Annotated in this window: 46 protein-coding genes and 2 pseudogenes (2 of these 48 only partly in view); 25 read left to right on the top strand and 23 right to left on the bottom strand. The window is 74.9% G+C overall.

Annotated features, from left to right (window positions below):
• Positions 1–734, bottom strand: the 5' portion of a protein-coding gene (locus tag QK442_RS12165) for a LuxR family transcriptional regulator (protein WP_282693910.1). The gene continues 40 nt to the left of window position 1, outside the view; only the first 734 of its 774 coding nucleotides appear in the window; the start codon lies at positions 732–734; the stop codon falls past the left edge of the window.
• 73 nt (positions 735–807) lie between these two features.
• A complete protein-coding gene (locus QK442_RS12160; protein WP_282693909.1) occupies positions 808–2,514 on the bottom strand; it encodes an amidohydrolase in 1,707 nt (568 codons plus the stop codon).
• 427 nt (positions 2,515–2,941) lie between these two features.
• Here QK442_RS12160 and QK442_RS12155 point away from each other — a divergent pair, with 427 nt between their 5' ends.
• The 3 genes from QK442_RS12155 (at position 2,942) to QK442_RS12145 (ending at position 5,594) form a co-directional block, all read left to right on the top strand.
• Positions 2,942–3,580 carry a hypothetical protein gene (locus QK442_RS12155; protein WP_282693908.1) on the top strand — a complete coding sequence of 213 codons (639 nt, stop codon included), beginning with the start codon at positions 2,942–2,944 and terminating at the stop codon, positions 3,578–3,580.
• A gap of 126 nt (positions 3,581–3,706) precedes the next feature.
• A complete protein-coding gene (locus tag QK442_RS12150) occupies positions 3,707–4,351 on the top strand; it encodes a DUF5819 family protein (protein ID WP_282693907.1) in 645 nt (214 codons plus the stop codon).
• A gap of 1 nt (position 4,352) precedes the next feature.
• Complete coding sequence (locus QK442_RS12145; protein ID WP_282693906.1) at positions 4,353–5,594, top strand: HTTM domain-containing protein; 1,242 nt, start codon at positions 4,353–4,355, stop codon at positions 5,592–5,594.
• A gap of 5 nt (positions 5,595–5,599) precedes the next feature.
• Here QK442_RS12145 and QK442_RS12140 read toward each other — a convergent pair whose 3' ends face one another.
• Positions 5,600–6,493 carry an SDR family oxidoreductase gene (locus tag QK442_RS12140; protein ID WP_282693905.1) on the bottom strand — a complete coding sequence of 298 codons (894 nt, stop codon included), beginning with the start codon at positions 6,491–6,493 and terminating at the stop codon, positions 5,600–5,602.
• A 332-nt stretch (positions 6,494–6,825) separates the two neighbouring features.
• Between QK442_RS12140 and QK442_RS12135 the strand changes: the two are divergent.
• Together QK442_RS12135 and QK442_RS12130 are read left to right on the top strand one after the other, a co-directional pair.
• Positions 6,826–7,845, top strand: a pseudogene (locus tag QK442_RS12135) (glutathione S-transferase C-terminal domain-containing protein).
• 382 nt (positions 7,846–8,227) lie between these two features.
• Positions 8,228–9,018: pseudogene (locus tag QK442_RS12130) on the top strand (uracil-DNA glycosylase).
• A gap of 82 nt (positions 9,019–9,100) precedes the next feature.
• On the opposite strand, the gene QK442_RS12125 reads toward QK442_RS12130, so the two are convergent.
• Entirely contained in the window at positions 9,101–10,012 is a 912-nt protein-coding gene (locus tag QK442_RS12125; RefSeq protein ID WP_282693904.1) for a S1 family peptidase, read from the bottom strand.
• 673 nt (positions 10,013–10,685) lie between these two features.
• Between QK442_RS12125 and QK442_RS12120 the strand changes: the two genes are divergently transcribed.
• The gene (locus QK442_RS12120; protein ID WP_282693903.1) at positions 10,686–11,195 is read left to right on the top strand and encodes a hypothetical protein; all 510 of its coding nucleotides are present in this window, start codon (positions 10,686–10,688) and stop codon (positions 11,193–11,195) included.
• Positions 11,196–11,247: 52 nt separating this feature from the next.
• Here QK442_RS12120 and QK442_RS12115 read toward each other — a convergent pair whose 3' ends face one another.
• From QK442_RS12115 to QK442_RS12095, 5 genes are all read right to left on the bottom strand, one after another.
• Positions 11,248–11,586: an amphi-Trp domain-containing protein gene (locus QK442_RS12115; protein ID WP_282693902.1), complete on the bottom strand. Its 339-nt coding sequence runs from the start codon at positions 11,584–11,586 to the stop codon at positions 11,248–11,250.
• A gap of 62 nt (positions 11,587–11,648) precedes the next feature.
• Positions 11,649–12,617: an ADP-ribosylglycohydrolase family protein gene (locus QK442_RS12110; RefSeq protein ID WP_282693901.1), complete on the bottom strand. Its 969-nt coding sequence runs from the start codon at positions 12,615–12,617 to the stop codon at positions 11,649–11,651.
• Between the two features lie 67 nt (positions 12,618–12,684).
• Positions 12,685–15,090, bottom strand: a complete 2,406-nt coding sequence (locus QK442_RS12105; RefSeq protein ID WP_282693900.1) for an FtsX-like permease family protein — start codon at positions 15,088–15,090, stop codon at positions 12,685–12,687.
• 38 nt (positions 15,091–15,128) lie between these two features.
• Entirely contained in the window at positions 15,129–15,893 is a 765-nt protein-coding gene (locus tag QK442_RS12100) for an ABC transporter ATP-binding protein (RefSeq protein ID WP_282693899.1), read from the bottom strand.
• Positions 15,890–16,396 carry a PadR family transcriptional regulator gene (locus QK442_RS12095; RefSeq protein WP_282693898.1) on the bottom strand — a complete coding sequence of 169 codons (507 nt, stop codon included), beginning with the start codon at positions 16,394–16,396 and terminating at the stop codon, positions 15,890–15,892. Before QK442_RS12095 ends, QK442_RS12100 begins: the two co-directional genes overlap by 4 nt.
• 176 nt (positions 16,397–16,572) lie before the next feature.
• Here QK442_RS12095 and QK442_RS12090 point away from each other — a divergent pair, with 176 nt between their 5' ends.
• The 5 genes from QK442_RS12090 to QK442_RS12070 all read left to right on the top strand — a co-directional run bounded on the left by QK442_RS12090 (position 16,573) and on the right by QK442_RS12070 (position 22,221).
• The gene (locus QK442_RS12090; RefSeq protein WP_282693897.1) at positions 16,573–17,874 is read left to right on the top strand and encodes an ABC transporter substrate-binding protein; all 1,302 of its coding nucleotides are present in this window, start codon (positions 16,573–16,575) and stop codon (positions 17,872–17,874) included.
• Positions 17,875–18,055: 181 nt separating this feature from the next.
• A complete protein-coding gene (locus tag QK442_RS12085; RefSeq protein ID WP_282693896.1) occupies positions 18,056–19,387 on the top strand; it encodes an ABC transporter substrate-binding protein in 1,332 nt (443 codons plus the stop codon).
• An 11-nt stretch (positions 19,388–19,398) separates the two neighbouring features.
• Positions 19,399–20,730, top strand: coding sequence for an ABC transporter permease subunit (locus QK442_RS12080; RefSeq protein ID WP_282693895.1), 1,332 nt, complete (start codon positions 19,399–19,401; stop codon positions 20,728–20,730).
• Complete coding sequence (locus tag QK442_RS12075; protein WP_282693894.1) at positions 20,727–21,575, top strand: carbohydrate ABC transporter permease; 849 nt, start codon at positions 20,727–20,729, stop codon at positions 21,573–21,575. Before QK442_RS12080 ends, QK442_RS12075 begins: the two co-directional genes overlap by 4 nt.
• 118 nt (positions 21,576–21,693) lie before the next feature.
• Positions 21,694–22,221 (top strand): NUDIX hydrolase family protein, encoded by a 528-nt coding sequence (locus tag QK442_RS12070; RefSeq protein WP_282693954.1) that lies wholly within the window; start codon positions 21,694–21,696, stop codon positions 22,219–22,221.
• A gap of 73 nt (positions 22,222–22,294) precedes the next feature.
• Here QK442_RS12070 and QK442_RS12065 read toward each other — a convergent pair whose 3' ends face one another.
• Positions 22,295–23,050: a D-Ala-D-Ala carboxypeptidase family metallohydrolase gene (locus QK442_RS12065; RefSeq protein WP_282693893.1), complete on the bottom strand. Its 756-nt coding sequence runs from the start codon at positions 23,048–23,050 to the stop codon at positions 22,295–22,297.
• A gap of 444 nt (positions 23,051–23,494) precedes the next feature.
• Between QK442_RS12065 and QK442_RS12060 the strand changes: the two genes are divergently transcribed.
• The gene (locus tag QK442_RS12060) at positions 23,495–25,444 is read left to right on the top strand and encodes a SpoIIE family protein phosphatase (protein WP_282693892.1); all 1,950 of its coding nucleotides are present in this window, start codon (positions 23,495–23,497) and stop codon (positions 25,442–25,444) included.
• Positions 25,445–25,468: 24 nt separating this feature from the next.
• On the opposite strand, the gene QK442_RS12055 is transcribed toward QK442_RS12060, so the two are convergent.
• A complete protein-coding gene (locus tag QK442_RS12055) occupies positions 25,469–25,993 on the bottom strand; it encodes a MarR family winged helix-turn-helix transcriptional regulator (protein ID WP_282693891.1) in 525 nt (174 codons plus the stop codon).
• 97 nt (positions 25,994–26,090) lie between these two features.
• Positions 26,091–26,753: an alpha/beta hydrolase gene (locus tag QK442_RS12050; protein ID WP_282693890.1), complete on the bottom strand. Its 663-nt coding sequence runs from the start codon at positions 26,751–26,753 to the stop codon at positions 26,091–26,093.
• Between the two features lie 243 nt (positions 26,754–26,996).
• Between QK442_RS12050 and QK442_RS12045 the strand changes: the two genes are divergently transcribed.
• Both QK442_RS12045 and QK442_RS12040 read left to right on the top strand, forming a co-directional pair.
• Positions 26,997–27,863: a dienelactone hydrolase family protein gene (locus QK442_RS12045; protein ID WP_282693889.1), complete on the top strand. Its 867-nt coding sequence runs from the start codon at positions 26,997–26,999 to the stop codon at positions 27,861–27,863.
• Positions 27,864–27,968: 105 nt separating this feature from the next.
• A complete protein-coding gene (locus tag QK442_RS12040) occupies positions 27,969–30,527 on the top strand; it encodes a helix-turn-helix transcriptional regulator (RefSeq protein WP_282693888.1) in 2,559 nt (852 codons plus the stop codon).
• A 21-nt stretch (positions 30,528–30,548) separates the two neighbouring features.
• On the opposite strand, the gene QK442_RS12035 is transcribed toward QK442_RS12040, so the two are convergent.
• From QK442_RS12035 to QK442_RS12025, 3 genes are all read right to left on the bottom strand, one after another.
• Positions 30,549–32,144: a CAP domain-containing protein gene (locus QK442_RS12035; RefSeq protein ID WP_349239647.1), complete on the bottom strand. Its 1,596-nt coding sequence runs from the start codon at positions 32,142–32,144 to the stop codon at positions 30,549–30,551.
• A 142-nt stretch (positions 32,145–32,286) separates the two neighbouring features.
• The gene (locus tag QK442_RS12030; protein WP_282693887.1) at positions 32,287–33,546 is read right to left on the bottom strand and encodes an MFS transporter; all 1,260 of its coding nucleotides are present in this window, start codon (positions 33,544–33,546) and stop codon (positions 32,287–32,289) included.
• A gap of 79 nt (positions 33,547–33,625) precedes the next feature.
• Entirely contained in the window at positions 33,626–34,207 is a 582-nt protein-coding gene (locus tag QK442_RS12025) for a hypothetical protein (protein WP_282693886.1), read from the bottom strand.
• 213 nt (positions 34,208–34,420) lie between these two features.
• Between QK442_RS12025 and QK442_RS12020 the strand changes: the two genes are divergently transcribed.
• The gene (locus tag QK442_RS12020) at positions 34,421–35,452 is read left to right on the top strand and encodes a LacI family DNA-binding transcriptional regulator (RefSeq protein WP_282693885.1); all 1,032 of its coding nucleotides are present in this window, start codon (positions 34,421–34,423) and stop codon (positions 35,450–35,452) included.
• A gap of 8 nt (positions 35,453–35,460) precedes the next feature.
• Here QK442_RS12020 and QK442_RS12015 read toward each other — a convergent pair whose 3' ends face one another.
• Positions 35,461–38,259, bottom strand: coding sequence for a glycosyl hydrolase (locus QK442_RS12015; protein ID WP_282693884.1), 2,799 nt, complete (start codon positions 38,257–38,259; stop codon positions 35,461–35,463).
• Between the two features lie 346 nt (positions 38,260–38,605).
• Here QK442_RS12015 and QK442_RS12010 point away from each other — a divergent pair, with 346 nt between their 5' ends.
• The 4 genes from QK442_RS12010 to QK442_RS11995 all read left to right on the top strand — a co-directional run bounded on the left by QK442_RS12010 (position 38,606) and on the right by QK442_RS11995 (position 43,861).
• Positions 38,606–39,910, top strand: a complete 1,305-nt coding sequence (locus QK442_RS12010) for an extracellular solute-binding protein (RefSeq protein ID WP_282693883.1) — start codon at positions 38,606–38,608, stop codon at positions 39,908–39,910.
• Positions 39,911–40,547: 637 nt separating this feature from the next.
• Positions 40,548–41,495 (top strand): sugar ABC transporter permease, encoded by a 948-nt coding sequence (locus QK442_RS12005; RefSeq protein WP_282693882.1) that lies wholly within the window; start codon positions 40,548–40,550, stop codon positions 41,493–41,495.
• On the top strand, positions 41,492–42,406 hold the full coding sequence (locus tag QK442_RS12000) for a carbohydrate ABC transporter permease (RefSeq protein ID WP_282693881.1): 915 nt from the start codon (positions 41,492–41,494) through the stop codon (positions 42,404–42,406). The genes QK442_RS12005 and QK442_RS12000 overlap by 4 nt, the downstream gene beginning before the upstream one ends.
• 54 nt (positions 42,407–42,460) lie before the next feature.
• Positions 42,461–43,861, top strand: coding sequence for a GH1 family beta-glucosidase (locus tag QK442_RS11995; protein WP_282693880.1), 1,401 nt, complete (start codon positions 42,461–42,463; stop codon positions 43,859–43,861).
• A gap of 16 nt (positions 43,862–43,877) precedes the next feature.
• Here QK442_RS11995 and helR read toward each other — a convergent pair whose 3' ends face one another.
• Together helR and QK442_RS11985 are read right to left on the bottom strand one after the other, a co-directional pair.
• Positions 43,878–46,046: an RNA polymerase recycling motor ATPase HelR gene (gene helR, locus QK442_RS11990; protein ID WP_282693879.1), complete on the bottom strand. Its 2,169-nt coding sequence runs from the start codon at positions 46,044–46,046 to the stop codon at positions 43,878–43,880.
• Between the two features lie 170 nt (positions 46,047–46,216).
• Positions 46,217–46,498, bottom strand: coding sequence for a hypothetical protein (locus QK442_RS11985; protein WP_282693952.1), 282 nt, complete (start codon positions 46,496–46,498; stop codon positions 46,217–46,219).
• A gap of 231 nt (positions 46,499–46,729) precedes the next feature.
• Here QK442_RS11985 and QK442_RS11980 point away from each other — a divergent pair, with 231 nt between their 5' ends.
• Positions 46,730–47,395 (top strand): GPP34 family phosphoprotein, encoded by a 666-nt coding sequence (locus QK442_RS11980; protein WP_282693878.1) that lies wholly within the window; start codon positions 46,730–46,732, stop codon positions 47,393–47,395.
• A 61-nt stretch (positions 47,396–47,456) separates the two neighbouring features.
• Here QK442_RS11980 and QK442_RS11975 read toward each other — a convergent pair whose 3' ends face one another.
• Entirely contained in the window at positions 47,457–48,053 is a 597-nt protein-coding gene (locus QK442_RS11975; protein ID WP_282693877.1) for an HD domain-containing protein, read from the bottom strand.
• Positions 48,054–48,271: 218 nt separating this feature from the next.
• On the opposite strand from QK442_RS11975, the gene QK442_RS11970 reads away from it, so the two are divergent.
• The 3 genes from QK442_RS11970 to QK442_RS11960 all read left to right on the top strand — a co-directional run bounded on the left by QK442_RS11970 (position 48,272) and on the right by QK442_RS11960 (position 51,913).
• Positions 48,272–49,852, top strand: coding sequence for a phosphodiester glycosidase family protein (locus QK442_RS11970; protein WP_282693876.1), 1,581 nt, complete (start codon positions 48,272–48,274; stop codon positions 49,850–49,852).
• A gap of 109 nt (positions 49,853–49,961) precedes the next feature.
• Positions 49,962–50,960 carry a PAS domain-containing protein gene (locus tag QK442_RS11965; RefSeq protein WP_282693875.1) on the top strand — a complete coding sequence of 333 codons (999 nt, stop codon included), beginning with the start codon at positions 49,962–49,964 and terminating at the stop codon, positions 50,958–50,960.
• Entirely contained in the window at positions 50,891–51,913 is a 1,023-nt protein-coding gene (locus tag QK442_RS11960; RefSeq protein ID WP_349239649.1) for an ATP-binding protein, read from the top strand. Before QK442_RS11965 ends, QK442_RS11960 begins: the two co-directional genes overlap by 70 nt.
• Before the next feature lie 23 nt (positions 51,914–51,936).
• On the opposite strand, the gene QK442_RS11955 is transcribed toward QK442_RS11960, so the two are convergent.
• Positions 51,937–52,767, bottom strand: a complete 831-nt coding sequence (locus QK442_RS11955; RefSeq protein ID WP_282693874.1) for a hypothetical protein — start codon at positions 52,765–52,767, stop codon at positions 51,937–51,939.
• Between the two features lie 230 nt (positions 52,768–52,997).
• On the opposite strand from QK442_RS11955, the gene QK442_RS11950 reads away from it, so the two are divergent.
• A complete protein-coding gene (locus QK442_RS11950) occupies positions 52,998–53,705 on the top strand; it encodes a lysophospholipid acyltransferase family protein (RefSeq protein ID WP_282693873.1) in 708 nt (235 codons plus the stop codon).
• Here the strand turns inward: QK442_RS11950 and QK442_RS11945 are convergent.
• The 3 genes from QK442_RS11945 to QK442_RS11935 all read right to left on the bottom strand — a co-directional run bounded on the left by QK442_RS11945 (position 53,665) and on the right by QK442_RS11935 (position 56,693).
• The gene (locus tag QK442_RS11945; RefSeq protein WP_282693872.1) at positions 53,665–54,747 is read right to left on the bottom strand and encodes an enoyl-CoA hydratase/isomerase family protein; all 1,083 of its coding nucleotides are present in this window, start codon (positions 54,745–54,747) and stop codon (positions 53,665–53,667) included. The two genes, QK442_RS11950 and QK442_RS11945, sit on opposite strands and share 41 nt — an antisense overlap.
• Before the next feature lie 274 nt (positions 54,748–55,021).
• On the bottom strand, positions 55,022–55,705 hold the full coding sequence (locus QK442_RS11940) for a GNAT family protein (RefSeq protein ID WP_282693871.1): 684 nt from the start codon (positions 55,703–55,705) through the stop codon (positions 55,022–55,024).
• Positions 55,706–55,991: 286 nt separating this feature from the next.
• The gene (locus QK442_RS11935) at positions 55,992–56,693 is read right to left on the bottom strand and encodes a ribonuclease H (protein ID WP_282693870.1); all 702 of its coding nucleotides are present in this window, start codon (positions 56,691–56,693) and stop codon (positions 55,992–55,994) included.
• Between the two features lie 178 nt (positions 56,694–56,871).
• Between QK442_RS11935 and QK442_RS11930 the strand changes: the two genes are divergently transcribed.
• Positions 56,872–57,031: the beginning of a hypothetical protein gene (locus tag QK442_RS11930; protein ID WP_282693869.1), read on the top strand. It continues 269 nt past the right edge of the window; only the first 160 of its 429 coding nucleotides appear in the window; the start codon lies at positions 56,872–56,874; its stop codon lies beyond the right edge, outside the window.

The raw sequence follows: 57,031 nt of genomic DNA, 5'->3' as shown, positions 1-57,031 counted from the left end.
GCGGCCGCCGCCCGGTTGGGGAGGTCGAGCTTGGCGAGGATGTGCTCGACATGGGTCCCCACCGTGCGCGGGGTGATGTACAGCAGCTCGGCGATCTGCCGGTTGGTGCGCCCGGCCGTCAGCTCGGCCAGCACCTCCAGTTCGCGCGGCGACAGCCCGCCGGGCCGGTGCACCGCCGCGGTGCCCTCGGGCTCCTCCGCCGCTTCGGGCGACGGAGCCGGGCAGGAGGCCACCGTCGCGGTGAGGGCTTCGGTGAGCAGGGTGACCACCGCGCGCGCCGGGTCGGGGGTGCGGCGGGGGCGGCGGAGGCTGATGTTGAGCATGCCGACGTACCGGCCGTCGGCGGTGAAGAGGCACTGGGCGACGCCGTCCTCGATGCCGAGGGGCGACAGCACGTCCTGGAACCCCGGCGAGGCGGCCAGGAGCTCCCCGGGGACGTCGCCGAGCCAGAGGCCGCCCCGGTCCGGGCTGCGCAGTACGCGGAAGACCGGATCGCGGTGGAGGCGGGTCTCGATGTAGGCCGTGGCGTCCTCGGGGTAGCTCCCGGCGAGGGTGGTGTGGCGCCGCCGCCGCGGGTCCCACCGGGACAGGGAGGCGTGGTCGTGCTCCAGCACCTCCGACAGCGCCGCCAGGACCGTGTCGACGCCGGTCGCGCCGGTCGTGGCGCTCCTGGCGGCTTCTCGGACGTGGAGGGCCGCGTCCAGGATGTCCGCAGTGCCGTGCCGTGCTGCCATCCCCCCAGGATGATCATCTGTCTGGAATACGTCAATCGCGCAGGAGATCACGGAGGAGTCGGGCGCTCGGAAGTCAGTCGCCCAGGGTGTCGTGGACGACGCGGCCGTCCACGACGGTGAGGACGACGGGCATCTCCGGGATGGTGCGGGGGTCGGCGCCGAGCAGGTCGCCGTCGACCACGCACAGGTCGGCGGCCTTGCCCGGTTCCAGGGAGCCCTTCCAGCCGTCGGCGAAGTCCTGCCAGGCCGCGTCGATCGTGTACGTGCGGATCGCCTCGGCCAGGGCGATGCGCTGCTCCGGGCCGCTGACCCGGCCGGCGGCCTTCGACTCGCGCAGGACCATGGTGGCGACGCCCTGGCGCCAGTCGGGGTGGGTGACGGGGGCGTCGGAACCGCTCGCGACCCGCACGCCGGCGTCGAGGGCGTCACGGTACGGCCATGCGTACGCGGCCCGGCCGGCGCCGACGAACTCCTCCTCCATGTCGGCGACGGTCCATTTGATGGTGGGGTTCATGTTGACGCCGAAGCCGTGCGCGGCCAGCACCTTCATGCTGTGCGGGGTGAGGAAGTCGCCGTGGATGACGTAGTGGCGGGCGTCGGTCCTCGGGTGTGCGGCCGCGGCGGCGGCGAAGGCGTCCGTGACGGTGTCGATGGCCCGGTCCCCGGTGGCGTGGACGCCCAGCTGGTGCCCGGCGGCGTGGGCGTGCCGGATCATGGCGCCGATCTCGGCGACCCGCTCGTCGTCGATGTCGCCGCCGACGCACAGGGAGCCGCAGCCGCCGCCGACGTACGGCTCGTGCATCCAGGCCGTCTTGTTGGGGACGATGCCGTCGGCGAAGATCTTCACGCCGTGGATCGCGAGGCGGCGCGGGTCGTCGCCGACGGTGACGCCGGCTAGGCCGTCGAGGTTCCGCGCGAACTCCTCAGCGGTGCTCGCCATGCCGGTCGGCAGGATCAACACCCCTACTCTGGCGGTGAGTTCACCGTCGACGAGCAGCTCACGGTAGACGTCGAGGGTCTCGGTGCCGAGCGCGCCGCGCATGATGCCGTCGCCGCCGGGGCCGAGGCCGGGCTCGGTGTAGCTGGTGACGCCGAGGGCGGCGAGCGTGGCGAGGGTGGACCGGATCGCGTCGATGCGCTCCTGCCGGCTGAGCGGTGGCAGCGCGTTCTGGACGAGGGCCTGCGCGCCCTCGTGGAGGAGCCCGGTCGGCTCGCCGGTGGCGTCCATGACGATGGCCCCGCCGGGCGGCGCCACGGTGTCACGGTCGATCCCGATGAGTTCAAGCGCCTTGGAGTTGGCCCAGGTGGCGTGGCCGGAGAAGGAGTACAGGACGACGGGGTGGTCGGGGCTGACGGCGTCGATGTCGTGCCGCGAGGGGTGCCGCGCCGGGTCGGCGGCGCACTCGGCGAGGTAGCCGGTGTCCCAGCCGTGCCCGGTGATCCACTGCCCGGCCGGGGCCCGGTCCACGGCCTCCCGTACCGCCTCGGCCACGTCGGCGAGGGAGGAGACCACGGGGTGGCCGAGGTCGAGCGAGAGCGGCGGCGTCGCCGTGCCGAAGGCGCATCCGTGCAGGTGGGAGTCGTTGATCCCGGGAAGCAGTGTCGCCCCCTTCAGGTCGACGACGCGGGTGGCGGGTCCGACGAGGGGGGCCACGTCCTCCCGGCCGCCCACGGCGCTGATGACCGGGCCGGTCACCGCCAGGGCCTCGGCGACGGAGAACTCCGCGTCGACCGTGACCACCCGGCCACCGACGAACACCAGATCCGCATACGTGTCCACAGAGGGTCCTTCCGAGATTCGGGATGCGGAAGGCGGGCGCCCCACGGCCGCCCGCGAACGATCTCCATGGACTATGGCCTCGCCCGCCTCCGTGGCACATCGGTCATCCCACCGATACGGCGGGTGGGCCGAACGGGGTCTCTTTCCGGAGGGAGGCGCGCGTTCCTCCGGCGCTCCGCCGTCCGGGAGGACCGCGCAGGTCCGCGCGCGATGTCGGCTGATCGGCTTGGCATCCGAATCACCGGAATCCCCCGCCCTCCTACTCCCGATGGCGCAGCCCTCCGCTCATGGCAAATCCCGCTCGGTACAGGTCGGTTGATGTTCCATGTCGTCACCTGCGGTCGCCCTCGCCGGTCGAGTGCGACCCGGGCGGGAGCTCCTTCCCGCCGGACGAAAGGACAGACACTTCACGCGATATCTCCGCGGCTTGCTCATCGCCTTCTCGGTGGGCGCCCTGTCGCTGGGCACCGTGACCGCCTCCCAGGCACTCGGCGGCGCCGTCGACCCGGCCGCACACGTCCGCCACGGCGCCGAGGGCGAGGGGCGTGACAAGGGCGGCGACCACGTCGTCATCGACAAGTCGAAGCACAACCTGAACCACAGCTGCAAGGGCACGTTCGGGTACTGCACCCAGAACGCCGTCTTCGCTCCGAAGCTCATCGGTGACGTGGGCCTCATCGGCACGAACGGCCTGATCGGCCTCGTCGGCACGAACGGTACCGACGGCACGAACGGAACCAACGGCACCAACGGAACTGACGGCACCAACGGCACGAGCACCCCGCCCGAGGACGCCGAGTGGTGCTCGCCCGGCTTCTGGAGGAACCACCCGGAGGAGTGGCCGGTCCCGACCACCACGCCGTACAGCTCCGTCTTCGGCGCCCCGCCGCCGCGGTCGAACAACGGCATCATGAACAACGCGCCGACGGACCCGACCCTCTTCGAGGTCGTCGACAACCCGCAGTGGTACGGCGGTGGGGCGGCCAACCGCGTAGCCGACTACCTGAGCGACCAGGACCCGCGCATCAACTACCAGGGTGTCCGCGTCGACAACTGCCCGCTCTGAGCACCGTCCCGGCAGCGTGACACAGCTGCCGACGCCCCCTCCTAGCAGGTGTGGCCCGTGCGCGGAACGCCGACGATCGCGCACGGGCCGTCCCTCTCAAGGAGCACGACCCGTCCAAGGAGCATAATGCGAGAACCGAGGCACCCCGCCCGGTGGTCCCCCGCGTCGGTGGTCGCGCTCGCGGTCACGGCGCTGGCGCTGAGCGGCGCCCTCCTCGTCCATCTGGTGTTCGTCTTCCTCAGCGTGGCACCGGCCAACGCCGTGAGCGTGCACCACCGCGAGGGGATCAACGCCTATGTCCAGCCGGAGTTCGGCCAGGACTGGAAGCTGTTCGCCCCGAACCCCCTCCAGCGCAACGAAGCCGTCGGCGTCCGGGTGACCACGGTCGACGCGGCCGGCCGGCCCCGGCTCTCCGACTGGATCAACCTCACGGACCGGGACATCGAGACGATCCGCGCCAACCTCGCGCCGAGCCACGTGGACCAGAACATGCTCCGCAGGGCCTGGGACTCGTACGTCGCCACCCACAGCGTCGAAGGCGACCTGCCCAAGGGCACGCGGGGGGAGCTGACCGGCACCTACCTCAAGCGCGTGGTCCTCCAGCGGTTGGGAGACACCTGGGAGGGCGGACGGATCACCTCGATGCAGGTCGCGGGCCGCTTCACCCTGATCGACCCGCCGGCCTGGAGCCGGGAGGCGCCGCCGGACACGACCGAGTACCGGCTACTCCCCTGGTGGACGGTCGCCCCGCAGGACTTCAGGAAGCTGTGACATGAACCGCTCGACCCTTCTCCCCGGCCTCGCCGGACGCCTCGCGCGGCGGCTGCCGGACCTCACGACGGTGCGGGCGCCGTACCAGGCCGCCGTCCTGCGCATCGGCCTCGCCGCCGTCTGCCTCGCCTTCCTGCTGCGCGAGTGGCCCCACCGCCATGTCCTGTACGGGAACCGCAGCCCCCTCTCGTCCGACCTGGCCCGGATCCTGGTCGAGGAGGAGCACGGCCTCAGCGTGATCCTCTGGAGCGACGGGCAGCTCTGGTTCGAGACCGTCTACACCCTGACGGTGGCCGCCGCCGTCGCCGTCCTGCTGGGCTGGCGCACCCGGACCATGTCCGTCCTCCTCATGGTCGGCCTGCTCTCGCTGGAGAACCGCAACAGCCTGGTGGGCGACGGCGGTGACAACGTCCTCCGCATCATGGTCATCTACCTGGTCCTCACCCGCTGTGCCGAAGTGTGGTCCCTCGACGCGCGCCGCGAACGCCGCCGGGCGCGGGACCTGGAACGGGACACGGACGGGAGCCAGGCCGGCACCGGGACCGCCCGTGGTTCCTGGGCGGGGTTCGACCTGCCGGGGCTCGCCCTGTGGGCGCTGGCCGTCGCACCCCTCGTCACGCTGTCCGGTCATCACTCCACTCGGGGCTGGGCCGTCGCCCTCTGGATCCTGTGGGCCGTCCACGGTGTCTGGTACCTCGCCGACCGGTGGTTCCCGCGCCACGAGGCGCGGGCCGTCCTGGACGCCGCCGCCTCGATGCTGCACAACTCCGCGATGCTCGTCATCGCCGCGCAGGTGTGCCTGATCTACGCGACCGCGGGCTGGTACAAGATCCAGGGCAGCCGCTGGCAGGAGGGCAGCGCCCTCCACTACGTCCTGCACCTGGACTACTTCGCGCCCTGGCCTGCGCTCTCCGGCTTCCTCGCCTCGCAGACCCTGCTGGTCCTGGCCCTGACCTACGGGACCGTGATCGTGCAGGTGGCGTTCCCGTTCACGCTGGCCCACCGCAAGCTGAAGAACGTCCTGCTCGCTGTGATGATCATGGAGCATCTGGGCATCGCGGTGGTTCTCGGCATCCCCTTCCTCTCGCTGTCGATGGTCGTGTGCGACGCGGTCTTCCTGCCCACCGGGCTGCTCGTGGCGCTCGGCGCGCGCTGCGCCCGGATCCCCCTGCCCGTGAGGGTGCCCGCGCCCAGGATCGCGGATCCGGCCACGGACCGGGCCCCGGCGACGACACCGAGCTGAGCCGGTCAGGGCAGGGGTGTGCCGCCCGTGGCGTTGACGATCTCTCCGGTGATGTAGCCGGCTCCCGGTGACGCCAGGAAGACGTAGGCGGGCGCCATCTCGGCCGGCTGCGCCGCCCGCCCGAGCGGTGACTGGCGCCCGAAGTCCTTGACGTCGGGCATGGTCGCCGGGATCAGCGGCGTCCACACCGGCCCCGGGGCGACGGCGTTCACGCGGATGCCCCGCTCGGCCACCATCTGGGCCAGGTTGTGGGTGAAGGAGACGATGGCCGCCTTCGTCATCGCGTAGTCAAGCAGGTGCGGGCTGGGCTGGTACGCCTGGACCGACGCCGTGTTGATGACGCAGCCGCCGCGCGGCATGTGGGCGAGCGCGGCGCGGGTGAGCCAGAACATGCCGTAGAGGTTCGTCTTCATCACCCGGTCGAACTGCTCCGTGGTGACGGCCTCGATGCCGTCCGGCTGTGCCATCTGGCACGCGGCGTTGTTCACGAGGAGGTCGACGCGGCCGAACGCGTCCACCGCCCGCTCGACCAGCACCTCGCACGCGCGCTCCTCGCGGATGTCGCACGCGACGGACACGACGGTGCGGCCCGCCTCGCGGACGAGCCGGGCGGTCTCGGCGGCGTCGTCCTCCTCCTCGGGCAGGTGGGCGAAGAGCACGTCGGCGCCCTCGCGGGCGAACGCCAGGCAGACGGCCCGGCCGATCCCCGAGTCGCCGCCGGTCACGAGCGCCGCGCGGTCCAGGAGCTGGCCGTGGCCGCGGTAGGTCTCCTCCCCGTGGTCGGGGCGGGGCTCCATGGCCTCGGTGCTGCCGGGCGGCGACTGCCGCTGCTCGGGCTGCGGGGGCCGCGGTCCCGTCGTCCGGGGGTCGGGAAGGCGGAGGTCTTCGTGCGTGGACATCCGGTGCTCCTGGTGGGTGGGGTGGATGGGGTATGCGGGTGGATACGGTCGGCGGAGCCTCGGGGCGACTACCCGGGAGCCGGGCGGACATCCGCGCTCTCACCCGTTTCGCGCGTTTCGCCCGGCGGCGGCCTCGCGCGTACGCCGGGACCTCGCCGTCTCCCGCCGCTTCGGCCGGCGGCGGGGTGCCGGGTGTACGCGGGGCCGGTGCGGGTAGCCGCCCGGGCACGGCCGGCCGGAACACCCGCGTGAGGCCGTGCGGTGGCCCGCGCGGCGGGTACCGGGCGGCCGGAGGGGCGTGTGGCGCGCGAGCGGGAAGGCGGTGCGGGGTCATGGCGGGTGACGGGGCGTACGAGCGCGACCGGAACTACCTCACCACCCGGATCACGGCCGACGGGCGGGACGGCTACCCCGTGGAGCCCGGGCGCTACCGGCTGGTCATCGCCCGCGCCTGCCCGTGGGCGAACCGGGCCGCGATCGTCCGGCGGCTGATGGGCCTGGAGGACGTGCTCTCGATGGGCGTCGCGGGGCCCGTGCACGACGAGCGCAGCTGGACGTTCCATCTGGACCCGGGCGGCCGGGACCCGGTCCTCGGCATCGAGCGGCTGCGGGAGGCGTACGAGCGGCGCGAGCCCGGCCACCCGCGCGGCATCACCGTGCCGGCGCTCGTCGACGTCCCCACCGGTGAGGTGGTGACCAACGACTTCGAGCGGATCACGCTCGACCTGGGCGGCCAGTGGCGGGCCCACCAGCGGGACGGCGCGCCGGACCTGTATCCCGAGCGGTGGCGCGACGAGATCGACGAGGTGGCCGCCGCCGTCTGACAGGACGTCGACGACGGCGTCCACCAGTGCAGTTCCGCCCGCGGCCAGCAGGCGTACGACGAGGCGTACCGGAGGCTGTGGCGGCGGCTGGACGGCCTGGAGGAGCGGCTCGGCGGCCGGCGCTGTCTGGTCGGCGACACGATCACCGAGGCCGACGTCCGCCTCTTCCCCACCCTCGTCCGCTTCGACGCCGTCTACCACGGTCACTTCACGTGCAACCGGCAGAAGCTGACCGAGCTGCCCGCCCTGCGGGGCTACGCGCGGGACCTGTTCCAGACGCCGGGCTTCGGCGACACCGTCGACTTCGCGCAGATCAAGGAGCACTACTACGTCGTCCACCACGACATCGATCCGACCGGGATCGTGCCGCGGGGTCCGGACCCGCGGGGCCGGCTCTCCCCGCACGGGCGGGAGGAGCTCGGTGGGCGGCCGTTCGGCGACGGCACGCCGCCCGGGCCGCCGCCCCCGTCCGAGCGCGTGCCTCCGCTCGTCCGGTCCGGCCGCCCCGTGCCCGGTGGTCAGGGGTGATCAGGCCGGTCGGGTCACCGGTTCCGGGCCGGGGCCCGGTGCGGGCAGCGGGCCCGGCTGGGGGAAGGGGTCGGGGGCGGGGCCCGGGGACGGCGGATCCGGTTCGGGCCGGGGCGGGGCGGGCGGTACGGGGTCCGGGCCGCCGGGCCCCGGAGCCGGTCCGGGCAGCGGGCCCGGGCCTGGTGCCGGGCCCGGTCCCGGCGGAGGCGGGGGCCCCGGGGGGACGGGGTCGTTCGGTGACGGTGTGCTCATCGTCGGTGCTCCTGATGCCTCGCCGTGACCTCACGGCCGGGTGGTCCCCCGGCCGGTCCGGCGCCTGCCCCCGCCCCGGGCGACCACTCCCCCCGCCGCCCGGACGGCCCCGCCGGGAAGGAGACCGCTCATGACCGATGCCGCTTCCTGCCCGGTACGGGCGAGTGCCGGGGCGCCGACGCTCGCCGGGCTCGACACGCGTCTGGCGGGGTGCCGGGCCTGTCCGCGTCTGGTGGCGTGGCGGGAGGAGACCGCGCTCGTGAAGCGGGCCGCGTTCCGCGAGTGGGAGTACTGGGGGCGCCCGGTGCCCGGCTTCGGGCCCTCGGACGCCGCCCTGGCGGTCGTCGGTCTCGCACCCGCCGCGCACGGCGGGAACCGCACCGGCCGGATGTTCACCGGCGACCGGGCGGGCGACCTGCTGTACGCGACGCTGTACGGGCTCGGCCTCGCCTCGCAGCCGACGGCCACGAGCCGGGACGACGGCCTGGAACGTACGGCGTGAGGGTCACGGCGCCCGTGCACTGCGCGCCGCCCGCCAACCGCCCCACCCCCGGCGAGCGGGACACGTGCCGGCCCTGGCTCGTCCGTGAGCTGGAGCTGCTCCGCCCGGCGCCGCGCTCCGTCGTCGTGCTGGGCGCCTTCGGCTGGCAGGCCGCGCTGCCGGCCCTGCGCGAGGCGGGGTGGTCCGTGCCCCGGCCCCGGCCCGCCTTCGGTCACGGCGTCAGGACCACGCTCACGCCGGCGGACGTGTCGGCGGCGGACGTGTCGGCGGCGGACGCGCCGCTGGAGGTCTTCGGCTGCTACCACGTCAGCCGGCGCAATGTGTTCACCGGCCGGCTCACGCCGCGGATGCTGTGGGAGGTCCTCGCCGAGGCGGCCCGGGCGGCCGGCCTCGACGTCACGGCCGGGGAGCCGGGGTGACCGGCCCGGAGGCGGCGGCGGAGCCCCTCGCTCGTTCCGTCCTCCCTCCGGACCGGGCCGGAGGGAGGACGGAACGGATCCGTCAGAAGACGCTGACGCCGTAGGCGTTGAGGGCTTCCGTCACGGGCTGGAAGAACGTGGTGCCGCCGGAGGAGCAGTTGCCGCTGCCGCCGGAGGTGAGGCCCAGGGCGGTGGAGCCGGAGAACATCGCGCCGCCGCTGTCGCCGGGCTCGGCGCAGACGTTGGTCTGGATCAGACCGTAGACGATGTCGCCGTTGCCGTAGTTGACGGTGGCGTTGAGGCCGGTGACGGTGCCGCTGCGCAGGCCGGTGGTGCTGCCGCTGCGCTGGACGGACTGGCCGACGTAGGCGTTGCCGGCGCCGGTGATGTCCCGGTAGCTGCCGTTGTAGAGGTAGACGCGGCCGTCGGCGGCGGAGGCGTTGGAGTGGCGGATGATGCCGTAGTCGTTGACGGGGAAGCTGGATCCGGCGCGGGTGCCCAGGAGGGTGGTGTTCGAGGAGTTGGTGTACCAGGTGCTCGCGGCGTCGGTGCAGTGACCGGCCGTCAGGGCGTAGTAGGTGCTGCCGCTGCGGACGTTGAAGCCGAGGGAGCAGCGGCCGCCGCCCGAGTAGATGGCCTGTCCTCCCGCGATGAGCTTGTTGATCTTACCGGGGGTCCGCTCGATCCTCAGTTTGCCGGCGTTCTCGCCCGCGGCCTTGCGGAGGGTCGCGATCCCGGCCTGCGAGACGGTCGAGTCGGCGGTCACGACCACCTCGCCGGTGGCCTGGTCGGTGTACCAGGCGGTGCCGGCGACATCGGCCCGGAGCACGGCCTCACTGGTGGCGGCCAGCGTGGCGGCGGTGGCGCGGGTGGCGTCGGGCTGCTGCGCCGAGGAGGTGGGGGCGGCGAGGGCGGAAGCGGCGACGAGGGCGCCGAGGACGGCGAGCACGCGGGTGCCCTTGCCGAGGCCGCCGTTGCGGGTCGAACGGTTCATTGGGTCCTCCCATGGGGGGCGGGCCGCTGGGTGGGCGGCCCGGTGGTGGAGTGCGATCGACGAGAGGTGGGGTCATGCACCTGACAATCGCTAGAGGAATCCTCGACTCCGCCCGGCGGTGCGGCAAGGCGCACTTTCGGCCGCTCTACGCGCGTCCACCCGTCACCATGACCACAGACTCCACCAAAGGTCCACACCAGTCGCGAAGTTGAAGAAGCGTCAGAAAATTACAGAGACGCCTTGCAGTTCAGAGGCCGGGACCTCACCCCCTCGACTCACACCCTCCCCGCACCGCCGCGCACCGGCCCGGGGGCGGCGGACCGGCTCCGGCACGGGCGGTACGGGGCAGTGGTCCGAATTTACGGGGCTCCGCAGGCTGGCCGGATCGCGGCCTTGCGCGGAAGGGCGTCTTCCCCCGGCCGCGGCCCGGGCCGAACGGACCGTTCCGGGCGTCTATCCGGCGGGGTACCCGCCCTGGTAGAAGAGTGACGCTCCCGTCACTCCGCACCCGGCGACGGCCGGTTCGCCCCGCGCACCGCCGGCCGCCGGAAACCCCTCGACGTCACCGCCCGGCGCCCCTCCCGGACGCCGGTCCGCGCGTGACGCGCGTAGAGAAAAGCTCCACGTCCACCCGGCCCCACCGGCCGCCCACCTCGCACAGGAGGAAACCCACGTGAAGCTCCGCTCCCTTCTCACGGCCGTGGCGCTCGTGCTCGGCGCCCTGTTCGCGCCCGGCTTCGGCGCCCTCACCACCGCCACCGACGCCCACGCCGTCACCAAGATCAGTCACTCCACGGCGACGTCCATGTTCCGCAACTCCGGCATCACCTGGTCCTCTTCCGGCAACTGCTCGGACCGCTACAACTCCACGTGCACGTCCTTCGAGCAGCTCAACCTCGCCACCGCCCAGGGCGCCCAGACCCTCAAGAGCGCCAGCGGCTGCGCCCTCAACATCACCGGCGGCACCGAGACCGGCCACGCGAGCGGCACCTACTCGCACTGGAACGGCTACAAGCTGGACTTCAGCAAGTACACCTGCGTCGGCAACTACATCAAGAACACCTTCACCTACATCGGCCTGCGCGGCGACGGCTCCCCGCAGTGGCGCTCCGGCGCCGGCAACGTCTACGCCGACGAGGGCAACCACTGGGACGTCACCTACTACAACTGCGGCGGCTGCTGACCACCCGCCGTCTTCCCCGCCCCGCCCGGAAGGGCGGGGCGGGGGCCTGTGTTCATGCCCGCTTGGCGGAGGTCTTGCGGGGCTTGGCGGCGGGCGACGCGGCCTTCCCGGCCGCCGCCCCCTTGCCCTTCGTCCCCTCGCTCTTCCCGGGGGACTTCGCGGCGCCGCCGAGGGGCCAGGTGAGCTCCACCTCCAGCTCGATCTCACCGTCCTCCACCGACAGCTCGATCTCGCCGCGGAGTTCGTCGGGGATCCGGAGGCTCAGGACGCCCCCGCCGAGTTCGAGTTCGGCCTCGCCGCCCGCCCGGAGCGCGTCGGCGAGGGCCGACAGCCGGTCGGCGGCCTCCTCACGGGAGAGCGGACGCTCCCGCTCGTAGCTCAGGTCCTTCATGGCGGCCTCCGGTCACCTCATCGCGCAATGTCATACATTGCGGACAATACTCCCGATCTTGGTCAGCCGCTGGCCGGATGAGGGCCGGGGTGAAGGCCGGACGAGCACGGCGCGGCGAGCGGCGGCAGGGGCTCGCGGGCCGCGTGCCAGGCGGCGGGGAGGGCGGTGACGCCCGTACGGGCGGCGATCACGCCGCCCGCGATGGCGCAGGTGGTGTCGATGTCACCGCGGCCCGCGACCGTGACCCACAGTCCCTCGTGCAGGTCGTCGAGGTGGCCGGCCGCGCACCACAGGGCGTAGGGGACGGTGTCGGAACCGGACATCCGGTGGCCGGAGCCCAGGACCTCGGCGGCGTGCCGGACCGAGGTGTGCGCGGGCATCCGGGCGGCGGTCCGTACCCCGGAGCGGACGTCGCTCTCCGGGAGGTGTCCGGCGACGGCCCGGAGGAAGTCCGGGCGCGCCGGGGCGGGGCCGCCCCGACTGCGGGCCGCGAGTGCGGCGGCGAGGGCGACGGCCACCGCCCCGGCGACCGCCTCCGGGTGGTGGTGCGAGACGACGGCCTGGCGGGCGGCCTGCTCCGCGGCCGCGCCGAGGTCGGCCGCGTGCCAGGCGCCGAGCGGGGCGACCCGCATGGCGGCGCCGTTGCCCCAGGAGCCCTGCCCGCCGAACTGTCCGGCGACGACCTCCCGCCAGGGCTCGCCCGCCCCGATCCGGCGCAGCACGTCGTGCATGGAGGCGCCGTAGCCGCGGTGGGTGTCGGCGGCGTAGGCGTCCGCGAGGCCCCGGGCGAGGCGCTCCTGGTCGACGGTGCCGCCGCCCTCGGCGAGTTCCCGTACGAGGACGAGCGCCTGGGCGGTGTCGTCGCTCCACCGCCAGGGCTCCTCCGTCGGCAGCGTGCGCGCCGCCAGGGGCGCGTCGCCGTCCCGGCGGAGGATGCGGAACCAGCGGTCGCCGAAGGCGTCACCGAAGGCGAGGCCGTGCAGCGAGTCCCGTACGGCGGTCGGTGTCTCGGTCGTCGTCTTCTCGGTCACCGGAGCAGTAGAACAGCCCGGGGGCCGGTCGGGCACCCCGGTTTCGGCGCCGTGCCGGACAGACGGCCTACAGCGTCTCGCCGGCCGAGTCGGCGAGGCGGCGGCGGGCCGTGCGGGCGGCCGGGGGGAGGGCCGCGAGGGCGCCGGTGGCGGTGGTGGCGAGGAGGAGGGCGGCGAGGAGCGGGGGGTCAGGGAGGCGGGCCACGCCCGCGCCGAGGCCGATGGCGGCGGCCTCGGCGTCGACGAGGCGGTGGCCGAGGGCCGCGCCCGCGGCCGTGCCCAGGGTGGCGGCGGCCAGGGTGGTGAGCGCGGCGGCGGTGACGACGACGGCGCCGATCTGGCGGGGGGTCAGGCCGATGGCCCTGAGGGCGAGCAGGTCACGGGACCGGTCGCGTACCGCCGTGCCGATCAGGGTGAGCAGTTCGACGAGGGCGATGAGGGCGAGGACCGCGACGAGGGCGGCGAGGACGCCGCGGGGGGCGTCCGGGCCGTCGGCCGGGTCGGCCGTGCCGCGGACCTCCACGCGTTGGGGCACGGCCGCGGCGACGGCGGCGGCGACCCGGCGGGGGTCGGCGCCGGGGCGCAGGACGAGGGCGTGGAAGGCGGGGCGCAGGCCGGGGGCGCCGTCGCGGAGGGTGTCGAGGGTGGTGGAGACGACCCGGCCGCCGTGGTCGGGTTCGATGCTGCGGCCGACGAGGTGGAGGATCTGCGGGCGGCCCTCGACCGTCATCCGTATCCACTCCCCCACCCGTACGCCCAGGAGGTCGAGGAGACCCTGTCCGGCGACGGCCTCGTCGGGGCCCTCGGGGGCGCGGCCCTCGACGACGGTGTGGGGGTAGGGGTCGGCGCGGGTGCCGAGGCCGCGCAGGGTGAGGGTTCCGGTCTGGCCGGGGACGAGGGCCGTGAACTCCGCGCCGGGGACGGCGTCGGCGACCCCGGGGACGGCTTCGAGGGCGGCGGTGAGGTCCGTCGCGGAGTCGGCGGCGAAGTCGGCGGTGGGCGACGGCTGTTCGGCGTGCACGGTGAAGTCGGCTGCGGACGGCGGCTGTTCGGCGCGTACGGTGAGCGCGGCGGACCGGCCCACGCGGGCGGGGTCGGTACGGAACTGGCCCAGGGTCGACCAGGCGACGAGGGCCACGGTCATCAGGGCGATCGGGAGGGCGAGCCGGGCCGTGGAGGCGAGGGCCCGGCCGCGGCCGGGTGCGGTGAAGGCGGAGCGCCAGCCGAGGACGAGGACCGGGGAGAGCCGGAGGCCGAGGGCGCGGCGGCCGAGCGCCGAGAGCGGGCGGGCGGCGGGGTGGGCGGAGCGGGCGGCGGGGACCGGGGGGACGCGCCCGGCCCGCCAGGCGGCGAGCGCGGTGGCGGCGGCGATGAGGAGGACGGCGGCGACGGGCACGCCGACGACGGCGGCCCGGTGGCCGGGCATCCGCGGCCAGAGCGCGACGGCGTCGCCGATGCGCCCGGGGATCCACCGGCCACAGGTCAGGGTGGCGGCGGTGCCGAGCAGCGCGCCGGCGACGGCGAAGCCGAGGTGCTGGAGGAGGAAGCCGCGGATCACCTGTCCGGGGGTGAAGCCGACGGCCTTGAGGACGGCGATGTCGCCCGCCTGCCCCCTGATCCGGGCCCGGACCGCGCCCGCGACGGCGACGGCCGCGGCGAGGAGGGCGGCGAGGCCGAAGGCGGCGAAGATCCGGCCGAGGAGCCGGTCGTCGCCGCCGAGGTCGGCCTTGGCCTGCTGCCACTTGGTGACCTGGTCGATGCGTTCGGCGCCGAGGAGGGTGACGGCGCGCTGGACGGTGTAGTCGGTGTCGTCCGGGTCCTTCAGGCGCAGGCCGACGCTCTGTCCGGTGGTGGCGGGGGCGAGGCGGTCCAGGGTGTCGGGCAGGATCCAGCCGACGCCGTCGCCCTGGCCCGCGCGGTAGCGGGGTTCGGCGGTCTCGGCGACGCCGGTGACGCGCAGGGCGCGGGTGGTGGGGCCGTGCCGGCCGGTCAGGGTGACGGTGACCGTCTCGCCGGGTTCGGCCCACAGGGCCCGGGCGAGGGTGCGTTCCAGCACGATCTGGTCCTGCGGGGCGCCGGGGCCGAGCCAGTCGCCTTCGGTGAGGAGGGGGCGGGCGGTGTCGGGCGGGCGGGGTCCGGTGGCGCGCAGGACGACGCCGGTGCGGGTCCCGCCGCTCTCCAGGGTGACGGCGGCCGTCCGGAAGGGTCCGGAGACCGCGGCGACCTCGTCGAGGGAGGCGAGCGGGGCGAGGTCGGCGGGGGCGGTGCCGTCCCGTCCTTCGCGGGCGTGGAGCCAGATGTGGCTGCCCCGGGACTGGTTGAAGACGCGCTGCCAGGGGCTGGCCGCGTAGCCGAGGAGGGCGGCGGAGAGCAGCAGGGAGGCGATGACGCCGGCGGTGGCGAGCACCGCGAAGAGGGCTTCGCCCCGGTGGGTGCGGAGGTCGGAGTGGACCCACCGCCAGGTCGCCCGCATGCGGCCTCCTCCTCGCTCCTTCGGCTCTCCTGCCTCGGTCAGTCCTTCAGATCGAGTACGCCGGTCACCCCCGGCCGGGCGGGTGCGGGGTCGCCGAGGGCGGCGTCGTCGGCGACGCGGCCGTCGAAGAAGCTGATGACGCGGTCGGCGGCGCTGGCCATCCGGGCGTCGTGGGTGACCATGAGGATGGTCTGGCCGCGGGCGTGGAAGCGGCTGAGGAGGCGCAGGACGTCGCGGGTGCCCTTGCTGTCGAGGCTGCCGGCGGGTTCGTCGGCGAGCAGCAGGGCGGGCTGGTTGACGAGGGCGCGGGCGAGGGCGACGCGCTGCTGCTCGCCGCCGGACAGTTCGCCGGGGAGGGCGTTCTCCCGGCCGCGCAGGCCGAGTTCGGCGAGGAGTTCGTCGCGGCTCGCCCGGGCCGCGCGGGGCGGGGTGCCGACGAGGAGGGCGGGGAGTTCGACGTTGTCGGCGACGGTGAGGTGGGAGACGAGGTTGAAGAACTGGAAGACGATGCCGACGCTGCGGCGGCGCAGCACCGCCCAGCCGGCCTCGCCGTGGCCGTCGACGCGTTCGCCGCCGATCCAGAGGCGGCCGCTGTCGGGTCGTTCCAGGCCGCCGACGAGGTGGAGGAGGGTGGACTTGCCGGCTCCTGAGGGGCCGGTGACGGCGACGAACTCGCCTTCCCCTATGGTCAGGTCGACGTCCCGGACGGCGTGGACGGGGGCACGGTCGCCGTGGTGGGTCTTGGTCAGGCCCTCGGCGTGCACGATCGCCCCCGGTGGAGGGCCGGACCCTTCCCGGCTCATTCGAGTTCCTCCTGGCAGCGTTCCAGCCAGTCGAGGTCGGCCTGGAGGTGCAGCATGGCGCCCTCGATGAGGAGTTGGGCGATCTTGTTGTCGCGGTCCTCGTTCGCGGCGAGCCGGGAGAGGCTGCGCATGGTGTTGAGGTGCTGCCGTCGCTGCCGGTTGATGAGGGCGATGGGGTCGGCGAGTCCCGAGAGGGGGGCGAGGGCGAGTTTCATGAAGAACCCGTCGCGCACCCGCGGTTCGTCGGTGGTGTCCTCGAACCACGCGGCGACGGCCTCCCGTCCGGCGTCGGTCAGGCGGTAGATCCGCTTGTTGGGGCGGCCCGTCTGTTCGACGTCCTCGCCCTCGATGAGTCCGCTCTTCTCCAGCCGGCCGAGGGTCACGTAGACCTGGCCGACGTTGGGCTGAGGGTAGGCGGAGCCGAGGAGTTGTTCAAGGCCCTGCTTGAGCTCGTAGCCGTGGGCGGGGCCCCGGGTGAGGAGTGCCAGCAGCTGCTGCCGCACGCGCTCCCCCTTCTGTGTCGTTCGCCGTTCCCGGCCCGGTGGCGGCGGGCCGGGGGCCGGTGGTCCGGCGGTCGCCGGGTCCGCCGGACCAGTATCACCGATGCGGTGCGCCGCGCGTCCGCCACGCGTCTGCCACGATGGACCGTCGCGCCGGGGACCGCGTACGGGAGGAACCTATGGGGTGGGGACGGGCCGTGCGGAGGGGTGTGCTGGTGGCGGCCGTGCTGCTGGCGGGGTGGGCCGGGGGCGGGCCGCTGCCCGGGGCGGGGCCGGACGACGGGGGGCGGGGGGCGCTGACCTTCGTGACGGCGGGGGACCTCACGGACTATCTGGCGCCGCTGGTGGAGGAGTGGAACGCGGGGCGGCCGGCGGAGCCGGTGACGCTGGTGGAGCTGCCGGACTCGGCGGACGAGACGCGGGCGCAGATGCTGAGCGAACTGCGGTCGGGCAGCCGCCGGTTCGACGTGCTGAACATCGATGTGGCGTGGACGTCGGAGTTCGCGGCGGCGGGTCTGGTCGCGCCGCTGGAGCGGGAGCGGTTCGACCTGGAGGCGTTCCTGCCGCCGGTGGTGGGGACGGCGACCTTCCGGGGGCGGCTGTACGCGGTGCCGTACGTGACCAACGCCGGGCTGCTGTACTACCGGAAGGACGTCCTGGACGCGGCGGGCGAGCGGCCGCCGCGCACCTGGGCGGAGCTGGCGCGGCTGGCCCGGACGCTGGCGCCGCGGCACGGACTCGGCGGCTACGCGGGGCAGTTCCTGCCGTACGAGGGGCTGACGGTGAACGTCACGGAGGCGATCCAGTCGGCGGGCGGGACGGTGCTGTACGAGGAGGGGGCGCGGGTCGGGGTGGACTCGGACGCGGCGCGGGCGGCGCTGTCGTTCCTGGCCGACGGGGTGCGGGAAGGGTGGATCCCGGCGGAGGCGCTCGGCTTCAAGGAGGAGGAGTCGCGGGCGGCCTTCGAGGGGGGCGGGCTGCTGTTCCTGCGGAACTGGCCGTACGTGTACGCGGACGCGGGGCGGCCCGGGTCGAAGGTGGCGGGCCGGTTCGGGGCGGTGCCGCTGCCGGGGCCGTACGGTCCGGGGACGAGCGTCCTCGGCGGTTCCAACCTGGCGGTGTCGGCCCGGTCGCGGCATCCGGCGACGGCCGCCGACTTCCTCGCGTACCTGACGAGCGAGCGGGTGCAGCGGCAGGTGCTGACCCGGGGTTCGCTGCCGCCGGTGCGGGCCTCGCTGTACACCGATCCGGAGCTGGTGGCTGCGCACCCGTATCTGCCGATCCTGCGGGAGAGCGTGCTGGCGGCGGTGCCGCGGCCGAAGAGCGCGCGGTACGACCAGGTGAGCCTGGCGGTGCAGGCGGTCGCGCAGGACGTGCTGGCGCTGCGGAGCTCGCCGGAGGAGGGCGTACGGCGGCTGACCCGGGAGCTGGCGGCGATCCCGCACGACGGGCGGGACGGGCCGGGTCCCGCCGGTTCCTGACACCTCGTCCTGCCCCCTTCACCTCTCGCCCCCTCTACTTGCCCGTTAAGTAGAGGGGTTCACTGTTCCCCCTTCCGTCTTCCCAAGTAGGCGAGTTCTCAAGCTTGTTGGGTCGTCGCCGTTGACATGCTTTCGTCATCGCTACTTAACATGAAAGCATCGATGCGAAGGAAGGACGACCATGCGACGACCCTCCCTCACGACCCTCCGCGCCACCGGTGCCCTCTCCGCGGCGCTCGCCCTCGCCCTGACCGCCACCGCCTGCGGAGGCGGCGGCGACCCGAAGTCCGGCGGCGAACTGAGCGGCACGACCGTCACGGTCGCCGGTGTGTGGACCGGCAGCGAGCAGAAGAACTTCAAGAAGGTCCTCGACGCGTTCAGCGCGAAGACCGGCGCCAAGACCGTCTTCCTCGCCTCCGGCGACAACGTCTCCACCTTCGTCGGCAGCAGGATCGAGGGCGGCAACGCCCCCGACGTGGTGCTCGTCCCGCAGGTCGGCGTCCTCCAGCAGTTCGCCGAGGCCGGCTGGCTCAAGCCGCTCTCCGAGAAGACCGCCACGACCGCCGCCGGGAACCTGGCGCCGGTCTGGAAGGAGTACGGCACGGTCGACGGCACCTACTACGGCCTGTACTTCAAGGCCGCCCACAAGTCGACCGTGTGGTACGCCCCCGACGCCCTGGAACAGGCCGGGGTGACCGAGCCGAAGAGCTGGGACGAGCTCCTCGCGGCGGGCCGGACGCTCGCCGACTCCGGCCTGCCCGCGTTCGCCGTCGCCGGCGAGGACGGCTGGACCCTCACCGACTGGTTCGAGAACGTCTACCTGTCACAGGCGGGCCCCGAGAAGTACGACCGGCTCGCCCGCCACGAGCTGAAGTGGACCGACCCCAGCGTGGTCACCGCGCTCACCACCCTCGCCAAGGTGTTCAAGGACGAACGGCTGGTGGCGGGCGGTGCCGCCGAGGCGCTGCGGACCGACTTCCCCGGCTCCGTGGAGAAGGTCTTCGGCCCCCAGCCCAAGGCCGCCCTGGTGTACGAGGGCGACTTCGTCGGCGGCGTCGCCAAGGACGAGTACGGCAGGAAGCCCGGCGAGGACGCGAAGTTCTTCCCCTTCCCCCCGGTCGGCGGCGGCAAGGCCCCGGTGGTCAGCGGCGGTGACGCCGCCGTGGTCCTCAAGGACGCGAAGAACGCGGACGCCGGGATGCGGTTCCTGGAGTTCCTCGCCACCCCGGAGGCGGCCGAGGTGTGGGCCGGGGCCGGCGGCTTCCTCTCCCCCAACAAGGACGTGAAGCCGGAGGCGTACGCGGACGACACCGCGCGCGCCACCGCCGCCTCGCTCGTCGCCGCGGGCGACTCCGTACGGTTCGACATGTCCGACCAGGCGCCCGCCGCCTTCGGCGGCACCAAGGGCGCCGGAGAGTGGAAGCTGCTCCAGGACTTCCTGCGCGACCCGTCGGCCCCGGAGCGGACCGCGGCCGCCCTGGAGGCCGCGGCGGCCAAGGCGTACGGGAACTGAGGCCGCCCGCCATGGTCCAGCGGACGAAGGCGCGCGCCGCGGCGGACCCGCGGCGGCGCGCCCTGCGCAGACGGCGGCTGCTCGGTGCCGCCTTCGCCCTGCCCGCCCTCCTGCTCCTCGGCGCGCTCGTCGCCTACCCGGTCGTCTTCTCCGTGGTCCGCAGCCTCTTCGACGCGGGCGGCGACCGGTTCGTCGGCGCGGACAACTACGTGGAGATGGTCCGGGACCCGGCCACCCTCAAGGCGCTCCGCAACAGCGCGGTCTGGGTGGTGGTCGCCCCGGTCCTGCTCACCGGGCTCGGCCTCGTCCTGGCCGTGCTCACCGAGCGGGTGCGGTGGGCGACCGCGTTCAAGCTGGTGCTGTTCCTGCCGATGGCCGTGTCGTTCCTCGCCGCGGGCATCGTCTTCCGGCTGGCGTACGAGCAGGATCCCGACCGGGGCGTCCTCAACGCGGTGGTGGTCGGCGTCCACGACGTCTTCGCCGAACCGTCGCCGTACCCGACCGCCCGCGCCCGGGAGGGCGAGGGGCTCACCGGAAGCCCGGCCGACGGGTACACGAGCGGCGAGCTGCGGCCCGGTTCCGTCGCCGTCCTGCCCTTCGTGGGCGTCGCCCCCGGGGCCGTACCGGGGCGTACGGAAGCGGCGCGGACCCCCGACGCGGCGCCGGGCGTCCTGGCCGGGACCGTGTACCTGGACTTCACGCCCGGGACGGGCGGCCGGGCGGGGGTCGTGGACGCCCGGGAGAAGGGGCTGCCGGGAATGACGGTCGAGGCGGTCCGGGACGGGAAGGCGGTGGCGTCGGCCCGCACGGCCGCCGACGGCACCTTCCGGTTCGACGGGCTCGGCGACGGGACGTACCGGCTGCGGCTGCCGGCCGCCAACTTCGCCGCCGGGTACGGCGGTGTCGACTGGCTCGGCCCGGCCCTGGTCACCCCCGCGATCATCGGCGCCTACCTGTGGGTGTGGACCGGTTTCTCCATGGTGCTGATCGGGGCGGGGCTCGCCGCCCTCCCCCGTGACGTACTGGAAGCGGCCCGGGTGGACGGCGCGAACGAGCGGCAGATCTTCCGCAGGATCACCGTGCCGCTGCTCGCGCCCGTCCTCACGGTCGTCTTCGTGACGCTGGTCATCAACGTGATGAAGGTCTTCGACCTCGTCTACGTCATCGCTCCGGGGCCGGTGCAGGAGGAGGCGAACGTGCTGGCCACCCGCATGTGGCTGGTCTCCTTCGGCGGCGGCAACGACCAGGGGCTCGGCAGCGCCCTCAGCGTGCTGCTGCTCCTGCTCGTCGTCCCGGCGATGGTCTTCAACATCCGGCGCTTCCGGAAGGGGGGCGGATCGTGAACAGGCGTGCCGGAGCGGGCCGGTGGCTGGGGAGCACGGCGGTGCAGACGCTGCTGCTCCTGGTCGCCCTCGTCTGGGTCACCCCGCTGGCCGGGCTGCTGCTCTCCTCGCTGCGCTCCGACCGGGACAACGCGGCGGACGGCTGGTGGACGGCGTTCACCGACCCGTCGCAGCTGTCCTTCGACAACTACCGGGCGCTGTTCGAGGATTCCGGGCTCGTCCAGGCGTTCTGGAACACCGTCCTGATCTCGGTGCCCACCACCGTCCTCGTCGTCGGGGTGTCGGCGCTCGCCGGATACGCCTTCGCCTGGCTGGAGTTCCCGGGCCGGGACGCGCTGTTCCTGGTGGTGGTCGGCCTGTTGGTGGTGCCGGTGCAGATCGGTCTGCTGCCGGTGGCCAAGCTCTTCGGCGCGGTGGGCCTGTTCGGGACGGTGGCCGGTGTCGTCCTCTTCCACGTGGCGTACGGACTGCCGTTCGGCGTCTTCCTGCTGCGGAACTTCTTCGCGGAGATCCCCCGGGAGATGCTGGAGGCGGCCCGGCTGGACGGCGGCGGCGAGTGGCGGATCTTCCACCGGCTGGTGCTGCCGCTGGGGCGGCCCGCGCTCGCGAGCCTGGCGATCTTCCAGTTCCTGTGGGTGTGGAACGACATGCTGGTGGCGCTGCTCTTCGCCGACGGGGAGTCGCAGCCGCTGACGGTGGCGCTGCAGTCGCAGATGCGGCAGTTCGGCAGCAACATCGGGGTGCTCGCGCCGGGGGCGTTCCTCTCCCTGGTCGTGCCGCTGGTGGTGTTCTTCGCCTTCCAGAAGCACTTCGTGCGGGGGGTGATGGCCGGTTCGGTGAAGTAAGTGAAGCAGGGGGCGGAAGCCCGCCCGCCGGGAGGGAACCCACCCGAACGGCGGATGCCGGATGCCGGAATCACAGCCGGGGAAGCCCGACGGAAAGTATGATCAGGCGATGTCTGACATGACTGAGACCACGCCCGGCTGGATGACCTCGGACGAGCTGGACACGGCCCGGGCCCGGATGCCGATCCTGTACGTCGACGCGGTTCCCGTACGGGTGGACGACAGCGGCGAAGTCACGAGCATCGGACTGCTGCTCCGCATCGGCGCCGACGGAACGATCAACCGCACCCTCGTCTCCGGGCGCGTGATGCACCACGAACGCATCCGGGACGCGCTGCTGCGGCACCTGGAGAAGGACCTCGGGCCGGTGGCGCTGCCGCGCGTGCCCGCCTCCCTCCAGCCGTTCACGGTCGCCGAGTACTTCCCGACCGCCGGCATCACCCCGTTCCACGACCCCCGCCAGCACGCGGTGTCGCTCGCCTACATCGTGCCGGTGAGCGGCGACTGCCGGCCCCGCCAGGACGCCCTCGACCTGGTCTGGTTCAGCCCCCAGGAGGCGGCCTCCCCCGCCGTCCAGAGCGAGATGCCCGGCGGCCACGGCGTCCTCCTCAAGCAGGCCCTGGCCCACGTGGGCGTCAGCTACTGACACCCACGCGGCATCCGGGCCCCGTCCACCGGTCCGGCGGACGGGGCCCGGATGCCGCGCTCAGATGCCGCGCTCAGATGCCGCAGGAGGAGGCGGACCAGTAGCGGGTGGAGCGGTGGTCCACGTGGGTGTGGTCGGAGTGGCCGGGGTAGCCGGGGCCGAGGATGCCGTTGAAGCCGTGGTAGCGGGCCTGCTGGGCCAGACGGCACAGGGAGTGCGGGCCGGAGCCCAGGTCGGCCGCGTCACCGTACAGGTGCCGGCTGGAGGAGGCGCCGCCGACCGCGTCGTTGCACGCGGTGCTGCGGAAGCCGCTGGTCACCCGGATGGACTGGTCGCCGAGGGCGTGCCGGAGGGCCTCCAGCTTCCACATGGTGCGCAGGGCGTTTGACTTGGCGGTGGCGGCGCTGACGGCCCCGCCCGACCAGGTGGTGTTGCAGTTGTTCAGCTCGGCGTACGAGAAGTGGATCGGGGTGCAGTCGTCGTCCTGGAGGGCGTAGATCTTGCTGAACGTCGCGGGTCCGGCGACCCCGTCGGCGGCGAGCCCGTAGGCGGACTGGAAGCGCTTCACGGCGGCGGCGGTGGCCGGGCCGTAGGAGCCGTCGACGGCGAGGACGGCGCCGTAGCCGGGGTAGCCGGCGACGCGGATCTGGAGCTGGGTCACGTCGGCTCCGGTCGCGCCCTGGGAGAGGGTGCGCGACCAGGTGTAGCAGCCGTCGGCGCGGGCGGGACTCGCGCCGGTCACGACTCCGGCGAGGCCGGCGACGAGCAGGACGAGGGCGAGCAGGAGTCTGGCGACGGGGGAAACGGGAGCGCGGGTGTGCAGGGGCATCGGGCGGCCTCCACCTCGGCGGGCCATGCGGAAGGGCATGGAGGGTCACGTCACGGGATGTCATGCATCCGTCAGACAGCGCCTGTCGAGGGGACAGCCTGGACCGTCGGGTCGACGCGCGTCAACCACGCCGTCGCACGGCCGTCCGGGGGCCGACGGCGGGCCGGGAGCCGCTCCCGCCACGATGATGAGAACGTGAAGGACGGCGAGACCACGGAGGGACCGGACCGGCACGCAACCGGCGCGTCGGCGGCCGGGCCGGGCGCGGGCGGGCCGGGCGCGGGCGGGCCGGGCGCGGCCGGGGCCAGGGCAGCCGCGGACGTGGCTCAGGGCGAACCGGGGGCGGACGGGGTCGGGGGTGGGCCGGGCGCAGGCGCGTCCGGAACACGGCCGAACGAGGGCGGGCCGGGCGCCGACGCGCCCGGGGTCCCCTTCGATCCGCGCGTGTTCGACCGGACCGTCGCCGCCGTCGCCGTGCTGGCGGGGCCGGAGGACCGGCTGATCTACACCAACGCGGCGTTCACCCGTCTCTTCGGCGCCCGCCGGACCGGGGTGCCGGCGCGGGTCGCCTTCCCGGACGCGGACGGTCACCGTTTCCTGGGTGTGCTCGACTCCGTACGGGGCACGGGACGGGGGCGGCAGGTCGTCGGGGAGCGGCGGACCGACCCCGGGGCCGCCGGGCAGGCCCGGCACTTCGTGTACTCGTGCAGTCCGGTCACCACCGCCGAGGGTCCCGGGATCCTCGTCCTGGCGATGGACACCACCGCCGAGGCCCGGACGCTCCAGCGGTACGAGGCGCTGGTCTCGGCGGTCTCGCACATGGTGTGGGTCAGGGGGGCCGACGGCTCCATGGAGGAGATCGTCCCCGGCTGGGAGCGGCTCACGGGGGCGCCGTGGCACCCGCGCGCGGACGAGGGCTGGTACGCGCGCATCCACCCCCGGGACCGGGAGCCGCTGCGGGAGGCGTGGCGGCGGGCCGCGGGGAGCGGCGGGGTCTTCGAGGCGGCGTTCCGGGTGCGGGCGGCGGACGGCTCGTACCGGCACCTGGCCACCCGTTCCGTGCCGGTCCTGCGGGACGGGCGCATCACCGAGTGGGTGGCGGCCACCGCCGACGTCGAGGACGCCTGGGGCACGCGGCTGCGCGAGCGGCTGCTCGCGCAGGTCGCCGCGGTGTCGGGGGCGAGCCTGCACGAGGCGTTCGCCGAGGTGGTGAAGGTGGTGGTGCCGGAGCTCACCGACGCCTGCCTGATCCTGCTGCTCTCGCACGACGAGTGGCCGCTGCCGGCACACGCCGGGGTGACGGCCCGCCGGATCGCGTCGGCGACCCGGCCCGGGCTGCCCGCCCCGCCCGCGCTGCGCGGCCAGCGGGTGGCGGTGACACCGGCCGTCCGCGAGGTGCTCGACCGGCGGACGCCGGTCACCTTCCCGCTGGAGGCGGGCGGTCCGGTGCCGCCCGGACTGATCCCGACGGTCAGCGAGCGGTGGCTGATCGCCTCGGGGGCCACCAGCCTCACCCTCATCCCGCTGATCGTCGACGACCTGGTGCTCGGGTACGCCGCCACCAGCAGCAACGGCGACACCCCGGTCCCCGGCCCGGCGGAGACCGAGCTCCTGCGGGAGGTGCTGCACCACGCCCAGCGGCCGATCCGCATGGTCCTCGACCTCCAGCGGGCACGGCGCACCGCGCTGAGCCTCCAGCGGGCGCACCTGACCGAGCCTCCGCCGGTGCGGGGCGGGGCACTGGCCGCCCGCTACCAGCCGGCCAGCCCCAGCGGGGAGATCGGCGGGGACTGGTACGACGCCTTCACGCTGCCGGACGGCACGCTCGTCCTCGACATCGGGGACGTGGCGGGGCACGACCTGACGGCGGCCACGGCGATGGGTCAGATGCGCAGCATGCTGCGGGCGCTGGCGTACGCGGGCGGCCCCGAGGCCATGCCGGACTCGGTGCTCGCCCGGCTCGACCAGGTCTCCGCGGGCCTGGACACGGCCCCGCTGGCCACCGCCCTGCTCACGGCCCTCCGCCGCCGCGCGGACGGCACGTGGCTGCTGACCTGGTCGAACGCGGGTCACCCGCCGCCCCTGGTCGTTCCGGCCCACGGCGCCGTCCGTCACCTCTTCGGCGCGGTGGACCCGCCGCTGTGCGTGGCCCCGGACCTCCCCCGTACGACCCGCGCCCACGTCCTCCGCCCCGGCGACACCCTCCTTCTGTACACCGACGGCCTGATCGAGACGCCCTCCGCCCCGATCGACGAGGGCCTGCGCCGGCTGGTCGCCGAGGCCGCCCGCTGCCGCGGTCGGCCGCTCCCCGACCTCCTGCGGGTCCTCCAGGACCTCTCGGACCACCGCGACGACACGGCGATGCTGGCCTTCCGGCTGGACGACGCCCCCTGACGCCGTCCCCGGCGTCCGCTCCGGTCAGCGCCGGGGTACGCGCAGGTCGGCCAGTTCGGCGTTGAGGACCTCCAGGAACCGCAGCACGGTGCCGAGTTCGCCCTCGTCGAAGCGGGCGCGGGCCTTCTCGGTGGCCTCGGCCAGCGGCCGGAAGTGGGCGCGGGCGACGGCCTTGGCGCCGTCGGCGTACTCGACGTGCACCACCCGCCGGTCGGCGCTCTCGCGGGTGCGCCGGATGTGCCCGGCCTTCTCCAGCCGGTCGAGGCAGGCGGTGACCGCGCCGGAGGTCAGGCCCAGGTGGTTGCGGAGCAGGCCGGGGGTGACGGGCCCTTCGTGGTCGAGGACGAACGACAGGGCCTGGACGTCCGTGGGGTGCAGCCGCTGGTCGGCGGCGAAGCCGTGGGCCACGCGGTTGACCTCGCCGAAGGTACGGCGCAGCGCGACGGCGAACCGGTGGAGCCCGACGTCTCCGGTGTCCCGTTCCCCGACGGCGTCGCCCTGGTCTTCCCGCACGTCCCGCACCTCCTGCTGCCCCTGTCCGCCGGTCATGCGGCCAGCGTATCCAGCGGTCCGGCGGACGGGGACGAGCGCGGGCCCCGGGCGGGCCGGGGTGTCCGGCGACCCTCACGCGGAGGTCTGTGGGCCGTCAGGCGGGGGGCCGTTCCAGGGTCTCCAGGGCGAGTTCGGTGGCGCGCCGGTGCCACAGGCGGGCGCCGCGCAGCATGGTGTGGCTTCCGATCGGCATGGGGATGCCGGTCGCGTCGGCGCCGGCCTCCCGGGCCCGGTGGACGAACGCCCAGGAGTCGCGTGCCGCCGTGACCCGGTCCGTCTCGTCGTGCAGCAGGTGCAGGCGGCGGCCCGCGAGGTGGGCGACCGGCTCGTCCGGCGGGCACCAGGGCGCGAGGGCCACCACGCCCCGGACGGCCGGGTCCCCCGCGACCGCGAGGGCGGCCCGCCCGCCCATGGAGTGGCCCACCAGGACGACCGGGACCGCCTCGAAGCGCGCCCGCAGTCCGGCGAGCGCGGCCTCCGCGTCCCGGGCGGCGTCGGCGCGCTCGCCGTTCCAGCCGCGGTACCGGTAGCGGGCCTCGGCGACCAGGACCGCCCGTCCGCGCGCCGCCTTCCGCACGGCCTCGGCGAAGGGCCGCATCCGCAGGGCGGGGAGGTTGAGGAGCGGCGGGGCGTCGAGGCCGTCGGCCCGCCCGCCGTGCAGCAGGAGCACCGCGCCGGCCGGCGCCTCCGTCCCGTACCGCACGAGCAGCGCCCGCGAGGGCTCCCGGAACGCGTCGGAGCGGGGGCTGACGGTCATCGGGCCTCCTGCCGGCCGGGCGGTGTCGGACTGTCGCTCACCGGGGAACGGTGAGGCCCGCAGTCTGCCACGGGGCCGGGACGCGGGCCTCGGCACCCCGGCCCGGGACCGTGCGCGCGGGGCCGGTGATTGTGCCGATGACGGCGTTCCGTGCCGCCCTCACAGTGGCGGGGCCGTCCCACGGCACCGGCCGTCCCCTTCCCTCGGGGCGGCCGCACCACGACACGAGAGGACGACTTCGTCGTGAAGCGATACCTTGCCGCGGCCTCCGCCGTCGCCGCCGGCCTCGCGCTGCTCCTCGCCCCGGGCGCGGGGGCCGCGACCGGCAATCCGTACGAGCGCGGCCCCGCACCCACCGAGTCGAGCGTGGAGGCGCTGCGCGGCCCGTACGCGGTCGCGCAGACCTCGGTCTCCTCGCTCTCCGCCGTCGGTTTCGGCGGCGGCACCATCTACTACCCGACGAGCACCGCCGACGGGACGTTCGGCGCGGTGGCGATCTCGCCCGGCTTCACCGCCACGCAGTCCTCGGTGGCCTGGCTGGGGCCGCGGCTGGCCTCGCAGGGCTTCGTCGTCTTCGTCATCGACACGCTGACCACGCTCGACCAGCCGGACAGCCGGGGCCGCCAGCTGCTCGCCGCGCTCGACCACCTCACCCGGAAGAGCCCGGTCCGGGACCGGGTGGACGCCTCCCGGCTCGGCGTGATGGGCCACTCGATGGGCGGCGGCGGCACGCTGGAGGCGGCGAAGAGCCGGCCGAGCCTGAAGGCCGCCGTGCCTCTCACCGGCTGGAACACGGACAAGACCTGGCCCGAGATCAGCACGCCGACCCTGGTCATCGGCGCGGACGGCGACACGATCGCGCCCGTCGCCACCCACTCGGAGCTCTTCTACCAGACCCTCCCCGCCACGCTCGACAAGGCGTACCTGGAGCTGAACGGCGCCACCCACTTCACGCCCAACATCTCGAACACGACGATCGCGAAGTACAGCATCGCGTGGCTGAAGCGGTTCGTCGACGACGACACCCGGTACGAGCAGTTCCTCTGCCCGCTGCCGCGACCGAGTCTGACGATCGAGGAGTACCGGGGCAGCTGCCCGCTGGGTTCCTGACGCCCTGTGCCCGGGCACAGCCGGGCGTGCGGGGGTCTGGGCGCCGGACCAGACCCCCGCACCGCTCCGTTCCGGGCCCCGGCCGGGCCCGTTAGCGTGACGGCCGTGACCGCCGACACCGGGCCGCCCGCACTGTACGGCCGGGAGGCCGAACTCACCGCCGTCTCCCGGCTGTTGTCGTCGAGCTCCGCCGGGAACGAGCGGCCGGTGCGCGTGGCCGGCGGTCCCGGCGAGGGGCGATCCCGGCTGCTGGCCCGGGCGGCCCTGGACTTCCCCGGCGAAGCGCATGTGGCCGGGGCGCCGCGCCGGCGGGTGCCGTGGAGCGGGGTGCGGGCGCTGTTCGCCGCGCTGGCCCCGTCCGGCGCGGCGGCGTGCCGGGCGGCGCGGCTCGCCCGGGAGCCGGAGGGGATCGCGACGGCGCTCGCCGCGCTGCTCCCCGGGCGGGGGCCCGTGCTGCTCTGCCTCGACGACTTCCCGCTGTGGGACGCGCACTCCCGGGCCGCGTTCTCCGCGCACTGGCGGGCGCCGGTCTTACGCGAGGCGGCCCGCTTCTGCTGGCTCGTGGCGTCCGCGCCCGGCCGTCCCCTGCCCGCTCCGGGCGCGCCGCTCGTCCGGCTGCCGCGCCTCGCCCGCGCCCCGGCCCGCGCCCTCCTGGACGACGTGGGCGGGCGGCGCCTCGGGCCCAGGGTCGCCGAACGGCTCCTCGACGAGGCGGCCGGGCACCCGGGCGTCCTGGTCGAGGCCGTCCGCCGCCTCTCCCCCGGCGTGCTCGCCGGTACGGCTCCGGCGCCGGAGCGGCTGGTCGACGACGGGGTCCTGGCGGCGGTGTACGGCGGCCTGCTCGGCGCCCTCCCGGCGGACGGCCGCAGGCTCCTCGGCGTGGCGGCCCGGGCCTGCGGCACGCCCGCCACCACGGGTTCGGCGTCCGAGGCCCTGCCGCCTGGGGGTCCGGCGTCCGGGGACCCGTACCGCACCGACACGGGCACGCTGCTGGCCCTCGCCCGGACCCTGCGGGTGCCCACGGAGGCCCTGGACGGGCTGGTGGCGGCCGGGCTGCTCCACCGCCGGGGCGACGCGCTCTCCTTCTCCGACCCGTTCCTGCTCAGGGCGGCCGGTACGAGTCGCGGCGGCCGTGCCGGTACGGGCGCCGTCCGCCGTGCCGCGCCCGTCGCTCCGCCGGACCCGCACGAGCGGCACCGGGCCGACCGGCTCGGGCCTCCGGCGGGGGTGCGGGGGCGTTCGGCGGCGGCGCGGGGGCGGGCGCTGCTGACCCGGGGGTTCGCGGCGCTCGCGGGCGGTCCCGTGATGGACGCCCACGAGGCGTTCCTCCAGGCGGCGAAGGTGCTGCGGGACGGGGAGCCGGCGGAGGCGGCGGACGCGCGGTTCCTCGCGATGGAGGCCGCGTGGTCGGCGGGGGACGTCGACGCCTGCCTCGCCGCGCTCGACCTGGCCCCGGCCGCGCGGGGCACCGAGCGGGCCTTCGCCGAGGGGCTGCGCGCGGCGCTCACGGTCCGCCCCGACCGGGCGCGCCCTCCGCTGTCGCGGGTGGTCGCGGTCGACGCGGCGGGGGACGAGCCGAGGCTGCTGCTGCGGGCGGGTTCGGCCGCGCTGGTGCTCGGGGACGTCACCGCGGCGGCCCGGCTGCACGGCCGGGCGCTGGCGCGGGCGCGGGCCGAGCAGCGGGGCTCGCTCCTCCCCCGGATCCTGGAACACCTCGCGTACGCGGAGCTGCGCGCCGGACGGTACGCCCGGGCCGGGCACGCCGCCGGGGAGGGGCTGCGGGCGGCCCGGGCCACCGGCCAGCTCAACTCGGCGGCCCACCAGCACGCGGTGCTGGCGCTCGTGGCCTCCGTGACGGGCGACGGTCCCGCCGTCGCGGAGCACGCGGCGCGGGCGCTGGCGATCGGGCGCCCGCACGGCCTCGCCCAGGCGGTGACGCTCGCCGAATGGGCGCTCGCCCGGGGCGAGTTGGGCGGCGGTCTGGCCGCCCAGGCCGCGGCGCGGCTCGCGCCGCTCGTCCGCCCGGGGCCGCACGGCGGGCACTTCGCGCTCCGCATGCCGGCCGTTCCGTGCTTCGTGGAGGCCGCGGTCGCCTCGGGGCGTACGGCGGAGGCGCGGGCGGCGACGGAGGAGTACGCGCTGTGGGCGGGCCACGGTCTCGACCGCCCGGCCCCGGCCCAACTTGCGCGCTGCCGGGCCCTGTTGGCGGCGCGCGGCGAGGAGACGAGCCGCTGGTTCGACGAGGCCCTGCGCCGCCACGAGGACGGCGGCAACGACTTCGAGCGGGCCCGCACCCTCTTCGCGTACGGTACGTGGCTGCGCCGTCGACGGCGTCCCGGCGAGGCGCGGGGCCCGCTGCGCGACGCCCTGGTCACCTTCGAGCGGGCCGCCGCGGAGGGCTGGGCCCGGCAGGCCCGCGCGGAACTCCGCGCGACGGGCGCGGCGGGCGACCGCCCGGCGGAGCCCTCCGCCCTCGCCGAACTGACCCCGCAGCAGCAGCGGATCGCCCGCCTGGTCGCGGACGGCGCCACGAACCAGGAGGTCGCCGTGCGCCTGTCGCTGAGCCCGCGGACCGTCGACCACCATCTGCGCGGGGTCTACGCCCGCCTCCAGATCCGGTCGCGGGTCGAGCTGTCCGCCCTGGTCTCGGAGGCGGGGGCCTGACCCGGTAGGCGCGGGCTCCTGTCAGCGGGCGCCGAAGACCTGGGTCCAGTAGGGGCCGCCGTCGGTGTGGATGCCGATGCCGATCTCCTTGAAGGAGCAGTTGAGGATGTTGGCGCGGTGGCCGGGGCTGTTCATCCAGGCGTCCATGACCTGTTCCGGGGTGGTCTGGCCCTTGGCGATGTTCTCCCCGTACGTGGACCAGGGGTAGCCGGCGGCGGTGATCCGGTCCCCGGGGCCGTCGCCGTCGGGGTCGGTGTGGTCGAAGAAGTCGCGGGCGGCCATGTCGTCGGAGTGGCCCTGCGCGGCGCTCGTGAGGGTGGCGTTCGCGGTGAGCGGCCCGCAACCGGCCTTGGCGCGTTCGGCGTTGACGAGTTCGATCACCTGGTCCGCCGCCGAGCCCTGGCCCGTGCCGTCGCCGGGGCCCGTGTCGGTGCCGCCCGTCGGCGCCGCGGTGGTGCGGGTGGGCCGGGGGGCCGTGGTGGGGGCGGCGGTCTCCTTCGGCGGGGTGGTGGGGCTCGCCGTGGTGCGCTGCGGGGCGGGGGGCGTCGTGGCCGGGCGGGTGGTCGCGGTCTTCCCCGCGGTGGTGGGGGGCGCGGCGGCCGTCGTCCGGGAGGGACGGGCGGGGGAGGCGGAGGCGGAGGGGGTGGAGGAGGCGGAGGGGGTCGCGCCGGTGGTGGCGGGGGTGGTGGTCAGGGAGTCCGGTTCGTGGGTGAGCGGCAGGTCGGGGCCGGGGGCGGCCGCGCGGTTCGCCCCCAGGGTCTCCTCCTTCTCCCCGCGCCCGCCGTACAGCGAGAACGCCCCGCCGGTCACCGCGACGACCGCGATCCCGGCGGCGACGGCTGTCCGCCGCCGGTTCCGCTCCTGCGTCCGGCGCCGCCGCCGCTGGTCCGCCCGCGTCCCGCGCCGTCCGCCCGGGGCGGGGGCGGGGGCCGGGGCGATGTCCCCGAGCTCGTACAGCCGGGTCGTGTCGACGGGCTCGGCCGGCGGGGCGGGGACGGCCGGCGGTGTGGGCTCGGCCGGGGCGCCGGCGCAGGCGCCGCACCGGGTGGTGTGCGCCGCCAGGTGGTCGCGCCATCCGGCGCTCGGGAGGCCGTCCCAGCCGCCGGTCAGCTCGTGCAGGGCGGGGCAACGAGGGTGCCGGGTCAGCGCGGCGTCGACGGAGCGGGCCGCTTCGAGCCGCCTGCGGGCGGTCTCCACGTGCGCCTCGGTCGCCTCCTGCGGCCACTGGAGCGCGGCGGCCGTCTCGTACCGGAGGAGCAGCCCCTCGCCCTCCAGCCGCCCGAGCGCCGCGAGGACCGCGTCCTGGACGTCCAGCCAGCCGACGGCCCCCGCGGGCCCGGCGGCGTGGCCGAGGACCGTGTCGACGGCGAGCGCGACGAGCCAGGGCCGGAAGGCCTCCGGGGACGGCAGGGTGTGGAGGGTGCCGTGGGCGCGGCGCAGGGTGTCCTGCACGACGGCGTCGACGGCGACGGCGGGACGGGCGTCGAGGGCGTGGGACACCAGGGCGTGGACGAGCGGCCGGTGGGCGCCGAGGAGCCTGTCGCACGCCCAGGGGTCCCCGTACTGCGCCGCCCGTATCCACTCCGTCGTCTCGTCCATGCCGATGGTCGTCTGCACGCCGTCCGTCCTTCTCTCGCCCGTTCTGGAGTTTCCTGCGCAGGGGAGAGCCTCGGTGGAGAGGGGTGATAACAGAAAGAGGAAAAGCGGAATCAGTGACATGAGTCACAGGCGGGGCGGCCGGGGGTGGGGCCGTCCCCGGCTAGCGGGTCCGCGCCGCCCAGCGGGCGACCGGGCCCGTGGCCGTGGCGGCCAGGACGAAGACGCCGCCCAGGACCAGCCAGCCGGCGGGGCCGGCGCCGATGAGCAGGGTCGTGACGACGAGCGGGCCGAGCGTACGGGCCACCGGGACGCCCGCCCCGTAGAAGCCCTGGTACTGGCCGATCCGGTCGGCGGGCGCGAGTCCGAGGCCCAGCTGCCAGGAACCGGCGGAGTGCCGCATCTCGGCGACGACGAGGAGCGCGGCGCCGAGGGCGAGGACCGCGACGGCCGTACCGGCACCGAGCCCCGGGAGCGCGGTCGCCGCGAAGACGGCGCAGGCGGCGAGCGCGATCGCGCCGGCGCCCCGGACCGCGCGGGCGGCCGTGTCCAGGTCGGTGACCGAGCGGGCGGCGCGGACCTGGAAGAGGGTCACGGCCACGGTGTTGAGGACGAAGAGCGCCGAGACCGTCCAGCCGGGCGCCGCCGTGCGCTGCACGATCCACAGCGGCAGGGCGAGGCTCAGGACCGGCAGCCGCAGCAGCATCAGCGCGTTGAGGAGGGCGAGGACGACATACGGGCGGTCGCGCAGCACGGCCGTCCCTGAGCCGCCTCCGGCCGCCGCGACGGCGGAGGCGGGTGCCGGGGCGGGGGCGGGGAGACGCGCGAGCAGCAGGGCGCAGAGCAGGAATCCGCCCGTGTCCAGGGCGAACACGGCGAGGTAGGCACCGCGCGTGCCGGCGTGCAGGGCGATGCCGCCGAGGGCCGCGCCGACGGCGAGGCCGCCGTTCAGGACGGCCTGGAGCCGGGCGAGGACGGCGGTGCGGTCGGCGGGGGCCACCAGTCCGGCCAGGAGGGCCTGCCGGGCGGCGGCGAGGCCGCTCTGCGCGGAGGCGTACAGGGTGGCGGCGGCGAGGAAGGCCGAAAAGGAACCGATGAGGAGGAAGGAGGCGACCGCCGCCGCCGTCACGAGCGCGAGGAGGACGGAGACGCCGCGCGGCCCCCGCCGGTCGGCGAGCGTCCCGAGCGGCACCCCGGCCGGCGAGCCCACCGCCCAGGCGACGGCGAGGCCGGCCCCGACCTGGGCGGCGGAGAGCCCGACGATGCCGGTGAAGTAGAGCGCCGAGCTCACGTAGAAGGCGCCGTCGCCGACGGCGTTGCCCGCCTGGGCGAGGAGCAGGGCGCGCGGCGCCGCCGGACGCGGGCGGCCGGTGCCGGGGGCGGCGTGCGCGCCGGGGGCGGGGGCCGTGGAGGTGTTCGCCATGGACACGACGGTACGGCGAAGTGGCCTGCGTCTCATGGTCCATTGACCCGCCGCGGGACTGGGCCACTTGGGTGTCGCGTCAGCGCCCGTACAGGCTCCGGCACAACTCCGCCGCGCCCATGGGGGCTTCGATCCGCTGCGCCTCCCGGCACAGGTCCCGCATCTCGGGGACCTCCCCGCCCGCCGGACGAGCCGCGCGGGGCGCGGCCACCCGGGGCGCGGGCACGCGCGTGGGGGCGGGGGCGGCGGTACGGGTACGGGGCGGGCTCGGCTTCTTCGCCGCGCGGGGCGCTTTCGCCCTGGGTTCCGGGAGGCGGGTGGGGGCGACCCCCGCTCCTGCGGCTCCTGTTCCGGCGGCTCCCGCTCCGGTGGCTCCCGCTCCACCGCCCTGACGTGCCCGGGGACGTACGGGAGCGGGCACGGGCGCGGACTTCGGCGCCTTCCCCTCCGTCTCCGCCAGCTCCTCCCGGGGCTCGGCCTCCACCGGCCGCTTCGACGGCTCCGGAAGAACTCGCGGAGGCCTTTGGGCGGCGGGCGCGAGCGCGGGCGGCCCGGGCTCCGGGACCGTCGGGGCGGGCGGCGCGGAGGGGTGCGGGAGGGCCACGCAGCCACTGACGAGGAAGGCGGTGAGCAGCGGAAGCGCGGTGCGGCGGAGGTTCATGGCGGCCACGCTGCCGTACGCGGGCGGGGCCGGGAGCCGGTACGGGCCGCGACCACCGCCACGGGTGAACGACAGACCGGAGGACGGGAACGATCCCTCCCAGAGAGCGCTCTCAGAACCCCCTCCCGTACGGATATCCTGGCCCCGCAACATCACGCGGTCCGTCCGGGCAGCCGCCCGCTCCCGGACCGGAGCAGATGAAGGGGGCCCGACGTGGCCGAGCAGACGACGGGGGCCCGCCCCACCCTGGAGGCCGTCGCGGCCCGTGCCGGGGTGTCGCGGGCCACGGTCTCCCGGGTCGTCAACGGCGGCGCGGGGGTGCGTCCGCCGCTGGCCGACAAGGTGCGGCGGGCGGTCGAGGAGCTCGGGTACGTGCCGAACCTCGCGGCCCGCACCCTGGTCACGCGGCGCAACGGCGCCGTGGCCGTGGTCATCGCGGAGCCGGAGTTCCGGATCTTCTCCGACCCCTTCTTCCAGGAGCAGGTCCGCGGCATCAGCCGCGAACTCACCTCCTATGACTCGCAGTTGGTGCTGCTCTGGGCGGAGGGTCCGGGTGACCACGACCGGATCGCCCGCTATCTCGCCGGCGGTCACGTCGACGGCGCCCTCGCCTTCTCCCTCCATGACGAGGACGAGCTGGCGACGGTGCTGCGCCGGGCGAAGATCCCGACGGTGCTCGGCGGGCGGCCGGCGGAAGGGATCGGCCCGGATCTGCCGTACGTGGACGCCGACAACCGCGGCGGGGCCCGTGAGGCCGTGCGGCTCCTCGTCGACCGGGGCTGCCGGACCGTCGCGCACCTCGCCGGGCCGCGCGACCAGACCTCGGCGGCGGACCGCGCCGACGGCTACCGCGACGCGCTCGGGGACCCGGATCCGGCCCTGCTGTGCCAGGGGGACTTCACGGCGGAGAGCGGCGCCCGGGCGATGGCCGAGGTCCTCGACCGGTGCCCGGGCGTGGACGGGGTGTTCGCCGCCAACGACCTGATGGCCTCGGGCGCCCTGCGGGTGCTGCGGGAGCGGGGGCTGCGGGTGCCGGAGGACGTGGCGGTGGTCGGGTTCGACGACGTGGCGTCGATCGCCGAGCGCACGGAGCCGCCGCTGACGACGGTCCGGCAGGACATCGAGGGCATGGGCCGGCTGATGGTCCGGCTGCTCATGCGTCTTCTGAGCGACCTCGGGTCCGGGGAACCGGCCCCGGACCCGCTGATCACGCCGACGACGCTGGTGCGCCGGGCCTCGGCGTAGTCGTCCGCTCAGCCGTAGGGGATGACGAGCACGGAGTCCGCCGTGCCGGTCCGGACGGTGGACGGGCCGTTGCCGATGGCGCTCCACAGCTCCAGGCGGACGGTGCCGCCGCGCAGGTCGCCGAGGGTGCCGGTGGCGGACTTCAGGCCGCGGGTCTGGTCGTAGCGCTCCCAGCCGGGCACCGGGTCGGTGGCGAAGTAGTGGTAGGTCTCGGTGCGTTCGAAGGTGCCGTCGCCGGTCAGGTCGTAGCTGATCCGGACCTGCTGGCCGAGGGCGACGTTCGTGCCCGCGTCCACCGCGAGGCGGAAGGCGGTGGCGGCGCCCGGGGTGAGGGTGCCGGTGACGTTCCGCGCCTCGTAGACGAGCGGCCGGTACGGGGTGCCGTCGTGGTTGGCGCCGTCGGCGGAGGCGATGGTGTCGCTGCCCGCGGTGGTGTCGGTGGCGGTGGTCAACTGCCCGCCGCCGAGCAGCCGGAAGGTGTCGCCGGTGCTCGGCTGGGGGCAGGCGGGTCCACCGGGCTGTCCGCAGGGGACGGTGCCGGTGCCCTTGCCGGTGGCGGTGGAACGGGCCGGTACGGAGAGGGACTTGCCGTCGGAGAAGGTGACGGTGATCGGCGTGGAGCCGTGGTTGTGGGCGGCGTAGGTGCGTTCGGTGCCCTTGAGGAAGACGGCCGAGGCCGGGATCGAGCCGGTGACGGTCGCGTCGGGGGCGCCGAGCGCGTCCAGAGTGGCCAGCCAGTGGTAGGTGTGGGCCCTGGACTCGCCGGTCTCGGGGGTGTAGTCGCCGCCGGAGGCGTCCCACCGGCCCTTGGCGCGGGCCGGGTCGGCGAGCGCCTCGAACTCCCAGAGGATGTCCCGCCATTCGACGGCCGGTCCGCCGTTCTCCCGTTCCATCTCGGCGAGGTTGCGCCGGATCGCGGGCTTGTACGCGCCCATGTGCAGCGAACCGCCGGCGGTCACCGGGAGGGTGTTGATGCCGTGGATCTCCTCCGGGTTGGCGGTCCACCAGGTGGCGTACGCGGCGCCGCTGCCCCACACCATGCCGGCGGTGTCGTGGGTGAAGGAGCCGGGGAAGACCTGCTGGTCGGCGTCGAACCAGTACTGGGCGATGGCGTCGGACTCGGTGGCCAGGAGGTAGCTGCCGAGGTCGCGCAGGCCGGTGTCGCCGGTGGCGGAGCCCCACAGGACGAGGGCGGCGCTCAGGTTGGTGGACTCGGAGGACGACTCCTGGTTGTTGCCGGCCGCGAAACCGGAGTGGCCGGAGGCCCAGCTGTGTCCCGCGTAGACGTCGAAGCCGCGCAGGAAGGGGAAGGCGGAGTCGGTGCGGCTCGGGTTGGCGACGTCCCGGACGAGGGTCCGCACCATGCCGCCCCAGGCGGAGTCGGCGGCCCATGCCTGGTCGTACTGGGCGACGATCGCGGCGGCGTACACGTAGTAGCCGTAGTGGAAGTGGTGGTCGTTGAGTTCGGTGTCGCTGCCGTAGGAGGCCGGGTAGCCGATGAGGGTCTTCCAGGTGCGGTCGTACGAGAACTCGCTCGCGCCTCCGACCGTGAACCACTCCTGGAGGCGGCCCTTGAGCAGGCCCAGGAGCCGGTCGCGCAGGGCGGTGTCGCCGAGCTGCTCGGCGAGCGGGACGAGCTGGGCGAGCCGGCCGAGGGCCTTGCCGGTCCAGTACGTGTCGGTGGCGCCGGAGAAGGGGTCGGCGGCGTTCACCACCTCGTTCAGGTAGCCGCGCAGCCGTGCCTGGTCGACGGCGCCGGTGGCGGGCAGGGCGGGCAGGACGGCGGCCTGTCCGCGGCCTGTGGTGAAGGAGCGGCCCTCGCGGACCTTCATGGTGCCGCGCGGGGAGACGTAGGTGTACGGGGTGAGGGGGTCGGCGGAGTTCAGCCACTGGTGGCGGTAGAGGGCCTGGAGGGTGCCGGTCTCGGTGCCCTCCTTCGCCTCGGTGGTGAGGGTGTACGTGGCGTTCACCCGGCCGCCGGCGGCCGACCAGGTGACGCGGGAGCCGGTGACGAAGCTGTAGGCGTAGCGCCGGTAGGTGGCGAGGGCGTCGGGGGAGGGCAGGACGGCGACGGAGAAGTAGTCCTTGCCGCCGAGGCCGGCGGTGAGGGTGGTGCCGGAGACGTTCCAGTCGGTGCCGGTGGGGGCGAAGAGGGCGTAGTGGTGGCCGGCGACGGTGATGCCGAGGACGTTGCCCTGGTCGGCGAAGACGGCGGGCGTGGAGGCGGTGGTGATCCGGGCGTCGCCGCCGGTCCCCTTGGCGTACACGAAGGGCAGGCCGTGGCCGATGGTGGTGCGCAGGGTGCGGGCGCCGTCGGACCAGAAGGGGGTGACGGTCCAGTCGGACCAGTCGTCGGCCCGGGTGTCGGGCGCGTTGAGGCCGGTGAGGCCGAGGGTGAGGTCGGCCTTGTGGGGGAACTCGTACTGGCGGCCGTCGCCGACGATCGCGGGGGTGGTGGGGTAGCCGATCTGCAGGCCGCCGGCGACGGCCTGGTAGGTGAGCGGATGCCCGTACATGGGGGTCGAGTACGGGTTGTCTCCGTAACGCTGGAAGGCGAGCGAGGACCACCAGTCGTTGGTGGGCACGGGCCGGCCCTGGGCGGCGGCGGTCACCTTGGGGGTGACCGGGGTGCCGGTGTGGGTGGTGGGTCCCGAGGTCCCGGCGGGGCGGGTGTCGGAGTAACCGCCCGCGCCCACGGGGACGGTGGCGGCGGAGGCGGGGCCGGCGGCGGCCGGGACGAGACCGGCGGCGGCCAGAGCGGCGGCGAGGACCAGCGACGCGGCCGGTCGGGAGCGGGGAGCTGACACGTACAGCACCTCGTTGGCTCGGTGGAGGGGTGTGGGGGTCGTGCACAGTGCCCTGAGAGCGCTCTCAGCAGTGCGCAACGTAAAACTCCCGAAACCTGGGCGTCAAGAGAACGGGCAGGAGTGGGAGTTGGGCCGCCGACGCCGTACACGGGCTTCGATTCCGAGCTGTTACGCCTTCGAGTCTTGACGGGGGGCGGGGAGTCGGGGCACGCTCCAGACCGTTTGTGAGAGCGCTCTCAGAACACTCTCGGGCTCCCGGGACCGCCCGGCGCCGCCCATCCCCTTCCCTTTCCACCCCTTCTCCTCCGTTCCCCTCCGACCCGCCCGACGCCAAGGGAGCCCGTCCATGCCCATCACCAGAGCCGCCACCCAGGCCGCCCTCCGCCTCGGAGCGGTCGCGCTCGTCGGTTCCCTGCTCGCCGCCTGCGGATCCGGTTCCTCCGGCACCGACTCCGGCAAGGCGGGCGGCAAGGTCACGATCACCGTCGACCTCTTCGGCTCCTTCGGCTACAAGGAAGCCGGCCTCTACGCCGAGTACGAGAAGCTCCACCCGGGCGTCACCATCAAGCAGACCGACACCGAGGACGAGGCCGACTACTGGAAGTCGCTCCAGACCCGGCTCGCCGGCGGGGGAGGCCTCGCCGACGTGCAGGGCATCGAGGTCGGCCGGATCGCCTCCGTCACCCAGCAGCAGGCCGACCGCTTCGAGGACCTGCGGAAGTACGGCGCCGAGGAGCTGAAGGCCCAGTTCGCCGACGCCAAGTGGGCCGCCGCCACCGGGAAGGGCGGCGAGGTCCTCGGCCTCGGCACCGACGTCGGCCCCGAGGCCATGTGCTACCGCACCGACCTGTTCGAGCAGGCCGGGCTCCCCACCGACCGCACCGAACTGGCCGAACGCTGGTCCACCTGGGACGGCTATCTGGAGCTCGGCAAGCAGTACAAGGCCAAGGCCCCCGGCAAGAGCGCCTGGCTGGACAGCGTCGGCAGCCTCTTCTCGATCATGATCGGGCAGGAGAAGGAGCGCTACTACGACGCCTCCGGCGCGCTGATCTGGGAGACCAACCCCGCTCTCAAGGCCGCCTGGGACGCCTCCGTCGAGGCGAGCGGGGCCGGCCTCAGCGCCAAGCTCGACCAGTGGTCCCCGCAGTGGAACCAGGCCTTCGCCGCCGGCTCCTTCGCCACCCTCCCCTGCCCCGCCTGGATGCTCGGCTACATCAAGGGCCAGGCCGGTGAGGCCGGCAAGGGCAAGTGGGACATCGCGACACTGCCCGGCGGTGCCGGCAACTGGGGCGGCTCCTACCTGGCGGTGCCGCGCGCCGCCAAGAACAAGAAGGAGGCGTACGAGCTGATCAAGTGGCTCACCGCCCCGGAGCAGCAGGCCAAGATCTTCGCCAAGCAGGGCAACTTCCCCTCCGCGACCGGCGCCATCGCCGAGGTCGCGGACACCACGGACCCCTACTTCAACGGCGCGCCCATCGGGAAGATCTTCGGCGACGCGGCCAAGGCGGCACCGGTGCAGGTCCTCGGCGTGCACGACCAGAACATCAGCCAGCAGATCACCAACGCGCTGAGCGAGGTCGAACGCAAGGGTCTCGCCCCTGAGAAGGCCTGGGAGAACGCGAGGAAGGGCGTCGCGAACACCCTCGGCTGATGCCGGGCCGCCGCCGGGGCCCAGGCCCTCGGGCCGGTCCCGACGCCCACGGACGCCGTCCGCCGCCCATCCCTCGACGGGCGCCGGGCGGGGTGTCCGGCGGACGCCCCGCCCGGCGCCCGGTATCCGCGCCAGGCCCGGCGGGCCCCCGGCCGTCGGACGGCCCGCCCAGCGGGCTGGGTACCCGGCCCTGCAGGCGCCGGATCCGAGAGGCACACCTCCCCGCCAGGGCCCCGACCCGGCGGGCACCCGGCCCGCCGGACGGGCAGCCCAGCGCCGGGCGTCGGGGCCTGGCGCCGGGTCCGGCCCGTGCCAGGACCCGGCGGCGTACACGCCCCGCCGGGGCGGACGTCCCGGGGCCGGCCGGCACTCCTCCCGACAAGTCACCAGCCCGCGACGGGCACCCGCCCGTCTGACGACCCGCCCAGCGCCCGGTCTCCGCTCCGGCGGACACCAGGCCCGAAAGGCGCCCCTCCTACCAGGGCGGGGCCCCGACAGGCACCCGCCCGCCCGCCGGACGGCCGCCCGGCGCCGGGTCCGGCCCGCGCCAGGGCTCAGGGTGCCCGCCCTACCGGGGCGGGCAGCCCGGGCCCGGCAGGGCCCCCTCTCCCGTCACCCTCTCCCGAAGGGCCGCACCGTGACCCTCGCCGCACCGGCGAAAGCCGCCTCCGCTCCGCGCCCGCCGGGTGTCCGGCGCGTGTGGAGCGTCCTCTCCCCGTACACGTACGTCGCGCCGTTCTTCTCCCTCTTCGCCGCCTTCGGTCTCTTCCCGCTCGTCTACACGGCGTACGTCTCGCTCCACCGGGTCGAGCTGCAGGACCCCGGCACCATGGAGTGGCGCGGGCTCGGCAACTACACCGCCCTCTTCGGGGACGAGTTCTTCTGGACCGCGCTGCGCAACACCTTCGCCATCGGGGTGCTGTCCACCGTGCCGCAGCTGGTGATGGCGCTCGCCCTGGCGCACCTGCTCAACCACCGGCTGCGCGGCCGGACCTTCCTGCGGACGGCGATGCTGCTGCCGTACGCCACCTCGGTCGCCGCCGCGACCCTCGTCTTCGCCCAGCTCTTCGGGCGTGACTTCGGGCTCGTCAACTACGTCCTCGGCCTCGCCGGCGTCGAGCCGGTCGACTGGCAGTCCGGGACCGTCGCCTCCCAGATCGCGGTCTCCACCATCGTGGTGTGGCGGTGGACGGGGTACAACGCGCTCATCTACCTGGCCGGCATGCAGTCCATCCCGTCCGAGCTGTACGAGGCGGCCGAGATGGACGGGGCCTCCCGGTGGCGGCAGTTCTTCCACGTGACGCTGCCGGGGCTGCGGCCCACGATCCTGTTCACGGTCGTGGTCTCCACGATCGGCGCGACCCAGCTCTTCGGCGAGCCGCTGCTCTTCGAGGGCTCCATGTCGGGCGGCATCTCGCACCAGTACCAGACCCTCGGCCTCTACATGTACGAGCAGGGCTGGGGCTTCTTCCACCTGGGCCGGGCGGCCGCGATCGCCTGGGTGATGTTCCTGCTGATCGTGGTGCTGGTCGGGGTCAACGCCCTGATCGCGCGCCGCCGTTCCCGCAAGGAGGCCGGCCGATGACCGCGCTCGCCGACCCGCCCGCCGCACCGGCCTCCCCGGCCGTCTCCCCCGCCCGGCGGGGCCCCGGCCGCCGGCGCCGCTCGGGCGCCGGACGGACGCTGAAGGCCGGCCCGCTCGCGTATGCCGTGCTGATCCTGGCGGTGCTCGTCTCGGCCTTCCCCTTCTACTGGACGATCGTCGCCGCCAGCCGCTCCAACGCCGACCTGGCCAAGGTGCCGCCGTCGCTGGTGCCCGGCCCGCACCTGATCCGGAACTTCGAGGCGGTCCTCGAAGAAGCGGACATCGGCAAGGCGCTGCTCAACTCCCTCATCGTGTCCGGGTCGATCACCGTGGGCACGGTGCTGTGCTGCACGCTCGCCGGGTTCGCCTTCGCCAAGCTCCGCTTCCGGGGCCGGGGCGCGCTGCTCGCCGTCACGGTGGGCACGATGATGATCCCGCCGCAGCTCGGTGTCATCCCGCTCTTCATGCTCATCGCCGAACTCGGCTGGGTGAACCAGCTCCAGTCGGTGATCCTGCCGGGTCTGGTCTCCGCCTTCGGGGTGTTCTTCATGCGCCAGTACCTGGTGCAGTCGCTGCCCGACGAGCTGATCGAGGCGGCCCGGGTGGACGGCGCCTCCACGGCCCGGATCTTCTGGTCGATCGTGGTGCCGATCGCCCGCCCCGGCATGGCCGTCCTCGGCCTGCTCACCTTCATGGCCGCGTGGAACGACTTCTTCTGGCCGATCGTGGCGCTCTCCTCGCAGGAGCCGACCGTCCAGGTGGCGCTCCGTCAGCTCGGCGGCGGGTACGTCCACGACCAGTCGGTGATCATGGCGGGCACCCTGCTCGGCACGCTGCCCGTGCTGCTGGTCTTCGGCCTGCTGGGCCGGCAGATCGTCGGCGGCATCATGCAGGGCGCGGTCAAGGGCTGAGCCCCGGCCCCCTCCCCGTTCTTCTTCCTCTTCTCTTCCTGGAGTCACCTCCTCATGACCGCTGTCGACGCACGCCCCGAGTCCCCCGCGACGCTCCGCTTCCCGGAGGGCTTCCGCTGGGGCACCGCCACCGCCGCCTACCAGATCGAGGGCGCGGCCACGGAGGACGGCCGGACGCCGTCCATCTGGGACACCTTCAGCCGGACTCCGGGCAAGGTCCGCAACGGCGACACCGGTGACATCGCCGCCGACCACTACCACCGGATGCGCGAGGACGTCGCCCTGATGCGGGAACTGGGGGTGACGGACTACCGGTTCTCGGTGGCGTGGCCGCGCGTCCAGCCGACCGGCCGGGGGCCCGCTCTTCAGAAGGGGCTGGACTTCTACCGGCGGCTCTGCGACGAGCTGCGGGAGGCCGGCGTCCGGCCGGTGGCGACCCTGTACCACTGGGACCTGCCGCAGGAGCTTGAGGACGCGGGCGGCTGGCCGCGCCGGGAGACCGCCGCCCGCTTCGCCGAGTACGCGGGGATCGTCGCCGGGGCGCTCGGCGACCGGGTGGCGACCTGGACGACGCTGAACGAGCCGTGGTGCTCCGCCTTCCTCGGGTACGGGAACGGGGTGCACGCCCCGGGGCGGACCGGCGACGCGGACGCGCTGCGGGCGGCGCACCACCTCAACCTGGCGCACGGCCTCGCGGTGGGGGCGCTGCGGGCGGCGCTGCCCGCCGGGTCCGAGGTGTCGCTGACGCTCAACCTGCACGTGGTGCGGGCGCTGACGGAGTCGGCGGAGGACCGGGACGCGGCGCGCCGGATCGACGCGGTCGCGAACCGGATCTTCCTGGACCCGGTCTTCCGGGGCCGGCTGCCGGAGGACCTGGTGGCGGACACCGCCGGGGTGACGGACTGGGGGTTCGTACGGGACGGGGACCTGGCGGCGGTCGCGGCGCCGATCGACTCGCTGGGCCTGAACTACTACTCCCCCACGGTGGTCGCCGCGGGCTCCTCGGAGTCGCCGTCGCCGTGGGCGGGCGCGGAGCGGCACGTGCGGTTCGAGCCGGCGCCGGGGCCCCGGACGGCGATGGACTGGCCGGTGGACGCGGACGGGCTGTACGAGCTGCTGACGCGGCTGCGCGACGAACTTCCGGGCACCCCGCTGGTGATCACCGAGAACGGGGCCGCGTACGACGACTACGCGGACCCGTCCGGGCAGGTGCACGACCCGGAGCGGGTCGCGTACCTGCACGGGCATCTGGCGGCGGTGCGCCGGGCGATCGAGGACGGCGCGGACGTGCGGGGCTACTTCCTGTGGTCGCTCCTGGACAACTTCGAGTGGGCGTTCGGGTACAGCAAGCGGTTCGGGATCGTGCACGTGGACTTCGCGAGCCAGCGCCGGACGCTCAAGGACAGCGCCCGCTGGTACGCGGGGGTCATCGCGCGGGGCGGGCTGGCGTCCTGAGCGACCGGGCCGCCGCTCAGGCGGTGGTGAGGACGGCGAGGCGCTGGGTGGCGCGGGTCATCGCCACGTAGCGGTCGACGGCTCCCTCGATGCCCTCGCCGTACTCCTGCGGGTCGAGGAGGACGACGAGGTCGAACTCCAGGCCCTTGGAGAGTCCGGGGGTGAGCGCCCGGACCCTGGGCCGGCCGCCGAGGTCCGGGGAGGGCGCGCCCGGGGCGGTGATGACGCAGGCGACGCCGTCGGCGTGCTCGGCGAGCCAGGTGTCGAGGATCGTGTCCAGTTCCGCGGTGGTGCCGTGGTGGACGGGGATGCCGGAGGCGCGGACCGAGGTGGGGACGTTGGCGTCGGGGAGGGCGGCGCGGATGACCGGCTCGGCCTCGGTCATGACCTCTTCCGGGGTGCGGTAGTTGATGCTCAGGGAGGCGGTCTCGATACGGTCGAGGCCGACGCGCTCCAGGCGCTCGCGCCAGCTCTCGGTGAAGCCGTGGCGGGCCTGGGCGCGGTCCCCGACGATGGTGAAGCTGCGCGAGGGGCAGCGGGCGAGCAGCATCTGCCATGCGGCGTCGGTGAGTTCCTGGGCCTCGTCGACGACGACGTGGGCGAAGGGTCCGGCGAGCGGGTCGGTGCCGGCGGCGGGCAGGCCGTCCTCGTCGACGAGGGTGTCCTGGAGGTCCTGGCCGAGGAGCATGGTGACGGCGCCCTCCCCGTCGGCGTCGGCGCGGACGATGTTCTCGATGACGCCGGCCATGCGTTCGCGTTCGGCGGCCAGGGCGGCGTCCTTGCGGCGCTTGCGGAGGCCGGCCTCGGGGTCGCCGAGGCGGTGCCGGGCGGCGTCGAGGAACGGCAGGTCGGAGTCGGTCCAGGCCTGGGCGTCGGCGCGCTGGAGGGTACGGACCTCGTCGCGGTCGAGCCAGGGGGCGGCGAGCCGCAGGTAGGCGGGGACGGTCCACAGGTCGCCGACGAGGTCGGTGGCGTGCAGGGTGGGCCAGTGGCGGTCGAGGGTGGAGACGAGGTCGGCGTCGTGGCGCAGGGCCCGCTCGAAGAGCGCGTCGGGGACGTCGTGTCCCGCCTTCTCCTTGAGGATCTCGACGAGTTCGTCCCAGATGACCTCGCGGGCCTCGTTGTGCGGGGTGCCGGGACCGGGGGCGTCGAAGGCCTCGGCCCAGTCCTCGGCGGTGAGGCGGACGTCGCACCAGTCGGTGGTGACGCGGGTGGTATCGGCCGGCGGCTCCTCGTAGAAGCGGACGGCCTTGTCGATGCCCCGGACGAGCTCGGCGGAGGCCTTGAGCCGGGCGACCTCGGGGTCGGTCTCGGGACGGGCGACGGCGCTCTCGGGGACGAGGTCGCGGACGGTGCAGGTGCGGACGCCCTCCTCGCCGAGGCTGGGCAGGACGTCGGCGACGTAGTTCAGATAGGGCTGGTGGGGGCCGACGAAGAGGACGCCGCCGCGCCGGTGCCCGAGGCGGGGGTCGGCGTGGAGGAGGTAGGCGGTGCGGTGGAGGGCGACGACGGTCTTGCCGGTGCCGGGGCCGCCGTCGACGACGAGCGCGCCCCGGGAGCCGGCGCGGACGATGGCGTCCTGGTCGGCCTGGATGGTGGTGAGGACGTCCCGCATCCGCTCGGAGCGGTGGGTGCCGAGGCTGGCGATGAAGGCGGACTGGTCGTCGAGGGCCGCGTGCGCGTCCAGGCCGCCCTCGGTGAAGACCTCGTCCCAGTAGTCGGTGATACGGCCTCCGGTCCAGCGGTAGCGGCGGCGGCTGGCGAGGCCCATCGGGTGGGCGTGGGTGGCGGCGAAGAAGGGTTCGGCGGCAGGGGAACGCCAGTCGACGAGCAGGCGGCGGCCGGTGTCGTCGGTGAGGCCGAGCCGGCCGATGTAGACGGGTTCGGTGCCGTCGGCGGCGACGATCCTGCCGAGGCAGAGGTCGAGGCCGAAGCGGCGCAGGGCGCGCAGGCGGGCCGAGAGGCGGTGGACCTCCAGGTCGCGCTCCAGGGCTTCGCGTCCGGCGCCGCCGGGGGCGCGGCGGACGGTGTCGAGCCGACCGGAGAGGTCGGCGACGGTCCGGTCGAGGCTCTCCGCGAGGGCGGCGAAGTGCTTCTCGTCGTCGGCGATCAGCGCGGGGTCGGCCTTGGCGGCGAGGCGGTCGGGAAGTTCGAAGGGGCCGTTGCTGCGCAGAGGCGTACGCACGTCGGTGAACTCTCATTTCGGCAGGTCGGGGCGGTCGGCCTGCGATTGTGCGGCATCGAGGGGGCCTTGCCGCAAGGCCCCCCGTGCGCTATACCTTGAGAGTGGCGGGAGGTGTCCCGCCTTTCTCATGTCCTCTCCTCCGCACCCCTCAGCGGGCTCCCCGCGCCTCTTCAGCGGGAGTCGCCGGACCAGTCGAAGCGCGCGGGATCGCCCGGCCGCGGACCGTAGACCGCCTTTCCCCCCGCCCCGTAGCGCCCCAGCTCCGTCTCCAGGACGGCGCCCGCGCGTATCTCCTCGCCGGTCCAGTCGGTCACGTCGAGCAGCAGTCCGTCGAGCGGCCCGCCGACCAGCTCCGCGTAGGTGCGCCCGGGGCGCGGCCCGGGGTTCGGGTCGTCGTGCTCCTGGCCGTAGACCCGGCCCCTCAGCAGTTCCTCGTCACGGTCCCCGCCCATGCCGCCGTCCTTCCCCCTGTCCCCGGGACTGTCGCTCTGCCTGTCCATGGCCCCAGCCTGACAGCCGCCACTGACAACGGCCCGTCGGCCGCCCCGCCCGGACGTCCCCGGTGCGGGCGTGCCCGGTGCGGGCGTGCCCGGTGCGGTCGGGGAACCGGACGGGCCGTCAGACCGTCCTCAGGGGAGAGCCGCCGGGGCCTGTCCGGCCGCCTCCCCACCAGGAAGGACGCCATGACGATCACGCTCGCCGAGGAGATCACGCTGCTGTCACTGGACGACGAGTCCGGGGAGGCCAAGGAGCGGCAGGCCGCCTCGTGGGCGGTGGCGGGCGGGATCCTGCTGGACCTCGCGCTCGCCGGGCGGGTGTCGGTCGCCGGCGGACGGCTGACCGTCACGGACGGAAGCCCCACCGGAGAGGCCCTCCTGGACGAGCGGCTGGCGCTGATCGCGGCCTGGGCGGAGCGCCGGAGCAGGGCGCCGAAGGTCACGGAGTGGCTGACGAAGGACCAGGGGAAGGCGCCGGCCGCGACCGTCGCGCGCCTCTGCGAGCGGGGCCTGGTCGTGAAAAAGAAGCGCCGGGTCCTGGGAGTGTTCCCGGTCCGGCGCTATCCGGAGGCGGACGGTTCGGCCGAGCGGGAGCTGCGGGAGCGGCTGCGGTCCGTGGTCCTCGACGGTGCCGCGCCGGACGAGCGGACGGCCGGGCTGATCGCCCTGGTGCACGGGGCGAAGCTGCACCGGCTCGCCTTCCCCGGGCAGTCGCGCAAGGAGGTCGCCGCGCGGATGGAGAAGCTCGCGGAGGGCCAGTGGGCGGCCGAGGGGGTCCGGGAGGCGATCCGGAACATGCAGGCGGCGATGGCCGCGGTGACGGTGGCCGCGGTCGTCGCGGCCACCGGCTGAGAGGCACCGGCCGAGAGGCACCGGTTGAGAGCCACCTGCGGAGAACGGGCGAGCGGGGCGCTCAGGTCACCGCGTGGCCGTACGCGGCGGCCAGGGCGTCCAGTTCGGGGTCCCCGTACAGGCGGCGGAGGGACCGGAAGACACCGGCCTTCTCCTCGCCGAAGCGGCCGATCCTCACCTCGAAGCTGTCCGCGGAGACGAACCGCGGCGGGGTGCTCTTGCTGTGGAACTTGTCGGCGTACATGACCATCCGCTCCTCCGGCGTGACCGGCACGTAGTCGGCGGGCGGGAGGGGCAGGCCCTGGGTGAGGACGTCCTCCTGGGTGAGGCCGACGCCCGTGTGGCAGGAGCAGAAGCGGCACAGGGTCTCGGGCAGGCCCTCCTCCGCGAGCAGGGCGTGGCCGAGGACGCCGTGGGTGACGTACGAGGAGCCGTCGATCCGTCCGGCGGCGTCGTACAGCCGGTAGACGCCGATGTCGTGCAGCAGACAGCCGGCGCGGACCAGGTCGGGGTCGACGTCCGCGCCGGAGCGGGAGATCACCTGGTCGGCGATGGCGGCCACGATCTCGCAGTGGGTGAAGACGAGTTCGAAGGCGGCGTCGCTGGGGGCGTGCTTCCGGTGCAGTGCCCGGATGTCGTCGTACGAGGGGATCTCCACGCCGCAAGGATAGCGGCGGCGGGTCCCCTCCCCCGCGGGTACGCCGGGCGGGTGACATCCGGGGGCCGCGCCCACCGGCGCGACGGCCGCCGGGGACAGTAAGGAGGGCGGGGCTTCCCCGGCTCGCCGTCCCGTGTCCGAGCTCTCGTCACCGCCGGGAAAGCGGCGGCGTATCGGCTGTGCACCCCGCTTGTCCGTTCCGTCGACGGGAGGCTTCCTTGCAGCGCACGTTCCGCTCCCTCCTGGCGGTCGCCGCGGTCCTGTCGGCCGCTTCCGCGCCCCTCGCCGAGGCCCGCCCGGCCCGTCCCGCCACCGCGGCCGACCACCCGGTGCACGGCGCCACCCGCGTCACCAGCGCACCGGCGTCGGGCGTGACGCTCACCTCGCTCACGTACGGGCGGCAGGACGCCGACCACGTGTGGACCGTCCAGGTCGGCCTTCCGGACCGCCCCGGCGGGCCGCTCGCCGGAGCGCCCCTGGCCCTCGGTCCCCGCCCGACGGCGCTGGACGTGGAGGAGGCGCTGCGCGCGGGGGGCTTCGAGCCGCGCGTCGAGGCCGTCACCACCCCGGCGTACGCCGACCGGTGGCCGGGGGTGCTCGGCTGGACGGTGCGGACGGGGCGGTACGCGGAGGAGGCCGGGGCGGTGGAGCTCGCCGGCCGGCTGCGGGCGGCCGGGTTCACCGCCCGCACCCGGTACACGGCGCAGGACGGCACCGACGACGAGGCACCGCAGCGCGTGCACGTCCTGCGGATCGACCTCGACGCCTTCGGGGGCCGCCTGGAGGTGAGCCACGGGCCCGCCCTCCACGGCACCGAGAAACTGACCGGCCTGATCGGCGCGGAGGGCGCCGTCGCCGGCATCAACGGCCAGTGGTTCTACGACAACGCGCCGAGCGGTCTGTACGTGAAGGACGGCAGGCTCCTCGGCTCCGCCACCCAGGGCCGGGCCGGCATCCGGCTTGAGGACGGCGGGCGTTCCTTCTCCGTCGACACGTTCACGGCGGAGCTCACCGTCACGGCGGGCGGCGAGACCGTGGAGGTCGACGGGGTGAACCGGCTCCCCGGCCGGATCTGGAACTGCGGCGGGGTGGGCGGCGACCTGCCGACGCAGCGGCCCCAGCACGACCTCAGGTGCACCGACCCCAGCGAGCTGGTCCGGTTCACGCCCGAGTGGGGCGCTCCCCCGGCCGGTCCCGGCGCGGAGGCCGTCCTCGACGGCCACGGCCGGGTGGCGGCCGTCCGCGCCGAGCGCGGTGCGCCCGTCCCGCCCGGCGGCTCGACGCTCCAGGCCACCGGCGACAGCGCCGCCTGGCTGCTGCGGACCGTACGGGCGGGCAGCACGCTCCTCTTCGAGGAGCGGGTACGGGACGGCCGGGGTCTGCCGGTCGCGCTCGGGCCCGGTACGACGATCCTCCAGGTGGGGCCCGCCCTGGTCCGCGACGGCCGGGTGGCGGTGAACGCGGTGGGCGACGGTGTGGTCCGCGACGGCCCCGACCAGTCGTTCACCTACGACTGGACGGTCCGCGCCAACCCCCGCTCCATGATCGGCGTGGACGACCGGGGCCGCCTGATGCTGGTCGTCGCCGACGGCCGCCGCCCCGGGGTCAGCGAGGGCCTGGGCATCGACGGCGCCGCCCGCCTGATGCGGGCCCTCGGCGCCCGGGAGGCCCTGAACCTCGACGGCGGCGGGTCGAGCGTCCTCGCCACCGCGACCGGCCTCGTCAACCGCCCCTCCGACGCCGCGGGCGAACGCGCCCTCGGCACCGGCCTGCTCCTCCTTCCCCCGCGCCTCCGCTGACCGGGGCGGCAGGGGGAACGGCGGCGGAACGGGGCGCGGCGACAGGCGGGGGTCTGCCGGAGCGGTCAGACTGGGCCTGGACCAGGTGTCGAGCTCCGGCGGTGCGCACATGTTCGAGGACGTTCCCTCCGTGCTCGACGGCGCCGTCCTCGACACGGTGTTCCGGCAGTCCGAGGTCGGCCTGCACGTGCTCGACCGGGACCTGCGGCTGGTCCGGGTCACCGGTTCGGCGCCCGCGATGCGGGACATCGCCGAGGAGGACCTGCTCGGACGGCCGGCGGTGGAGGTGTACCGGGCCTTCGGCGTCGACGTGCGGGAACACGTGCTCCGCGAGGTCCTCGACGGCGGCCCGCCGAGGCGGGACGTCCTCGTCCCGGGCCGGCTGCCGCACGACGCGGACCACGAGCACGTCTACTCGGTGTCCGTGTACCCGCTGCGCGCCCCCGGACCGGACGGCGCGGAGCGGCCGTCCCCGGGTCTCGTCGTCACCGTCATGGACGTCACCGAGCGGATCCGCGCCGAGCAGCGGCTCGGGCTGCTGTACGAGGCCCGGGAGCGGATCGGACGGACCCTGGACGTGGAGCGGACCGCGCGGGAGCTGGTCGAGGTGGCCGTGCCGGGCTTCGCGGGCTCGGTCGTGGTCGCCCTGACCGACGCCGTGCTGCGCGGCAGGCCGCCGGAGCTGCGCCGGACGGGCGAGACCCCGCTGCTGCGCTGCACGGCCGTGGGAAGCGCGGGGGACGCCGCCACGGGCGGGCCGCTGCCGGGGCCTGGGGCGGTGCTGCTGCCGGGGCTGTTCGGCGAGCGGATGCCCGACGAGCCGGGAGCGCCCGTCCTCACGGGCGGGGACGGGCGCTCCCGGCTCGGCGTCGTCCCTCTGTCCGGCGCCCCGGTGGCGCTGCTGGCCGGCCAGGTGGAGCGGCCGGGGCTGAGCGCGGTGGCAACGACGGCCCTGCTGCGGACCGCCGTGTACAGCGTCTCTGATCAGCGTGATGCCCCCTCATGTCGCTCAGGGATGCGAGCTGATCGCCTCGTGCCCTGGTACCGACGGTTGGAGCCGTCGGCCCTCGTGGCCCGTCCCTCCGGACGCTGGTCGGCGAGGTCGTAAGACCTCGCCGAGGAGGGAACCCCGCGTCGCCTGGGCGCCGGGCGCATGGATCACATCCTGTCACGAAATCACTACGGAAGGCAATTGAATCGGGCACCCTTATGACGCTCGACCTCGCCCCGCACGAACTGCTGGCGCGGCTGCACACGGTGACCCGGCGTCTCGCCCGGGAGCAGGCGGGCGACCACGAGGTGGACGAGCCCGCCGCGAGCTGCACGATCGCCGTCCACGACCCGGTGACCGGGCGGCTGGAACTCGCCAGGGCGGGCTCCTCGCTGTGCGTCGCCGTGCGGCCGGACGGCTCGCTCGACGCCGGCCTCGTGGAGGAGGGCCCGCTGCTCGGCGGCGACGGACCGCCCTTCGCCTGCTCCTCCCACCTCCTGCCGGAGGGCACCACCCTGTGTCTGGCCTCGTCCGCGCCCGCCGGGGACCCGCCGCCGGGGCGGGTGGCGGAGGCGCTCGCCCACCCCGGCCGCGGGCCGCACCCCATGGCCGACGACCTCGCGGCGCTGCTGGCGCCGGAGCGGGTCCTGCTGGTGGCCAGGACGCTGCGGCTGCCCGCCGGTGACGTCGCCGAGTGGGAGGTGCCGCGCGAGCTGCCGGCGGTGGCTCCGGTACGGCACGCGGCCGAGCGGCGGATCCGGGAGTGGGGTCTGGGCGTCGACCCGCTCACCGTCGAGCTGATCGTCAGCGAGCTGGTCACCAACGCGGTCCGGCACGGCGCTCCGCCGATCGCCCTCCGGCTGCTGCGGGGCGAGTCCACGCTCACCGTGGAGGTGCGCGACGGCGCGGCGACCGCCCCGCACCTGCGGCACGCGAAGGCGGGCGACGAGGGCGGTCGCGGCCTGCACATCTGCGCGACGCTGGCGGAGGCGTGGGGCGTCCGGTACGAGACGGGCGGCAAGACCGTGTGGGCGGAGGTCGCCCTGGAGGGGCCCGGCCCCGCGGACTGACGCGGGGAGGCCGCTACGGATCGTCAGGCGGGGCCGTAGGACCGGGGGACGAGCGGCCCGGCGGCGTGGGGGGCGGGGGCGAGACCGAAGCCGTGGGTGGCGGCGACGGCCCGGATGTGGTCGGCGGAGAGCGAGCCGTGCCGTTCGAGGACGAGCGCGGGCAGACCGGAGCGGGTGTGCCCGGCGGTGCGGTGGAAGGACAGGACGCTGACGGAGGTCGGCCGGTGGAAGGGGTGGCGCCGGCGGGCGGCCTCCTCGTCGGCGTGGGCGAGGATCCTGACGCCGGGCTCGGCGCCGAACTCCTCGGCGAGGCCGTCGGCCCGCCAGTGCGCGGGTTCCCCGTCGCGGCCGGGGCGGGAGCGGTGGGCGGAGGTGACGGCGAGGAAGTCGCCGCCGGTGAGCCCGAGCGCCGCGCCGAGGAAGGCGTGCGAGGGGCAGCGGGTGCCGGGGGCGAGGACCCGGACGGTGCGGACGCCCCCGTCGTCGGCGGCGAGCGTGCCGGGGACGCGGTCGGAGGCCGGGCCGCGCAGGCCGATGGGCCCGAGGCCGAGCAGCTCCTCGGTCAGGGACCGGACCTGCTGCCAGGGCACGTCGTCGGGGAGCCGGGTCCAGTCGAAGGCCGACGGGATGCGCTCCGGGACGGTGAGGAGGCCGGGGGTCCGTCCGGCCGGGCGGCCCTTGATCCGGTTCACGCGCTCGACGGTGTCCCGGTCGGGGCGGAAGGCCAGCGCGTAGACGTTGCCGAAACCGTGCGCGACGGCCCGCCCTCCGGCGAGCGCCGCGGCCGCGTCGCGTACGTCCTCCGGGTTGTCGAGCACCAGGGTCCTCACCGCCGTGGCCTGCTGAACGCTCACGGGAACCACCTCCGCGTCTTCGCCGTGTGATCGTTTTACGCGTGCAACGACCCAGCGCTCCCGGGGTCACCCGAACCGCTCCTTCGGCCCACGCCTCGCGGTGGGGCCGGGGCGGCGGGCCGGGTACGGGGTGAGTACCGGATGAGTACGGGCGCCCATGCCGGAGGCGGGGGCTCCGGCCGACGATGGGCGGGCCGTCGTCGTACCGCTCCCGGAAGGTGGGCCCGCCCGTGCTCAGTCGTCTCGCCGCGCATCTCGTCCCGTTCTTCGGGCGGTTGACCGTGACCGCGGATCCCGGCGCCCGGATCGAGCCGGGCAGCATCATCGTCGTCAACCACACCTCGCTCGCCGATCCGGCGCTGGTCCTCGCCGCGCTGCGGCGGCGGCTCGCCGTCGAGCCGGTGCTGCTCGCGGCGGCCGGACTGTGGCGGGTGCCGGGGCTGGGGGCGGCGCTGTCGCGGGACGGGTACGTGCCGGTGCACCGGAACACCGCGCACGCCTCGACCGCGCTGGACCGGGCGGCGGTGGCGCTCGCCTCGGGAAGGCCGGTGATGCTCTACGCCGAGGGGCGGATACCTCCGCGCCGGGAGGCGTCGGAGGCGCCGCCGGAGGAGTTCAGAACCGGTCTGGCGCGGCTCGCCGGGGCGACGGGCGCGCCGGTGGTGCCGGTCGGGCAGGCCGGGGCGCGGCGGATCACCTCGGGCGGGACGGCGAAGCAGATCGCGGGGGTGCTGACGGCCCCGGTGCGGCGCCCGTGCCTGCATGTGCACATCGGGGCGCCGCTGCGGCTGCCGGAGGACGTGTCGGCGGCGACGGCGCTGGCGCACGGGGCCGTCACGGAGGCGTGGCGGACGGCGGCGCTGGCGCTCGGCGAGCCGGCGGCGGGGGCGGCGCCGGTCAGCCGGCGAGGCCGAGGTCGCCGCCGGGCGGGGGCGTGAGGTAGCGGGCCACGTCGGCGTCGGTGACCTCGGCGAGGGCCGCCGGCTTCCAGTGCGGGTCGCGGTCCTTGTCGACGACCTGGGCGCGGATGCCCTCGACGAGGTCGTGGCTGGTGAGCGCGGCGCAGGAGGCGCGGTACTCCAGGTCGAGGACGGCTTCGAGGGTGTCGAGGGCGCGGGCCGCGCGCAGCACGGCGAGGGTGGCCTTGAGGGCGGTCGGGGACTTGGCGAGGAGGGTGGTGGCGGTCTCCTTGGCGGCGGGGACGCCGGAGTCGAGGAGGCGGTCGACGATCTCCTCGACGGTGGGGGCGGAGTAGCAGGCGTCGATCCACGCGCGCTGCTCGGCGAGGACGCCGGGGCCGGGGGCGGTGGTGTGCCGGGCCAGGGCCTCGTCGGCGGGGAGGCGGGTGAGATCGTCGGCGAGGGCGTCGAGGGCGGCGGCGGGGACGTGGTGGTCGGCGAGGCCGGTGAGGAGGGCGTCGGCGGCGCCGACCTGGGTGCCGGTGAGGGCGAGGTGGGTGCCGAGTTCGCCGGGGGCGCGGCCGAGGAGCCAGGTGCCGCCGACGTCGGGGACGAAGCCGATGCCGGTCTCGGGCATGGCGATCCGGGAGCGTTCGGTGACGACGCGGACGGAGCCGTGGGCGGAGACGCCGACGCCGCCGCCCATGACGATGCCGTCCATGAAGGCGACGTACGGCTTGGGGTAGCGGGCGATCCGGGCGTTGAGGCGGTACTCGTCGGCCCAGAAGGCGGCGGTGGCGGTGCCGCCGGCGCGGGCGTCGTCGTGGATGGCGCGGATGTCGCCGCCGGCGCACAGGCCCCGCTCTCCCGCCCCGCGCAGGACGACGGTGGTGATCGCCGGGTCGTGCTCCCAGGTGGTGAGGGCGGCGTCGAGGGCGCGGACCATGGGGTGGGTGAGGGCGTTGATGGCCCGGGGCCGGTCGAGGGTGAGGAACCCGGCCCGTCCCTCGGTGCGGAGCAGGACGTCCGTGTCCCGGGCGGCGGGGGCAGGGGCGTGGTTCTCGGCGGGCACGGCGGTCACTCGGTCCTTCCCGGGGCACGGCACTGTCTCGTGGCCCACGCTACCGGGCGGGGTCCGGGGGCCGACAGGCGCGGGAAGTCCGCGACGCCGAGGGCGGGGAGGGAGAGAAAGAGAGGGAGGGGGCGGGAAGGACTCACCCGCTTCTCGCGGATCCTGATTGCACGGTGCGCGGGCCTCGCAGACCGCTACTCCGTGTCCTCACGCGGAGTCCTTCCCGTCACTTCCATGGAACCACCCCTGGGCGCCGCCCGCAGTACGGGCGGCGCGGGGCGGGTCAGGCCGGGAGGAGGTCCTGGAGGACCCGGCTCCGGCGGGGGGTGCTCAGACGCAGCTCGATGATGTCCCGGACGGTGGGCCACTCCTCGTCGAGGATCGAGTAGAAGGCCGTGTCCCTGACGGCGCCGTCGAGGCCGCGCGAGTGCGCCCGGCGGATGCCCTCGCAGGTCGCGCCGAGGCGTTCGATGGCCACGCGCGAGCGGGTGTTGCGGGCGTCGGCACGGAGCGTGACCCGGCGGACGCCCCAGGTGTCGAAGGCGTGGCGGAGCATGAGGAGCTTCGCCTCGGTGTTGATGCCGGTGCCCCGGGCGTCGCCCGCGATCCAGGTGTTGCCGATCTCGGCGGCGTCGGGGACCGCGGTGAGCGGGTCGCCGTGGGGGCGGCCGGTGAGCGGCGGCCAGACCAGCGGTCCCCGCCAGTAGTCGAGTTCGAGGAAGCGTGTGGAGCCGATCACCCGGTCGTCGGCGGTACTGACCAGGGCGAAGGGCAGACAGCGCCCGGCGGCCTGTTCGGCCAGGGCGCGGGCGATGTAGTCGAGCGCGGATTCCAGGCCCTCGGGCACGGGAGTGAAGGCATAGGCCGATCGGTCCGCCTCGCCGGCCCGGGCGAGGGCTTCGGCGTGCCGCATCGCCAGCGGCTCCAGGCGCACGGAGCGCCCGGTCAGGAGAACAGGTACTGGCACGGAACCTCGGGTCTTTCACGGGCAGGGGTCACTTCCGCCACGACGCTGTGCGCCGGAAGTGAAGGGGGAATCTCGCCGGGTGCCGATGCACGTCGAAAGACGTCGGATGAGCAGGCAAAACGGTTCGTCACCAGGTGCGAGGAGGAACAGTATGCAGCCACAACAGCTCTGAGAACAGAACCTCGGGAGAACCTGGATCCACGCACGGGTGAAGCCTGCCGGAGGGGTCCGGAAAGCGGTCTCAGGGGGCGGACGGGGGCGCCCGCCCCTCGGACGGCCTCAGGGCTCAGACGCAGGTGGGGTGCCCCCAGCCCTCCGCGTTCTTGGCGATGGTCTCCCCCTTGTCATAGGCACGCCCGCAGCGGCAGCGGCCGGCAAACCTGGCCTTCAGGGTGCCGCCGGACGGGCGACTCCGGCGGGCACCGGCCCGGGTGGATCCACCCGGCGCGGAGGAGCGCGTCCGGGGCGCGCGGGAAGCGGAGGCGCGCGCGGCGGCGGGCTCGGGGTCGGGCAGGGCGGAGCCGGCGTCCGAACCCAGGGGCTCCTGGGTACGGGCGCTGTGGCTGGCGGCCCGGTCGGCGGCGTCGTTGAGGGGGTCGCCGTCGGCCTGGTGCGCGGGGGTGTAGACGAAGTCGATGTCGCGCCCGGTGAGCAGGGCGTCGATCCGGACGACGAGGTCCTTGTTGGCGACCGGGGTCCCGGCGGCGGTCTTCCAGCCCTTGCGGCGCCAGCCGGGCAGCCAGGTGGTGACGGCCTTCATGGCGTACTGGGAGTCCATCCGGATCTCCGCGGGCACAGCGGGGTCCAGGGTCTCCAGGAGCCTTTCCAGGGCAGTGAGTTCGGCCACGTTGTTGGTGGCGCGGCCGAGCGGCCCGGCCTCCCAGCGCTCGACGGTGCCGTCGGCCCGGCCGATGACCCAGGCCCAGGCGGCGGGGCCGGGATTTCCCTTGGACGCGCCGTCACAGGCGGCGATGATCTTCTCCAGCATCCTTCGATCCTGACACGGCGGGGGGTGTGCTCCGGGCCGCCGCGAGGGCGCTTCCGGGGTCGCCCGGCCAGGTGGGAGCGGGCTCCCCCGTGCCACGGGCTGTCGGCGGTTCCCCGTAGACTCGCCGTCTGCCCGCCGGTGGCGGCACCGGCCCAGCTGACAGGAAGCGACGGACCCCATGAACCACGCGGACGGCACCGCACCGATCTACGCCCAGCTCATACGGGAGCGGGGGGACGTTCCCGGTGACGTGCGCCAGACCGCGGAGGAGGTGCTGCGGGACCTGAGCCGGTACATCAAGATCCCCTCGCCGGCGCAGCAGCCCGTGGGGGTCGGAG

Source organism: Streptomyces sp. CC208A, assembly GCF_030010625.1.
In the GTDB taxonomy this organism is placed as follows: Bacteria; Actinomycetota; Actinomycetes; order Streptomycetales; family Streptomycetaceae; genus Streptomyces.
Note: the sequence above shows the minus strand (reverse complement) of the source record. Positions and strands in the feature narration are given on the sequence as shown.

Bases quoted from the DNA above. Each gene is read 5' to 3' on its own strand.
- QK442_RS12070 (WP_282693954.1), top strand. From the start codon at position 21,694: ATGACTGAGACCACGCCCGGCTGGATGACCTCGGACGAGCTGGACACG.
- QK442_RS12090 (WP_282693897.1), top strand. From the start codon at position 16,573: ATGGGGTGGGGACGGGCCGTGCGGAGGGGTGTGCTGGTGGCGGCCGTG.
- QK442_RS11935 (WP_282693870.1), bottom strand. From the start codon at position 56,693: ATGCTGGAGAAGATCATCGCCGCCTGTGACGGCGCGTCCAAGGGAAAT.
- QK442_RS12105 (WP_282693900.1), bottom strand. From the start codon at position 15,090: ATGCGGGCGACCTGGCGGTGGGTCCACTCCGACCTCCGCACCCACCGG.
- QK442_RS12000 (WP_282693881.1), top strand. From the start codon at position 41,492: ATGACCGCGCTCGCCGACCCGCCCGCCGCACCGGCCTCCCCGGCCGTC.
- QK442_RS12100 (WP_282693899.1), bottom strand. From the start codon at position 15,893: ATGAGCCGGGAAGGGTCCGGCCCTCCACCGGGGGCGATCGTGCACGCC.
- QK442_RS12030 (WP_282693887.1), bottom strand. From the start codon at position 33,546: ATGGCGAACACCTCCACGGCCCCCGCCCCCGGCGCGCACGCCGCCCCC.
- QK442_RS12050 (WP_282693890.1), bottom strand. From the start codon at position 26,753: ATGACCGTCAGCCCCCGCTCCGACGCGTTCCGGGAGCCCTCGCGGGCG.
- QK442_RS12065 (WP_282693893.1), bottom strand. From the start codon at position 23,050: ATGCCCCTGCACACCCGCGCTCCCGTTTCCCCCGTCGCCAGACTCCTG.
- QK442_RS12055 (WP_282693891.1), bottom strand. From the start codon at position 25,993: ATGACCGGCGGACAGGGGCAGCAGGAGGTGCGGGACGTGCGGGAAGAC.
- QK442_RS11965 (WP_282693875.1), top strand. From the start codon at position 49,962: ATGTTCGAGGACGTTCCCTCCGTGCTCGACGGCGCCGTCCTCGACACG.
- QK442_RS11980 (WP_282693878.1), top strand. From the start codon at position 46,730: ATGACGATCACGCTCGCCGAGGAGATCACGCTGCTGTCACTGGACGAC.
- QK442_RS12080 (WP_282693895.1), top strand. From the start codon at position 19,399: ATGGTCCAGCGGACGAAGGCGCGCGCCGCGGCGGACCCGCGGCGGCGC.
- QK442_RS12025 (WP_282693886.1), bottom strand. From the start codon at position 34,207: ATGAACCTCCGCCGCACCGCGCTTCCGCTGCTCACCGCCTTCCTCGTC.
- QK442_RS12150 (WP_282693907.1), top strand. From the start codon at position 3,707: ATGCGAGAACCGAGGCACCCCGCCCGGTGGTCCCCCGCGTCGGTGGTC.
- QK442_RS12145 (WP_282693906.1), top strand. From the start codon at position 4,353: ATGAACCGCTCGACCCTTCTCCCCGGCCTCGCCGGACGCCTCGCGCGG.
- QK442_RS11995 (WP_282693880.1), top strand. From the start codon at position 42,461: ATGACCGCTGTCGACGCACGCCCCGAGTCCCCCGCGACGCTCCGCTTC.
- QK442_RS12115 (WP_282693902.1), bottom strand. From the start codon at position 11,586: ATGAAGGACCTGAGCTACGAGCGGGAGCGTCCGCTCTCCCGTGAGGAG.
- QK442_RS12010 (WP_282693883.1), top strand. From the start codon at position 38,606: ATGCCCATCACCAGAGCCGCCACCCAGGCCGCCCTCCGCCTCGGAGCG.
- QK442_RS12140 (WP_282693905.1), bottom strand. From the start codon at position 6,493: ATGTCCACGCACGAAGACCTCCGCCTTCCCGACCCCCGGACGACGGGA.
- QK442_RS11985 (WP_282693952.1), bottom strand. From the start codon at position 46,498: ATGGGCGGGGACCGTGACGAGGAACTGCTGAGGGGCCGGGTCTACGGC.
- QK442_RS12125 (WP_282693904.1), bottom strand. From the start codon at position 10,012: ATGAACCGTTCGACCCGCAACGGCGGCCTCGGCAAGGGCACCCGCGTG.
- QK442_RS12085 (WP_282693896.1), top strand. From the start codon at position 18,056: ATGCGACGACCCTCCCTCACGACCCTCCGCGCCACCGGTGCCCTCTCC.